Consider the following 57,041-nt stretch of genomic DNA (forward strand, 5'->3'; position numbering starts at 1 on the left):
TTTTTTATCCTGCTCAATAATTCCTTCTTCAATGTTCAACACAACAAGGACAACATCTGAGCGTTCAATCGCCTTAAGAGCTCGTAAAACACTGTATTTTTCGGTACTCTCATAGACCTTCCCTTTTTTCCTCATTCCCGCTGTATCAATAATGACATATTCTTTTCCATCAAACGTGTACTTTGTGTCAATTGCATCACGAGTAGTTCCTGCTATGTCACTAACAATAACTCTTTCTTCACCTAGTAATGCGTTAACAAGGGAGGACTTTCCAACATTCGGTCGGCCAATAAGGGAGAATTTAATTATATCCTCATCATATTCCTCATCTCCATGGGATGGAAAATGCTTAACAACCTCGTCCAAGAGATCGCCTAGTCCGATTCCATGAGAGCCGGAAATAGGAACAGGTTCACCAAATCCCAATGCATAAAAGTCATAAATATCCGATCTCATTTCTGGGTTGTCCACTTTATTTACTGCAAGGACAACTGGAGTTTTCGAACGGTATAAAATCTTTGCTACTTCTTCATCCGCACTTGTTACCCCTTCACGACCACTTGTCATAAAAATAATGACATCTGCTTCATCAATTGCTATCTCTGCCTGATGTCTAATTTGTGCTAAGAATGGCTCGTCTCCAATATCAATCCCGCCAGTATCGATAATGCTAAACTCTTGATTCAACCATTCTCCTGAGCTATAAATCCGATCTCTTGTTACCCCAGGTACATCTTCTACGATTGATACCCTTTCTCCTACAATTCGGTTAAAGATCGTTGATTTTCCAACGTTTGGTCTTCCAACTATTGCCACAACTGGTTTTGCCACAAGCTTTCTTCCCTTCTGAACTTATCTCTATAAACATATATCACATAAATATGTATGAAAAGCAACTGAATTGAAATGCATTAGTACCTTTAAACATGTAAACTCGATATACATTTGGCGTGTCTCCTGAAAAAAAGCAACTTACGCTAGTTCGGTGATAAAACTAGTAAACGAAGTTCCAGATACCGCCGCTTCCTAATGTTTTAATAAATAAACCCTTCTAGGATAAGAAGGGTCTAGCTTTTACATTCTATCAAAAATAAGAAACTTCAACAATCAAATGTTTAGTGTTTCACGATAATATACAAGTTCTCACTAATTTCGTGTGCAATTCCATCTAAAATCGCCTCTAAATTAGCAGTTACTTGCTCCATCTCTTGTTTTGATTGACAGGTAAACACAGGTGTACCTCCTGTAACCTTTGAAGAATCTAACGTAATGGCTGCTAAAATATATTTTTCTAAATTCATTCTAGTGGCTGTCCCTTCTGGTTAGCTTTACTCTCCGTAGGCATTCGGATAGCATTTTCCAAAGTAGGCACTTGACCAATGACCTCGATTGCTTTTTTAACGTCCCTTTCCTGTGGTAGAACAAAAACTCCTACACGACCATCATCCAAATCTCTTTTAGCCAACGGGACTAAAGCAGGTGTACCTGAATCTCGGAAAACACCTAGTGCATTTGAAACATCATGTAAAATAGCTTGTCTTTGCCCTAAATTAGCTATGGTTGCCCGGGCATTAAATGATTTTGGTTTTAAGATGAAACCCATTCCGTACTTTAACACTTCCTTTTGTCTTGCAGGTAATCCAATATTCATAATATAGATATTGTCAACATACAAACCCGCTCCATCAAAGGTTGGTTGGACATACTCGATATCCACAATATCTTTAAGCTTACTTCCTGCCATTAACTTTTTACAAACAAAAAGACAAATGGTCCCTACAATAATTCCTGCCCACATATTAATAGCAAGATAACTAAGAGTAGATAGAAAGGATGTAAAAATAACTAAATAATTTCGACTTTCGAAAGCAACGGCTATCCCCTCAATATAAGTCTTCCCTCTTGGCACAAGTTCATAAGAGTCCATCTCGGTAAGGGTATTACGCTCCATATTACGTACATCACGAAATTGTGAAGCTGCAATTGTTAAAAATGTTATAGCTGTAAAATCCTGTTCCATAATGGAAGGTACTGCTACTGTACCTAGTCCTGCTGCAATAAAACCAAGTGCAATGTGAATGATTTTCCCATGTAAATAGGATGGATACTGGCGATAATCAGTTCGTAACATGTACAAACGAACAGCAACACCAAAAATGACTCCAAATAATATCGGATAAGTATATTCATTCATGCTAACCATGTTTCTCCTTCGTGTTTTTTTGGAACAATACGTCAACATGACGTAGTAGTATTTCAAGTGAAGACCAAACAAAAATAAAGCTGAAACTTATTGAAATCACATCTAAAAACACGAGCGAACCAATTTCATATGGGAAATTGATTTGACTGACAACAATCCCATAGAGTATGTCTCCTTGAATGGCGCCTATTGCTAACCCCGCCAATCGTAAGCGAAAATCCTTTAGGAGCATTAACGTAACGTATATTAACACAGCCCCTAGCAATAAATTGCGATCTAAAAATAGCCATACAGGGTCATATAACTCGAATAATAGGAAGCTAGAATAGGCTAAGGAAATCGTGAGAATACAAATTAACAAATAGAGCTTTTGTTTATTCGGCCTTTTTGAAATCTCCTTCAGGCAAAAAAATAAAATTGGAAATACACTTGCATTAATTTGATAATCACTAAATCCAACATAATATCCTGATAAAATAATTGAAATTAAAAAAAGAACGGATAAATATAGCCTTTCCTTGCTTTTTTTCATTAAAAAGGTACTACATACCCATGCCATCCAACAGATCCAATAAAAAAGGACACCCTCCACATTTCCACCTCCTACTATTCCCATTATGGCTTGAAATTATGAAATTTAACCCAATTGAATACCAAAATTCCTTTTAAGAAACAATAAAATGAAACATCACTATCAATTTAAGATGTACCTACAATAAACTGCCCAAATTTTGTGCTTTTATGTAGGTCAGCATAAGGAGGGATATGATTTGGGTAAAGATAGACAAACAAGAAAACATAAAGAAGCAAGACTAACGGAGTCAGACCGCGATCAGTCGATAGACTATCCTGGAGCAACAAGATTAGATACACCTGAGGAAGCTAGAGATATTAATCGAATGAATCCAAAATAAAAGCTCTCACCCAATTTGGATGAGAGCCTCTGAGTGTTTTCCTAACGCTTTCGAACGAATTTATTTCTCGTACTTGCCGATAAAGAAGACATTCTTGACCAAAAGCCTTGTATCACAAGTATTTTTCGAGATAACCTGGTCCAATTCAAATTAAAAAAACACAAAAAAGTGTAGACAGTCTTAGAAGGACTTGTCTACACTCTGCTAATTACTTTTTCAATTTATTTAATGCGTCACCAATAACTTCTCCAAGTTGGAATCCTGTTGATTCCTCTTGCTGTTGGTATTTGCTGAAATCTTCCTCAATCTTTTCCTCAAGGTCTTTAATACTTAATGAAATACGTTTTTCCGATTCATTAAGTTCAAGTACCTTCACACTGACTACTTGATTTTCTTTCAATACTTCATGCGGTGTGCCAATATGCTTTGATGAGATTTGAGAAATATGAACAAGACCTTCTACACCCGGTAGCACCTCAACAAAGGCACCAAAAGAAACCAGTCTTCTTACTGTTCCTTCAACTACATCACCAACTGATAACTTCGCTGAGATATTCTCCCATGGCCCTGGCAACGTTTCTTTCACAGATAAAGAAATTCTTTCATTATCTCGGTCAACTGATAAAACTTTCACCTTAATGGTTTGGCCTTCTTGAACTACGTCAGATGGCTTTGATACATGCTCATGTGATAATTGAGAAATGTGAACTAATCCATCAATTCCACCAATATCAACAAAAGCACCAAAGTCCGTTAGTCTTTGAACAGTACCCTCGAGGACATCCCCAACTTTTAAGGATTCAAGCACTTGTTGTTTTTGGTTCTTTTGCTCTTGTTCAACAACAGCACGGTGTGACAAAATTACTCTGTTTTTATCACGGTCTAATTCAACCACTTTGACAGTTAGCGTTTTGTCCTTATAATCTGAGAAATCTTCTACATAATAGTTTTCAACTAAGGATGCCGGAATAAATCCTCTTACACCAAGGTCAACAACTAAGCCGCCTTTTACAACATCCTTTACAACTGCCTCAAATACCTCACCTGAGTTAAATTTTTGTTCTAACTCATCCCATGCTTTGGAAGCTAGTACAGCCTTTTTGGATAAAATAAGTGCTTCCTCTTCTACTTTTATAACGGCTAATTCTAATTCCTCACCATCTGAAACAACATCACTCGCTGTTTCAACATGGAGACTTGATAGCTCACTTATTGGAATAATACCATCCAATTTGCTGTTTTCAACTGCTACAAATACCTGTTTGTCATCTACTTTTGTTACTTTGCCAGTGATAACATCACCAACCTGTAACTCCTTGTACTCTACTTGATTCATATCCTCCGCCATTTTAAAATACCTCCTTCTAAATCAAACACTTAAAGCTGTTTTATGTATGTATCGCTGGTCTATATAGCTATTAAAAAGAGTACCCTCTTTCTAAAAACTTAAAAGGACACTACCTCTTAATAAGATTGAGTCAATCTATTAACTACTAATAGAAAAAGTCCTTTGATACACTGATGATTACAATTGCGCCTGAGCGTATATGAGAGCACCACTTTCTGGGAGAACTCCCTGTAACCCACCTCGTGTGGGCCGAAAAACCAAGGATATTCTCAAAGTTTTCCTTTGAAAATCGGTGCAGCCGCCATAGACTGAACTTTATTCAAGCCTTTTTGAATAAAGTTATAAAAATATTCTTTTAATTAACTTCTAATAAATAGACGTTTTTGTCAAGTGTAAACTCTTAATCTATCGATTTTTTTTAATCAATTCTCCTATTGATTCCATTATCTTCTCTGTAACTATTTCTGCAGAAGCCTTTTCTGCACGATATGTTTCCATTTGAACAGGCTCCCCATAAACCACCTTTACTTTACCAAATAGTTTGTATGGACCAATAATGGCACAGGGAACGACTACACAATCGGTACGTAATGCAAAGAAGCCAACCCCGGATAGCCCTTTTCCAAGATTTCCATCCTTACTTCTTGTACCTTCAGGAAAAATACCTAATACATTCCCATCTTTAAGTAGCTTTAGAGCAGTTCGAAGGGCTTCGCGATCGCTCATCCCTCGTTTGACAGGAAATGCATTAATTTTAGGTAATATAGATCCTAAGACAGGAACCTTGAATAACTCCGCCTTAGCCATGAAATGAATTGGCCTTGGAGATGTAACCCCAACTACTGGTGGGTCTAGATTGTCAATGTGATTTGAACAGATTAGCACTCCACCATCCGTAGGAATATTTTCTCTACCAATTACTTCAAAACGATATAACGGTTTAATAATTGCTCCCACTAGCCCTCTTGCAAAGGAATATAGGTTCATACCCTTCAAATCCTTTCCTTTACAACATCCATAATTTTCCCGACTACCTCTTCGATACTTAATGATGTTGTGTCAATTTCGATTGCATCTTCTGCTTTACGCAATGGAGCTACTTCTCTTTCAGAGTCTAATTTATCTCTAGCTGCAATCTCATCCTTTAACTTTTCTAAATCAGATTGGAAGCCCTTAGAAAGATTTTCTTCATGGCGACGCTGTGCTCTTTCCTCAACAGAAGCCAATAAGAATATTTTCACTTCCGCTTGAGGTAGAACATGAGTCCCAATGTCTCTACCATCCATGACAACCCCGCCACGACTTGCTAAACTCTTTTGGCGCTTGACCATTTCTTCCCTTACTTTCCGATGTTTTGCAACAATCGAAACTGAGTTAGTTACGTCATGCTCACGTACTTTTTCAGTAACATCCTGATCATCGATGAAAACGAGTTGCCCTGTTTCACTAGGCTTTAATTCTATGATTGTGTCTTCTAACACTCCAATCATCTGATTTTCATTATCTAAATCTAATGATGATTGTAATGCCTTAAAGGTTAATGCTCTGTACATTGCACCTGTATCAACATAAATATATGAAAGATTCTTCGCTATTATTTTAGCGACAGTACTTTTCCCAGCAGCTGCTGGACCATCAATTGCAATAGAAATTTTTTTGTCCATAAGTTATGTATGCCTCCCAATAGTTGCACCCTTATTAAGTAATCGTTCGACTACTTCTGGTATGTAAAAAGTAAAAAAAGTTAAAGTTCTACTAAATTTTAGTATGTTAAGCCGAGAAAATGTTATTCGATTCTACGAAAAAAATGCAGGGAATCCCTGCAATTATTTTAATTGTTATTTTGTAATGTTTCAATGGTTTTGGTTGTATCCGATTGGTCAACACCTTCATATTCAATCATTCTTGTGACATAAGGCGTCAAAGGACTATATAAAATAATTGCTTGAGCAATAAGGAGAAAGATAAATTGAATAATAGCAAGCTTAATTAGAATACGTTCAAAATTTTTCATTGGCATACCAACCTATAAATTGTTTTTCTATTAGTATGCTAATGTTTAATTCTTTTTATTCGTATATTCCGAAATGAAACAGTTTTATTCTTGCGATTTTACTCCTTTTTTCTTTAATAATAATTGTCTTTCAAAACAAAACTTTATTAAAAATTGACGGTCGGTATCTGTAATATCAATAAATTGAACTGAAGCTTTGTTTCTTTCTCCACTCTTCCCCTCTACTATTCGAATAACATGACTTGTAAACGTTACATAATGATAGTCTTCTGATAAAGTTGGCAGTACGAAATGTGTCATAATATTTTTCCCTGGCGTGAGGGCTTTAGCAAAAGGTAATATTATAGAAGCTCCACCCGCACTAATATCGTGTGTAATTGATACAAAAGGTGAAAATTCCTCATTTAAACTATGAAGTGCCACGTCTACTGGTGTTTCTACGCGCACATACTCTCTGCGCTGAATCCGATAGATACTTTCCTGACTAGGAAAAGATAGAACAATCATTGGAATAGTTTGCTTCATCCTACCTAACACAGTTGTATCAAAAAAATAAGCTGAAGAACCGTCTCCTGCCACAAAAGCCTTAAGCTGTGTACCATTTAATAAATACACTGTTTTACCTGTCTTAACATTAACTGGATAATCTATGTATACCTTGTTATCTTTTCTCTCGACAAGCCTACATCGATATTTTTCACCTTTAGGATTAAATGCTGGTTCAAGCTGTATCGTATCCCCAATTTTCAACACGTTTGTTCACTCTTTCTAAAAACACATTTGTATTCTTATTAAACCACGAAAAGTCAGAAAAGCGCAAGGCTGCTGAGCTACCATAAATGCTGACTGAACTCCCTATTTGCCTTCATAAGTGATAGATTATAATCTTGAATCTAAGGCGCCTGGCGCTTGACAAATCAAAAAAGGGAAAGCAACATTGCCAACCCTTTTTCGACAGCTGATTAAGATTTGTTTATTCCATTATAAACTGGTTCTGCATTTTTAAGTTTTTCTACCTTCTCTTCAAACCCATTTTCAGCATTAATAAATATACGATACGTATCATCGTTAATTGTTCCTAAAAATTCATAACAAAGGACATCTTCACTAAGATCGTTTGTAATAATGGCTAAACGATCCTCCATAATTTCAAGGTTCGGATTAATTTTTTTCTTGGCTTCTTCTTTAGATATTTTCGGTTCGGACGTTTTAGTAATCTTCCCAGCCATCAGGTAATCTCTTGCAGTAAATCCAGTGATATTTCCATCATCAAGTGCTACCTTCATTTTTATGGAATCAGAATATACCCTCACACCGTCTACAGAAGAAACAAAATTAAACACTCCGATGTTATCATATTGAGCACTTTCGAAGAGCTCTAGGTTTTCGAATTTATTATCTTTCAAAAAGGTTTGTGCCCTATTATATGCCTCATTTAGACTGAGTTTACTTTTCTGTACTTCTCGATTTCTTATAACCCAAATTGGGATGCCACCTTTTTTCGTAATATCCATATACGTATCAACCTTAGATTTTGGGTCATTAATTTCTAAGCTGTAGAAACCATTTGAAGACCCCTTACCATTTTCCGTCACTTTCATTTCAATATTTCCCTTTAAACCAAGAAACTTTTTGGCAATTTCTTTCGCTTTTTCTTCATTAATTTCAGGACCTTCTAAATTTGGAAATGTATCACTATCTTTCTTTGTAGAAGTTAGACTGACACCAAACTCCGCTTCAGAATAAGCTGCAACATTCTTTTCAACCGTTTTTAAGCCATCAATAATTGTGTTATCAGCTTGTTTTTCTCCCGAAGCAAGCGCTAATTCTACATCCATCCAGCGCAGGTTATTTTCCATAACTAGATGTTGAACGGTACGGAGTTCTTTTTGAATGTCCTCTGCATTTTTATATAGCTGTTGCAGTGTTTTATATTCGTCATCAGTTAAAGGATCCTTTGACAAATCACGCACTGCTGTACGGTAACTAAAATCCCCAATATTACTTAAAAACTCTTCTGTCTTATTAAAAGGTAAAAGCGCGAGTGGTAATTGTCCCACATCAGAATGCGCTTCAGATGTGAGTCTCCACACATCTGCCAAAGTAGGAGATAATGAACTCCGTGAATTCATTGCGAGAGTTGTTCCAATTTTGTCATGTAGTAGGTCGATATGATAGGTTAAATCATGAAAAGCTCTTTGATAATTGTTTTCTGCCTGTATTAGAATGGCATTTTTCTCTTGGTGCTCCTTATATCCCCAATATCCCGTTCCAACAATTCCAATTGTTAATACTGTTATTAAAATTCCTCTTAGCAATTTGTCTCACCTTCCATTCTATCTACAGAATATATGCTTACCGATTCTCTTAATTTGGGGTCTACCCCAAATCCATTTACTTGTAGCAGTATCCGGATTGAAGTAATACGTTGCACCGCCGGTCGGGTCAAATCCATTTATGGCATCAATTACTGCCTTTTTTGCTTTTTCATTAGGAGTAAGCCAAATTTGTCCATCCGCAACTGCAGTAAATGCTAATGGTTCAAATACTACACCAGAAACAGTATCTGGGAATGTGGGACTATCAATACGATTTAATATTACGGCTGCAATAGCTACCTGACCGATATATGGTTCACCACGCGCTTCACCATATACTGCATTTGCCAAAAGTTGTATATCATTTTGTGAAAAGCCTCCTGGCATATTTACTGCTGTTGGACCTTGTGCAGTCTCTCCTTGCTCAGCCTCTTGGGTTTTTGGTTGTTGCGGCTTTTCTTGAGCTTGTCCTTGCTGCCCCTGAGGTTGCTTTGGCTGTTCTGCTTGTCCTTGCTGCCCCTGAGGTTGCTTTGGCTGTTCTGCTTGTCCCTGCTGTCCCTGAGGTTGCTTTGGCTGCTCTGCTTGTCCTTGCTGTCCTTGAGGTTGCTTTGGCTGCTCTGTCTGTCCTTGCTGTCCCTGAGGTTGCTTTGGTTGACCTTGACTTTGTCCACCTTGAGCCTGTTTTTGCTCTGCAGTATATTGTTTTTCAATTTCTAGTCTTCTCGCCTCTGCAGTTGTTTTAGCCTTTTGTCTATTCTGCTCAGATGGTGCGGATTGAATATTCCAAGGGACACCCCCATAATGGGTAAAACGGTTCCCCTTACGTAAATTTTCGTATACAAACTGTTTGTTATACTTTGTAAAACGATTGATCATTGCTTTTGTTTTTTCTCCAACCAAGCCATCCACTTCTTCGAGTCCAAAAGCTTTTTGGAAATTGCGGACTGCCCAGTACGTGCTCCATCCATACACACCATCAATGGTTCCATGATAATAACCGTTATATTGAAGTCTTGATTGAAGTTCGATTACATCATCCCCTGTAGCACCACGTTGGATAATTTGTTCAGAAAAAGCCTGGACATGATTGTTGGTTCCGCCTACAATCACACTTCCAAACAAGATAAGTACTATGGATAACATAATATGCTTTTTTAAGCTCATGATTAACTACCTCCCTAACCATTTTCTATATATACTTACATGTATTTTCTGTAGAGATTGGTATTTTATTCAGAAGTATTTAAATCTGGCTATATCAACTTACCTTATAAAATCAAGAGAACTCTTTGATAGGTTACTTACAAAAAAAAATAACCTGATAAATTCAGGTTATTTTTGAATTACTTTAATAGGTTATGATTTAGCTATTCGAACCTTACGTAGACCAAACCACCATAAGAACAGCATAAAAGGTATCATTAGATACATCCATTTTTCCAATGACAGTAATATGTAATCATACATTCCGTGTAAAAGAAATGGCAGTAAAAAGGAGAGAAAGATCCAATTTTTCTTTTGGACAGGTGAGAATTTGGCTTTTCCAAGATAATAACCCATGATAACGCCAAATAATGCATGGCTTGATACTGGCAGAAGAGCTCTTCCAACAGCAAACTGAACACCGTTAGCTAATAGATATAAAATATTCTCTAAGGTAGCAAACCCTAATGAAAGTGCAGCACCATATACAATTCCATCGTATTCTTCATCAAATTCAATATGCTGGTAGACTGTGTAAAAGAGGATAAACCATTTAAAAAATTCTTCGAATAAGGCAACAACAAAAAATGCCTCTGTAAAGCTGTGACTAAATACTCCTTCCACTTTTAAAACATATTGTATAAACATGATTGGAAAAACCATAAGAGCACCAAAAATAAATATACGAAAGACCATCGCGATAGGTTCTGCATCATATCTATCTTTCAAATAAAAATAACTTAGCAACGCAAGTCCAGGTGCAAGTCCTGCGGTAATAACCGCTACCATAAGAATCCTCTTCTCCCTAATAAATCAAATCTTTATCATTTACTGATGAAATATGCATTGGCATATTTACATCCAATTTTCCCAGTAAAGTCATAACAGCAGATAGATGGGAATTACAATCTGACACATGATGATATACTATATGAAATTAACCATTACTGCTTAATTAATTATTGAGTAACAAACACTTTTATCGTAACATGTAATTTGATAAATGAAAATATGAAGTATACTTAAATTGGATAATTTTTCTATACAGGAACGAGGGTAAACTATGAAAAAAATACTTGTTATTCATACGGGTGGAACCATTGCAATGACGGAAGATAAAGAAACAGGAACTGTTCAGCAAAATCGACAAAACCCACTTCTCCTACAAACAGATGCACTAACCTCTATTGCGGATATTAAGGTTGTAGAGTTATTCAAACTTCCTTCCCCTCACATTACAGAAAAGGAAATGCTCCAATTAAAAGCGAAGATTGAATCCTCAATCGAGCAGGACAATATTGAAGGTGTTGTAATAACACATGGCACTGATACATTAGAAGAAACAGCGTATTTCCTTGATATTACCGTACAATCCGATATACCAATTGTTGTTACAGGTGCGATGAGATCTAGTAACGAGCTTGGTGCAGATGGGCCATACAACTTAATCTCAGCTGTTCGGGTCGCGTCTAGTGACCACGCAAAAGGTAAAGGTGTTTTAGTCGTCCTTAACGATGAAATCCACACAGCCAAGAACGTTACAAAAACTCATACAAGTAATATTGCAACCTTCCAGAGTCCACAATATGGTCCACTAGGAATCGTAAATAAAAAAGAGGTTAGCTTCCATCATATTCCAGCTATTAGAGAAACCTATGATATTGATAAAGTCTCAAAGACTGTTGTCCTACTTAAAGCTTACGCTGGGATGGATGGAAATATCATTAAAGGTATTCGAACCGTTAAATTGGACGGACTAGTGATAGAAGCACTTGGACAAGGCAACCTGCCGCCATCGATGGTATATGAAATAAAGGACCTCATTAGAAGTGGTGTTCCTGTTGTTTTAGTTTCGCGTTGCTTCAATGGATATGTTCAGGATGTTTATAATTACGAAGGTGGCGGAAGACAATTAAAAGAACTTGGGGTCATCTTTTCAAATGGATTAAATGGACAAAAAGCAAGAATTAAGCTATTAGTTACACTTGAAAAAACAAATCAACATCAAGAGCTTCAAGATATGTTCCTAAAATAAATTAGAAAGGCAACTCAAACGAGTTGCCTCAGACTGTTAACAAACGTCTGCATACTGCAATGCTTGCCTCGCTCGTCCGCTCATGAAGGCATCTTCTACTCACGTCTTCACTCAAACTGCGCCTCAGTGTGCCAAGAGTTTTTTCAAGACAGTCTATTTCAACACAGATTAACAAAAAACTTCAGGCAACTCAGGAAAACACCTATTTTCTATCTTGGATGGCTTTTGCGATTAAGTCTCCATGGAACCGTCCGTTTTCTATAAATATTTCATTGGCATTGTTGCCTGCAGCAATTACACCTGAAATAAAAACACCCTCAACATTTGTTTCCATTGTTTCCAGATTAAAAACTGGTCTTCCAGTTTCACTTTCAATCTCAATATTCATTTTTTGTAAAAAGCTGTGGTCGGGATGATAACCCGTCATCGCAAAAACAAAATCATTTTTTATTTCTTTTAACTCATTTCCTACCTGATATTTTACAATTTCTTCGGTAATCTCAACTACGTTTGCATTAAATTCCATGTTAATGATGCCGTTTCGAACAAGTGCTTCAAACTCCGGCAAAATCCAAGGCTTTATGCTTGGAGAATATTCAGTACCACGATAAAGGACTGTAACTCTTGCATCTGCATTCGCAAGTTCTAGAGCTGCATCCACACTTGAGTTTTTCCCACCTATTACAACTACATCCTTTTCAAAATAAGGATGCGCCTCCTTGAAATAATGAGATACCTTAGAAAGATTTTCTCCTGGTACCCGCATATAATTTGGGTTGTCGTAATAGCCAGTTGCAATGATTACATATTTTGAATTGTATTCGCCTTTTGAAGTAGAAATATGGAATTCACCAGTGTTACTTTTTTTAACCTCTAAGACCCTTTCAAATGCATTCACTTTAACCCTTTTTCGTTTCGCTACTTCTCGATAATAGGCAAGAGCCTGATTTCTCTTTGGTTTACGTCCTTCAATGATGAATGGAACATTTCCGATTTCTAGTTTTTCACTAGAACTGAAAAAAGTTTGATGTGTTGGATAATTGTATATCGCATTCACGATGTTTCCTTTTTCTATAACCAGTGCTTCAATTCCTATACCTTGTAGGGCTATTGCAGCTGCAAGACCACATGGACCCCCACCAATAATTATAACTTCTTCCGATTGCATGCTTGTCACTCCTAATTTTTAAACCAAAAATCTAAAATCTCCTACCAAAAATGATAGGAGATTTCTGTTGTTTTTGCAAAAATAATGAACGAAATCAAATACGCCTCGGCGAATTTTTGCCCAGATTGAATCAAGCTTGCTTGAAAAACTTCATTTAATAGTCTGTGCCATGCGCCGGAGGCATTACTATGATTTAATTGGGAGCTACCCCATACTAAATCATATTAGATCCAACCTCTAAAACGTGATGCTTCGGCCATTTTTCTTACCCCAACCATATAGGCTGCTAGTCTCATATCAACACGTCTGTTCTGAGCAGTTGTATAAATGTTTTCAAATGACTTAACCATCACTTTTTCAAGCTTCTCTTCGACTTCTTCTTCTGTCCAGTAATACCCTTGGTTATTCTGAACCCACTCAAAGTATGAAACAGTAACTCCACCTGCACTTGCTAATACATCAGGCACAAGTAAAATTCCTCTTTCTGTAAGTATTTGAGTAGCTTCTAGAGTTGTAGGACCATTCGCTGCCTCAACTACTATACCTGCACGTATATTATGAGCATTTTCTTCTGTAATTTGATTCTCGATTGCCGCTGGTACGAGAATATCACAATCAAGCTCTAATAATTCTTTGTTTGTAATTGTATTATTAAATAACTTTGTAACAGTACCAAAGCTATCTCTTCTATCTAACAGATAATCAATATCTAAACCATTTGGATCGTGTAAACCACCATACGCATCGGAAATTCCAATAACCTTTGCACCTGCATCATGCATAAATTTAGACAAGAAACTTCCAGCATTTCCAAATCCCTGTACAACAACTCTGGCGCCTTCAAGGTTGATACCTCGTTTTTTAGCTGCTTCACGAATGCATATCGTTACACCCTTTGCTGTTGCAGATTCACGCCCATGTGAACCACCTAGTACTAGTGGTTTTCCAGTAATAAAGCCAGGAGAATTAAATTCGTCAATACGACTATATTCATCCATCATCCATGCCATAATTTGTGAATTTGTAAATACATCAGGTGCAGGAATATCTTTTGTCGGACCAACTATTTGGCTAATTGCACGCACGTAGCCGCGACTTAGACGTTCAAGTTCACGGAATGACATATCTCTTGGATCACAAATGATTCCACCTTTTCCTCCACCATATGGTAAATCAACAATTCCACATTTCAAACTCATCCAAATAGAAAGCGCTTTAACCTCTTTCTCAGTTACATTTGGATGAAAACGAATTCCACCTTTTGTAGGGCCGACCGCATCGTTATGCTGAGCACGATAGCCAGTAAAGATTTTAACAGAACCATCGTCCATTCTTACTGGAATCTTTACGGTCATCATTCTAATTGGTTCTTTTAGAAGTTCATAAACTTCTTCAGGGTACCCTAATTTTTCTAATGCCTTATGTATGACTGTTTGAGTAGATTTTAGGACATCCATTTTTTCTTCATTCTGTTGTGAAGTGTCCTTGTTATTTTCGGCTACCATTTGTAAACCTCCCAAGATTTTTCACAGTACCTATTAGAGGATCGTCAATAAGTCCGGTGAAGATGACACACTTTTTATCCTCCATTTTGACCACACATTTATCAAAAGGTGTAAACAAAAAGCTGGAAATACCGAGTTTTTCGGTAATTTATGATTATGTAAAAAGTTTCTTGATGCTAATAGACAAAAATAACATCTATTTTCCAGATAGTATTATTGTCCACCTTTCCAGTCACTAGTATACACCTTCCATATCTTTATGCAAGATGAAAAATGAAGAATCTTACCTTAAATTTTTTTATCTTTTACCTACTTTACCCTTCCATAAGAAAAACCCCTAATCCAGTTAGAGGTTCTTCCTGTTTTTTATAAAAATCCGATAGATATCCTTCATTGCATGATCATTAAATATTTCTTTTCCATATTCATGTACTCGGTATTTAGTGATTGTCGCTGGATTTCCAAACTCAGCTAATATCGCAATAACATTCTCTGTGTTCGTCTTTGCATTCTCTTCGAGTAACAAATAAAAATAATCTTTATATGAATATAGTTTGCCACCTTCAACAGATATACTATTTAATCTGGTTGAAAGCTGAATTACGTCCTCGAACGTATGAAACTCATAAAATATATCCTTACTTTCATCAAGTGTAACCTGCATTTCTATATATTCATCATCTAAAAATTCTTCATCTTCATTGTCCCCTACAGCATTTGTTACGATAATTACCATTCCCTGTGCCTGTAAGGAGTAAACCTCAACTGCTATAGGCCCATCTGCTTCAAAGCCTAATTCTATACTTGCCTCTTCAATCATATCTCTAAATAATTGGTGAACCTTTAACGAGTCTGACAAAAGATCATCTTTAGTGAGGCCACGATCAATCAGATCATCGAATGTTAGAAATATCTTGATTTTATTATAAGTTAAGCGTTCAAGACGCATTAAAAACCCTCCCTCACCATCACACCTGCAGCAACCTTTTCTTTATTTTATGAAGGATTATAAATTATGTTCTTGTTTTAGCTGTGTTCGGGCATATTTCTACAAGACTTGTACAAAGTACGAAAGTCTATTTTTCGCTTGATTGAAGTGTAATAAGATGTGTTTCAGGTGGTGCACCGAATCGTAATGGAACACCGGACGTCCCATAGCCGTTACTGATAAAAATTGTGGTCTTGTCTATTTGTTGGATACCACCTTTTGGGTATAATCCAAATTTCCAAAATCTGATTTGTCCACCATGGGTATGTCCAGACAATAATAGATTAATCCTTTGTTCTGCATGTAGATCCGCTTTAATTTCGGGATTATGGCTAACAAGGATTTTAAAATCCACTTCATTCCCAGCATCTAGGAGTGCCAGATCAAGTCTGCTTCTTCCTTCCTTCATATCATCAATTCCTAAAAGGGAAACCTTCTCACCTTCTCCGCTTTCAAAAAGAACAGCTGTATTATCAAGAATCTTTATCCCCATATCTAATAGTATAGAATCTAGTTCATGGTAATCAACTTCATAATCATTGTTGCCCCAAACAAAATAAGTCGGTCCTAGAGATCTCAGCAATTGAAGGTTCTTTTTTACACGCTCAAATGGAACCCCTTTTTCCGTTAAATCCCCACCAATTATCACAATGTCGACTTTCCCTTTTACTTCTTCAATTATATGTTCTGACACCTTTCTTCTGTGAATGTCTGAGATGAAGAAAATTGTTATCTGTTCGAAGCTTTTTGGAAAATTAGAAAATGGCAAGGTATGAGTAACGACACGGTCAAGCTGTGCTTCTCGCCACATATACAAAAGAAGCAACAAACCAATCGCGATAAGAATAAAAAAAAGTAGCATGGCTTTCGCTCCTATCTATCGACATCTAACAACGTATTCTTTTTTAAATCTACCGATATAATACCATAAAAAATGGAAAAGGCTAGTAAAATGAATGTTTGCCAAGGACCGAATACAAATAAAATAATGTAACCGGCAGTTAACCTGATTGGTAAGAAGAACTTTATGCAGGACTGTTTTTTTCTTCTTAAGCGTTTATGAAAATCTTCGATTACCTCTTTTATTATCGTAGAATGCGCTAAAAAGCCTATAAAGTAACAGACCATGATGATAAAAAATAAGAAGGGATTGACTATAAATCCCATCATTAATTCCGGAATTTCACTTACTGATGTTTCAATTGTTAAAAGAATGAGCATACATCCACAGAAAAATCCAATTATCTCATAAAGCAGCTTTTCCATACTCCCATCTCCCCCTATTTAAAATTATGAGGAGAGGAATGAATAGATACAAACTTTCATGTGACACTGTTTAAATAATTTGATTGTCATTTTTCAACCATCTATGCCATAAAGTAGAATGACATGAAATTGTATTTTGACATCAAGGAGGCTACATCATGTTTACACCAAAGAAAGAATATTACCCCTATGTAAGCCCTTATGACCCTTGTAAACCCATCACATGTAAAACATACTCAACCCCTCCACACCTGTATATCAATTTTCAACCAACAAACCTACCGCAATATCCACCTAAAGAAGCATTACATAGAGGGACACTATGGCCTGCTTTCTATGATCCATGGTATAACCCTTACGAAATGAAAAAAAGGGAGGAAGAAAGTAAATGAAACAGATGCCTCCAGAATATTATGCTTTATTAGAGGATTTACAGGCGTTGGATTTCGTACTAGTTGAACTCACCTTATATTTGGACACCCATCCAAACGATTATGAAGCCATTCAACAGTTCAATCATGTCTCATTACAGCGTAGAAAAGTCGCAAAGCAATATGAGGAAAGATTCGGACCTTTGCTTCAATATGGACATAGCTATTCAGGGTACCCATGGAATTGGGATGATGAGCCATGGCCTTGGCAGGTATAAACCTAAAGGAATCACATTCTGAGTTTTTAACAGAGGAGGAATCTACGTAAATGTGGGTTTATGAAAAAAAGCTTCAGTATCCCGTAAAGGTAAGTACTTGTAATCCAACGTTAGCTAAGTTTCTGATTGAACAATACGGTGGTGCTGATGGAGAACTAGCTGCTGCACTACGTTATTTAAATCAGCGTTATACAATACCTGGCAAGGTTATCGGACTATTGAATGATATTGGTACTGAGGAATTTGCTCATTTGGAAATGATTGCAACCATGGTGTACAAACTCACAAAGGATGCTACTCCTGAACAACTAAAAGCTGCTGGTTTAGCTCCACATTATGTTGACCATGACTCCGCATTATTTTACCATAACGCTGCAGGCGTGCCATTTACTGCAGCATATATACAAGCAAAAGGTGACCCGATTGCAGATTTGTATGAAGATATTGCAGCTGAGGAAAAGGCACGAGCAACCTATCAATGGATCATTAATATAAGTGATGACCCTGATTTAAACGATGGTTTGCGTTTTTTACGCGAACGTGAAATCATTCATGCACAACGCTTTAGGGAAGCAGTTGAGATACTTAAAGAAGAAAGAGACAAAAAGAAATTTTTCTAAATGATCCCATAACTTTAAAGAGTGAGGACCAAAGCTTCATTTCATGTCTTCACTCTTTTTATGTAGATAATTTTTACCAAATATCTTACAGCTATTTACTTTCATGATATAAATTTATATCATATTCTTTTTTCATCATTTCAAATACACGCTGGCGTTCTCGCCACTGTACAGGCTCTTTCCATAAATCCTTACTTTTATCAATTATTTCACATCTAATAGCGTGGTATTTATCCTCTGCTTCATCTTTCTTTTTGTCAACATACCGTACACCACCATACAGTCCTGCTATTATAAAAACAAACATGAAGTAAATGGATCCATCCAGGAAAATACTGATCATTAACTCCGTAGAATGGCTATAAGGAGAAACAATGGTCTTGTACACATAAACTAAAAAAATAGATAACAAAAAAAGAACTCCAAGCTTCATATAATAGGCTCTAGCCTTTAATTTCTCAAATTTACGTTTCTTTTCAACCGTATGTTGAAGCATTTGTTTTGTAACCTCATCCGTGTATTCATTCAACTCACTTATTTTCTTTTCGATTTCTCATCCCTCCAGCCTGAACCACTTTTCTAAATCGAAATATTCTAACGTCGAGACAACCTTATTATTAAAAATATGAGCTTGTACATTGGTATATGTCTTTTCCACAAAATAAAAAAAACGCGAGTTGTCACTCGCGCTTACTGTATTTTAATCGGTATACGTAATACTTGACCAGAAACTACTGTGTCCCCGTCTATATCATTCCATCTTTTTATGAGGTCTTCACCTTCACGACTGTTGTAGTATTTCATCGATATCCGATATAGTGTTTCTTCGGGTTGTACCTTGTGATATTTTACATCATATTGGTCCTTAGGCTTTTCTTCCTGCTGTTGGGGTTGTTTTGCAGCTTCTTTTTCCGCAGCTGTAAGTTCCTTTTGAGGAATCTCTTCCTTACCCTTTTCTTCTACTGCATTTTCAGTTGGTGTTTCGTTATCAACAGATTTAGGTTCCTCGTCATTTTGATCCTCTATTTGTGGTTCTTCAGTAATCGGATCTTCTTCTTTCGGAGTTTCGGATGATGGTTTAGTTTCTTCAGGCTTTTCATAACTGATACTCTCAAAATTCGAACTCTTTTTTACAGGTGCTGGTTTTAGAAAATCTGTATCAGAATTAAATTTATAACTTAGAATGGCGATTGGAAGCAAAACAAATAACAGTGCCAATAATCGTACCACAGGGTATTTGATTTTAAATTTTGTTTTCTTTTTTTTCTTTTTATGAACTACGCCTCGAGGCGGTAGAGATGTTTTTTTATCGGGTGTTACAGTCTTTCCTTCTTCATTTTGTTGCATAACTATTGTACCTCCTCCTCGCCCGAACCACGTAAGTAATCCATCCTTAGCTTTATAGCGAAAATAAAATCAATTAAGAAATGCGCAAAAACCGTAATCCAAAGATTTTGATACAGTTCATAAATATAACCTAACAAAAAACTCAAAGCAATAACCGTTAGCAAGAGAACCCATTTATACAGATATCGAACATGTAATAATGCAAAAATGACACTTGCGACGATAAGACCAAAATGGGTCTGAATCACACCCCGAAATAGTATCTCTTCTGTAAATGAAATCAAAAGACATAAAAGAAAAATATGGGGAATACTTCTTCTTTGAAAGATTCGTTCATTTATTCCTCCATCATCGTACATCGACTTGGGTAACCATTGCATCAATGCAAAATCAATTAATACAACCCCAATTGCGATACCCCCACCAATAATCAATATATTCCAATCCTTCAACTTCCATAGCTCAATAAAGGAGGACCATTTGTCAAATAGAAAGATACCAAGACCTAACGAGACAAGTAGAAGAATTCCTTGGGTCAGATAAAGGTGAAAGACGATTTCTTTATCCTCTAAATTTTTGATAATCTCCGCTTGCCGCTTACTCATAGTTTTCGCTCATTTCTGTGGAAGATACGATACAATTCTTGTCTCCAGGAAGGTAACTCCCACTTCATATCGTCATTTGAATGCCTTCTGTACAAATCCCACTCAATTATACAATGATCACAGCATGAAGCTGTTTTGTTTATTAAATTTTCATTAAAATAAGCTAGAATTCCCTGACGTCGACATTCTTTAGTTTCAAGCCAATTTTCCATGAACTGTAATTTCTTGTTTTTGTACAAATAGCGTTGGTTTGCAAACTTCTCAATAATACCAATAGCTTTACTTATATCGATTTCACGATATAAGTTATCTTCTAACTCCAAATAATATTTAATAAATCTCCATTGTATTTCCGTTATATTAAAGGAGGTAAGAAAGTAGTCTTCCATTGTTTTTGAAATGGAGAAGCTCCCATTTTTTTTGATTTGGAAATTAATATATTCAATCACCTGACCTGTCTGCTCGGTAGACGGAAACTCGTACTTAATCAAGAACTGTGGAATTTCATGATCATGTTCACTATGAAGTAATACAGCAACACTTGGCTTTCCATCTCTTCCAGCACGTCCTATTTCCTGTAAATACGCTTCTAATTGTGAAGGATAATGGAAGTGAATAACATATCGAATATCTGGCTTATTTACTCCCATTCCAAACGCATTTGTACAGCAAATAATAGATAATTGATTATTGATGAATTGCTCCTGAATCAACATTCTTTTTTCTTGCTCCATACCAGCGTGATAATAGGCTACTTGATCAAAGCCTTGATCTTTTAAATAGTGCGCTATATTCTCTGCCCATACTCTACTAGAAAAATAAATAATCCCTGGTCCTTGCAGATTATTTACATATCTTAGTAGCTCCTCTTTCTTGTCATGAATCGATCCAACCTTTTTAACTGAAATTGCGATATTTGGTCGATCCAAAGAGTGAATATGTTGTTTGGGGTGTGATAGTTGAAGTGTTTTCTGGATATCTTCTATTACATCTTTGGTCGCTGTAGCAGTTAATGCCAAACAAGTAGGGTTACCCAATTCCCGCCGAATTTCTCCCAAGAGTGAATAGTCAGGGCGGAAATCATGCCCCCACTGTGAGATACAATGTGCTTCGTCTACAACAAACAGAGAGAAATCGATTTTCTTTATCATATTTAATACGTATTTAGACTGTAGAATTTCTGGTGAAGCAAAGATGTATTTATAATGATGAAGATTTGATAAAATCCTTTGTTTTTTTTCATTTTGTAAGAAACTATTTAGTGCAATTACTCTCTTCTCTCCTAATTTCTTTAACTGTAGAACCTGGTCTTCCATTAATGCAACTAGTGGAGAAATTATAAGTACACTTCCCCCGAAGATTTGGCCAGGTAGCTGATAGCATAGCGATTTCCCACCACCGGTCGGTAGCAATGCCATTACATCATGACCCAAAAGTAAGTCTTCAATAATTTCCTTTTGTCCCTCTCGAAAGGACGAATGATTAAATTTTTCTTTTAAAATCGAATTAAGATTCATAATTTCCACCAATTTTCGCAAGGACGAGTCTGATCCCAAAATAAGTAATTGTACTTGGTAACTTTTCTTTCAATGATCGTAATTGTTTTGTACCTAGCGCATTATATGTAGATAGGATAATCTCCTGATGCTCAGGCGGCACAAATGGATCAATGGAAAACTCAGGGTTGTGATGCGCAACTTCAACAATATGGTCCTCGATTGTATTACGCTTCAAGTCTCTAAGAAGAGCAACCTCCTCAATGGATTTCCCTTGGAGCAATAGCTTATATGTTGATTTTGTTGAAGCTGTTAACAATATGTCTTCTTGCCTGTTTTTTTCTATCATTGAAACCAGAATAGGAAAATCAGGAGCACTTGACTCTAAATGTTGAACAATTCTATGTAATGTATGTATAAACATAACATGACACCAAGTCTCGTCTTCTTTTAGCAAGTCACTAATTTGCTCAATTGTGTACCCAATTCTTGATGAACTTGTTAGGCGTAGTACAAAGATTGTTGCTTCTATTTCAGAAACCAATTCAAGGCAAGTTAGTAACTCATGATAAATAGATTCTGCCAACTCAAATCGATTATGTCCGTCCTTCATTAGGAACCCCTTTACCCAATTAACAACCGTATCGTCCTGCTGGATAGGAGTATATTGTTTGCTATCCTGTATTAAATTAGATAACGATTGTGACAGTAACGAGAGTCTGCGCCAAAGTGTTAAGGCTTGATCATTGTATTTCCAACCATTTAGATATTTTGGGACAGGTTTTTGTTCAAGATTGCGATCTAAGGCAGCTTTACCTCTTGGAGTAAGTATATATTTAGTTGGGGTAATTTCTTCAATTAGTTTGTTTTCAATTAGATTATTGATATCTTCTTCAATCTGTTCTCTTTGTATCGGTCGAAGGACCCCAAAAAGATGTGCTAATCCAAATAGATTTGCATCCCCAATCGTCTGAGAGGATTTTTTTCCATTTAGCAAGTGATACATGCCGTAAATTGTACGCTCGCCATTAAACTTATGTAAACAATATAAAAGCAATATTGATCGAAAAGTCATGTTCACTACTTACTCCCCTCTCTATCGGATTGTTTGGTAAATAGTCGAAGGAATGTTACCTTTATTTTATCAAATAATAAAGAAAAGTGGGATGTTTTCATGTCGAAATGTAGACAAGGTTGTCAAAATAGGAAAACCCCTTTATATTCAACAATCTCACTATATATTTTTATTGAAAAGTTGAGTAAACAGCTTTACAATGGAATATGAGGAAGCTGTTTCCATCTTATGTGGAAGTAGGATGCGGAACTTATATAAATAGTAGAATATATTATATATGTAACGATTTTTGGGAGGTAATATACAGATGGCAAAATACACGATTGTTGACAAAGACACATGTATCGCTTGTGGTGCGTGTGGAGCTGCTGCACCAGACATCTACGATTACGATGATGACGGTATTGCATTTGTAACACTTGATGATAACCAAGGGATTGTTGAGATTCCAGAAATATTAGAAGAAGATATGATAGATGCATTTGAAGGTTGTCCTACTGATTCCATTAAAGTTGCAGATGAGCCTTTTGATGGTGATCCATTAAAATTTGAATAGTATTTTTCTCAAAGAGCCCTTCATATGTGAAGGGTTCTTTCTTTTTACTATCAGTAGGCATCTACTAGCAATGATACACTTAATAAGAAAAGAAAGCAGGCTTGTAGTGGCCCACTTTCTCTGTTTTTACGCTTCTTTTTTATCCTAGTGGAACTTCCTTACGTTCCCCTTTTTCAAATGTCATTAGTGTTTCATATCCAACACTTTTTGCTAATGCAATGGCTTGCTCAAAATCTGCCCCGACATCCTGAGGTCTATGTGCATCTGATGATAATACTATAGGTATATTTTTGTTATAACACATTTTCAATAGTCTAGGATCGGGATAGAGCTTTCCGATTACCTTTCGCAAACCTGCAGTACTAATCTCGACACAAGTTTTGGAGTTAGCAAGAGCAGTTGTAGCCCGGTCAAATTGATGAAGTAGGAATTCCTCATCCTCTGGAATATACTTAAATATTTTAACTAAATCGATGTGACCAATAATATCAAAAAGATTTGATTGTGCTAATGTTACAACCTGATCATAATATTTTGTGTATGTATCGTATAGGTCTCGCTTATCCCATTCTTCACGAAATTCTGCAAGGTCAATTCCAAAATCTTCGACCCAATGTATGGATCCTATCACATAATCAAAATCGTAAGAAGATATGAACGATTCCATTTCTGCATGCTTACCTGGCGTATAGTCCATTTCAATAGACATTTTTACATCGATGTTATTTTTCCAGGCAAGTTTAAATAAGTTCACATAATCCTTCATGTCATAATACCTTCTTGCATCCACCCAGGGATTAGATAAAATGTCTTTTGTTTGATAAAAATGATAGGCATGCTCCGAAATGCCAAAAGAATCAATCTTTTTTGCTTTTGCTTCTTCAATAAATTTCATTAAATAATCTAATTCAAGTGTTCCTAACTCTAAATGATTGTGGTAATCAGTAAGCATGAATATCCCCCTAAAAGTTTTTACCATTATACATGAATAATCCTCTTAAGGGGAAGTGAAAATATTCAAATTGTTTTATGATTTCTCAATAATGAGCTCTTGATGCGGGAAGATTAAATCACTTTGTAAATGATTTAAAACTTTAATTTCTTCAACTGTTAAACCAACCTTGCTTGCGATGACTGATAGGGAATCACCCTCTTTAACGGTATATGTCTTACTGTCATTATGATAAATATCCAGAGTTTTTCCTACTTCTAATCTTGAAGAATTCAGGTTATTCCACTTCATAATCGATTCAACTGAAACATTATGACGGATTGATAAATCCCAGAGTGTATCCCCCTTTTTAACAGTAATCTTAGATACAGTATTACCTTTGTTTTCAACTGTAGCTGCTTCAATATGATTTTCTTGTTCTTTATTATAATTAAAGCCTCTAGTTACTTTCTCTTCTACCTTTTTTGAAACTTCAATCTGCTCTTTCTCTAGTAAAGTTGGAACAAGAATTTGTTCATTTGTAAGCACAAAGAGGGGATCAATTGCATTATTTCTTGATGCATTCCATTCCCCGTTGTGTACTTCGAAATGCAAATGCGGGCCAGTAGAATTTCCTGTACTTCCTATGTGGCCAATTATTTGGCCTTTTTCTACCTTCTGTCCTTCCTGAACATTTCGTTTACTTAGATGTGCATATACTGTTTCATATCCATTGGGATGCTCAATAAAAACAACATGACCATAGGATCCCTTAAAGTATGATCCTTTTACAATTCCTTCATCAACTGCATATATATGATCTCCAATTGGAGCGGCAATATCTAAGCCTTTGTGATTCCCCTGCCTTGTACCAAATGTATCTGTAATTCTACCAAGTACAGGCCACGCCCATTCCTCATCTGTACCAGTTACTGGTACATCCTGTGCACTAGCACTTAGACTACCAATAAATAGGATACCTATACAAGCTGCAAATAGCGCAACGATTGTAATGCGTCTAACAAACACAAACATTGTGATCCTCCTCAATATAGCTATGAAAATTAGTATGTAAACTAGATCAATGTGACCTCGGCTCGCTTGTCTAACCAATCGCATCGGAAGGAAAAAAATCGCTGTCTGCACTCGACTGATGCAAATCGCCTACCTTTCACTTCCGTAGGAACACTCTTTGCTTGGCTACAAGACACCCCCTATCTAAAGTATCAAGCAAAAATGGACACCCTTTCATTATTTGAGAAATTTTCTTAAATTATGTAAAAAATATGTAAAAAATTTCTTCATAATTTTTTTGACTAACATATGGAGACAAAAAAAAGAGACAACAAGTGTCTCTTTAATGTACTGGCAAAGGATTTGGCGCAAGAGGAACCTGTACAGGCTCACCAAATGGTATATCACCAATTTGATCAATTTTCCCATGAAAGGTAACTGTCTCAAAATCGAATTCCTTCGCAGTTAACAAGATTGCCTCAATCATGCCAATAAATGTATCGTTATTAGTAAGTTTTGCATCATCAGCAAAATAGATCTCTACATTTGTTCCATTCGTTTTTATACTTTCAATTTGAGCCGATTGTATGATTGGCGGATGAAGTTGATAATCTCCCTGATTGAGCTGTTCTTTCATTGCTTCAATTGCTTGTTCAAGTGTATCAAAATTTTCATATGTCGGAATTAATATCTTATAATTAGATCCTTCATTTATATAGAATAGATACGCTTTTTTAGTATCCTTTTCCACATCAATATGATTTTCAATAACACCTGATTGACCTATGATTATTCCTTGTTTATCATTTTGATAAAGTTCTGCATGTTGATAGTCTTCCAATAGATATCTAAATGATTGTATTGTATTAATGAAATCACCTGATTCTGCTGTTGCAAAAGATTCAGTATTGACGGTCTCTTCAACCTCTACTTTTACAGCTTTTGATCCATCAGGTTTAATTACTTCAGAAAAATCTTCAAAATACGTATCAACAGTTAATTCATCAATTCCCCAGCTAGGATTTTGTAGAATAATATTATTCACTACCGGTATATTCTTTTCCCATTGTTCAATTACATTTTGCCCATCTGATTCAACTACAACAGATACAACGGTAGGAAACATCACTCCACCTACATATACCCCGTATGTTAAAATAACTTCATTTTTAGAAACACCCTTCACAGAATAGGCTTGTTGATTATCGAATGTAGACATGCTAGCTTCACTTTCTTTGTCTTCTTCCTCCGTTTTTTGTAAAATGCCAACCGACTCTTCTTCAGGAGCAACAGTTTCCTTATCTTCTTTATCCATTGCCATATTTGTATTTTCTCTAGACATCTCAGCTGACTCAAAGCCTGAATGATTCGTGTTTAAAAAAGAAGGAGCTAAAATAAATAATAAAAGCGCTGCTGCTGCAGATGCAATTGTCGGAACAAGCCATACCTTTTTCTTATTCTTGTTCTTTCTTTGGGATATATGTTGATAAATCTTTTGTGGACTACGGTTATCTTTAATTGTTGGCATTTGAGAAAGCATATGCTCTAGCTGTTCATCACTCCACTCTGATTTTTTCATCAGCTATATCCTCCTTTACTCCAGATTCCTCCATATAGGTCTTTAAAATTTTCAGACCTCTATGCTGAGTTGTTTTTACCTTGCTTTCAGTCCACCCAAGGGCTTCTGCAGTCTCAGCAATAGAAAGTGATTGGATATATCGTAAGATCAGTACCATCTTTTGATCAGTAGTGCACCGATCCAAACAGCGATACATCGTTTGTATTTGTTCATTCTGCAAAGCAATTTCTTCTGGAAGTGGTGCATAATCCTTTACCTCTTGGCGACTCCAATCAAACGAATCTATAATTCGCTGCTTCCAGCCTTTTTGTTTTCGAAATGAGTCTATTGCAACATGTCGAGCAATGGAAAATAACCAAGTCTTTTCACTGCTTTTCCCTTCGAATCTATCATATGATTTTAACACTCTTATATAAACTTCCTGAACGAGATCTTCAGCTTGTTCACGATTTTTCACCATATAAAATAAGAAGGAAAAGATATCGTGATGATATTTTTCATATAGTTCCTCAAATAAGGAATCCATTCTAAATCCTCCCGTTCATTTCATTAGTCGAAAGTTTTTTAAAAAAAGTTACATACCCAATATAGACTGTTTTCATAAAAAAAGGAAGAATATTTTGGTAATATTCTTCCTTACTTTGCAATTGTTACATTTTTTAAGAATAGTAGTCGTAAAATCGGATATAGGATAAGAAAAAATACTCCATTCCCAATTGCATGGCTAACATCAAACGGTAATCCTGCCAGATAATAGGCAATGAATTTACCTGAAAAAAGATAAAGTGGTACTGAAATGATGAACCCATATAAAAATCCACAAAAAATAGCAAATAAGGTAAGGATGAGTACTGGGATTCGGTCCCGATATACGCGTAGAACACCACCTAGTAATCCAATGATGCCCCATGCTATGATTTGACCAAATGTCCACAATCCCATCCCCATCACAAGATTGGAAAGTACGGAACTAAAAACAGCAACTATCATTCCATATACAGGCCCTAAAAACAAACTTGTTATGATGATAATGGCAGTAGTAGGTTGAACATTTGGGAGGAATGTAAATGTAATCCTCCCAACTACAGATAAAGCGATTAACATTGATAAAAATGTTAGGTTTTTAACAGAGAGTCTTCTTATTCCCATGCGTGTAAATCAAATTCTACTTTATCTTCAGGCTTTAGTTTAAATTCATTTGCGCCAACCATTGCCTCTTCACCATTCACAGAATAAAACCAAGATGTTTTTTCTGCCTCATTTGCTGCAACTCCATTAATACTAACAATAAATGCGCCATCAAATTGTGTTTCAAGTTCAAAGTTATCCTGCATGACATCCATAACTGTAACTTCTTTTCCTGCTTCAATTTCTATTTCCTTTTCAGCGATAATTTCTTCTCCATTGTTCTTTGAAATAACAACCGTAACTATTTCAGCTTTTTCTTCTTTCGTCGTATTTTCCGACGTATCCTTTTTTGGAGTCTCATTAGTCGATGGCTCATTACTACATCCAAATAATAAACCTAATGATAGTAATACAAGTAAAAGTTTTTTCATGTGTCTAGCTCCCCTTTGTGTTTTATAATAAGTGCAATAGCACCTATAACCTTTTAATCAAATATTAAAGCAAAAAAACTCACCCTACGGGGTGAGTTTTACAGTAAAAAGTGAAATCAAAGATGATTAAGTCTACCTTTTATTGCTAATTCTTACACCCCGAAGAATTACATAGAAAGAGAGAATTAGGCAGGTCTACTGACTTAAGCTTCTTCCTACTTTGAGTCCTTCCCATATGAATAACAGCATTTGCTATACATTCATACAGTGGTTCTTCTCATTTCGTCCACTTTAACAGTTGCGGGGGCAGTTCTGGACTTACACCAGATTCCCTATTAAGTCTACGAGAATTGCTTCAAAAAGCTCCATTCTCAGACACCAATAATTCTTACTAATTTATTAAATTTTTTTATTTGCTATCATTATAGTACTAGAAGAGTTTTTCATTTACAAGACAAATGTTTCTTATGGAACAAGAATCTTCGGCACAAACCTTCAAATTACTCATTTTTTCGAGGAATTACAAAGGTAAATGTTGTCCCCTCGTCCATTTTACTGTGTACTGAAATGTTTCCGTTGTGTGAATCAATGATATTTTTGACAATTGCTAAACCTAAACCTGTACCAGATTTCCCTCTTGTTCTAGCCTTATCAGCTTTGTAAAAACGTTCAAAAACAAACGGTAAATCCTCTTCAGGTATTCCAGATCCAGTATCCCTAATATCAATTTTTATCCCCTTTTCCTGTCCTTTTACAAGCACTTCTACTTTCCCATTTGCATCTGTATGTCTAATTGCATTATCAATTAAGTTAGTAAATACTTGTTCAATACGATCAGGATCTAGGAAAATTTCACCGATATTCTCTTCTTTGTTTGCAATGAGTATGATTTGATTATCCTTCGCTAGACCTTGGAATTTTCGAACGACTCGATTGACTAATGCATCAAAGTCAACTAATTCTTTATTCAACGTAATATTCCCGGACTGCATTCTAGCTAAATCCAATAATTCATTTACCAACCTACCCATACGTAAAGACTCATCATATATGACCTTGATAATTTCTTTTCGTTCTTCCTCTGAGCTTGCAATGTCATCCAAAATTGCCTCACTATAGCCTTGTAGCATTGCTATCGGTGTTCGAAGTTCATGTGAAACATTTGCAATAAAGTCCTCTCGGAGTCTATCTAATCGTCTTTCCTCGGTCATGTCACGTAAAACAGCTACAGCACCTCTTATATATGTTTGATTATAGAGTGGGCTCATTAATATAACCCATGTTCTTCCCTGAAGACTTATTTCTATAAATTGTTCCTTCTCGAAAGAAACGGCACGCTGAAATAAATCCCTTACCTCGGATGGAAGCTCTTCCCCAACATCCTGGTACATGCCTTGCTGATAGTACCAAGCTTGAAGAAACCTCTCTGCTGGCGGATTAGTTACTAAGATTGTGCCATCACGATTTAATGTAATAACCCCATCGGCCATACTGTTAAGAATACTCGCTAACTGTTCTTTCTCTTGATTAAGTGCATTTATATTATATTTAAGTTGTCTACCCATTTGATTTAATGCCATACCAAGTGCCCCAATTTCATCATGGGTAAGAATTGGAACCTTTGTATCAAACTTCCCTCTTGCAACTTCAAATGCAGCCTCCCTCATCTTTCTGAGTGGGGCAGTAATACGAGTTAATAGAAAAAAGGCAAATACAGTGGTTAAGACAATCCCAATTCCTGCAGCTAAAAAAATAAATTTTGTTGTTTGTTGAGCCGTCTTCTGGACAACGTCTAATGATTGATAAAGGAAAACCGCTCCCTTTTGATCATTTTCAATATGAAGCGGAGCCCCCACTACGAACAGCTCTTTTGATTGCTTACCCTCAAGATGTTCTTCAGTAAGATAGATCTTTTTGCTTTCATATTCATCATCCGAGATAACCTTTTTTAGAACGGGGTCCTCTGTTATTAGAGTTACTGGGATATTTGCAATCGATTCCCGATCCGGAGATAACCAATTGGTATTTTCGTCCGCGACAATGATAACCTTTGTCTCTTGATCAACAAGCTCCCACGCTATGGACCTTGCAACATCTTTATCTTCGTGTTGCTCCATAATCACTGCAATATTAGACGCAAGTTGAGTAAGATTTCTCTCAGCTTCCTGTATATGATAATTCTCAAAGTACTCCATAAATAAAATCGTTAAAACAAATAAAACAAAGGAAAACAATAGTAGAATCGTTGCCCACAGTTTTCCTACTACACTGCGCCAAAATTTCATTCCTGGCCAACCTCAAACTTATAGCCAACTCCCCACACCGTTACAATCATTTTTGCAGCATCCTGGGAAACTTTATTTAATTTTTCACGCAGGCGTTTTACATGTGTATCAACCGTACGCAAATCTCCAAAAAACTCATAATGCCAAACTTCTTTTAAGAGTTGTTCTCGATCGAATACCTTGTCTGGTGCTTTTGCTAAGAAGCATAGAAGTTCGTATTCCTTCGGTGTTAGACCAACTTCTTTTCCATCGGCAAGTACACGATGTGCGTCATTATCAATTGTTAAATGAGGGAACACAATTATGTCCTTTGCTGTTGTTTCGGTTTGAAGGTAGGTTGTGAGTGACGCCCTTCTCAATAGAGCCTTAACTCGTAGCACTACCTCTCTCGGACTAAATGGTTTGACGATATAGTCATCCGTTCCAACCTCAAATCCTTGAACACGGTTTACCTCTTCTCCTTTTGCGGTCAGCATAATAATAGGGGTTGATTTCTTCTCGCGTAATTCGCGACACACCTCTATTCCATCCTTACCGGGCATCATAAGATCTAATAAGATAAGGTCATACTCATTTTTAAATGCCTTCTCTAAGGCAACTTCACCATTATCAGCTTCTTCAATTATATAGTTTTCACGTTCAAGATACATTTTAAGTAGACGACGAATTCTTTCTTCATCATCAACGATAAGAATTTTTGCTCCGTTTTCCATGTTTATTCCTCCATTTTTCTAAAGACTCTGTTATCAGTAGTGAGATACCAACATAACTATCTACTTTTCACTACCGAAAGCCTTTACTAAAAAGATGTAAAGGGACTCGAATTAGAATTTTCCTTGGTGTATTAAAAACCGTCTTAATTCGATGTTACAAAACTAGTACTTTTTATATATTCCTTAACACTTATATCGTACATAAACTTTTCAAGATTATCTATATCATATATCACACTAGTCTTGCTCTATAGATCAAAAGTCAATATTTAGACACAAATGTTAACTTTACTCATTCTATATTCTCATTCATTTTGTATTCACAGACTACCATACAAATAAAGTGCAGACAAAGTCAATTATTGACCTCGTCTACACCTTAAAAGATTTCTATTTAAGCATATGAGTGTAATCCAGCAATTACTAGATTCACGAAGATTGTATTAAACATAATAATAAAGAACCCTACAACTGCTAGCCATGCGGATTTCTCTCCATGCCAGCCCTTTGAAAGTCTTAAGTGAAGGAATAAGGCATAAAATAGCCAGGTAATAAGCGCCCACACTTCCTTAGGGTCCCAGCCCCAAAAACGTGTCCATGCGATTTGTGCCCATATCATCGCAAAAATTAGTGCACCTAACGTGAATACAGGAAACCCGATAGCCACCGAGCGATACCCAATTTCATCAATAAGATCTAAATTTAAACGTTTTGTTAAAGGCTGTAGTGCAGCACCAATACGTTTACGTAAAATTAAGCGTAATAGTCCGTATAGAATAGACCCGGCAAAGATTGACCATAACACTGTATTTACTTTTCTCGCACTCAATAATGGTGGGAGTTCAATTCCAGTTGAAAACACACCATCTGTTAGTAATTCTCCTTCATTAGGGATGACTAATGCAGGTAATGTAAATACCATTTCTGAATCTACACCTTCTTTATCCACCCAGGAGAATGTTGATTCATATTTCATTGCACCAAAGGCTGTAGATATGGCAACAAATCCAACTACAACAACTAGTACATACATGATAAATTCTAGCCAGAAAGTTTTTTTACTTTTTACAGTTTGATCCACTACCCTTAACAGGTACAGAATTCCAGCCACAAAGCTAATTGAAAGTATGGCTTGCCCCAATGCTGCGGTCGTAACATGGATATGTAGCCAGTCACTTTGTAATGCAGGTATTAAAGGCGAAATTTCTCTTGAGAACATACTGCCATATGCAATAATTAGTAAGGCTACCGGTAATGTGAATAGTCCTAAAATACTTGTTTTATATATAAAATAGATAATAATAAACGCTAGAACAAGCATCATTCCAAAGAAGGTAATAAATTCAAATAAATTACTTACTGGTGCATGTCCTGATGCAATCCACCGGGTAAAAAAATAGCCTAGTTGTGCAACAAATCCGATAATCGTAATAGCTATCCCTACGTGTGACCAACGGTTATATCCGTTTGTATTTTTTTTATCCCTAATCGCTCCACCAAAAATAAACGTCGCAATAAGATAAAGAATGAAGGCACCATAAAGTAGATTTGAGCTTAATTCAGCCATATTTATCCCTCCTTATTTTCCTTATTTTTTACATCAACTTGATCAATTGGTTCTTCGATACCAGTATCTGAAAGAACAAATCGAATTTCATTTTTTAAACCAAACCAGTTTTTATTTGTATGTCCGGCCACAATAACCTCACTATTTTTACGCTGAACCCATATTCGACGATGATGCCAATAAGAACCTTGGATAACACCAATCATGAAAATAGCTCCACCTACAGCTAGAATCCAAAGTGTGTAGTCTCTTCTAACAGTCAGTCCAGAGACATTCTTCATCTCAACACCGCCAAAGGCCATTTTGTATTTATTGTCACCCATAGGTTCAATATTTTGTTGAATAGCGACAAAGCTAATTTCACCTTCAGGTTTATCCGGAGCAAACATCTTAAATACAAATGCCGGGTTGTTAGGAACCTTTGTTTTCGTAGCTGGCTCTCCGTCATCATTAAAGTAGAAATCCGGGAAATAGCTTGCTAACTCAATTGAGTAGCCATTTCCTAAATCATACATATCTTGTGGATCCCGTAAATTAATCGTGATTTTTCCAAAGTCCTCTTCCGTTGTTTTATCAATCATATTAAAAGACATTGTACTAAATTCATTTAATTTATAGTCGACTTGGTAGAATGCATAATGGTCATGCTTTAGAGGTTCATTTACTCGAATCTCATGACTTTTTATTTCTCTTAATTCTGGCTCGCGCCCATGAATAATTTCATCAGTACGTTCATATAACGTAACATTTGTTTGGTAGTTTTTTACAACCATTGCATTTCCTGCTTGTTCGATTGCTTCCTCAAAAACTTCCTTTTCTTTGTCCTTCTCGTAAACTTCTACAATAAACTTTTCACTTTCCAAATAGTACTTTCCGTCCGTTCCTGGAACACTTGCAGTTTCTCCTTCACGTAACCAGAGCACTTCATCCACGTACATGCCAGGTACAAAACGGAGCATTGCACCAATGAGAAAAATAATTAAACCAACATGGTTTACATATGGTCCCCATCTAGCAAAACGACCTTTTTCTGCTAAAATATTTCCATTTTCCTCACGAACTTTATATCGTTTCTTTTGTAACTTTTCTTTTACTTTTTGGAAATCGCCATCAACATCTTCAACCTTGTTTTTTCCGTATACTCGCTGCCTTTTTAAGAAGCTTTCATGACGAGTAACACCTTGCTTTTTCAAAGCTTTATATAATGGCACTACACGGTCAATACTACAAATGATTAAAGAGATACCTAGCATCGCAATCAGAATCATATACCACCAAGACCCGTACAGGTTATGGAACCCCAATTGATAATATAATCTTCCTGTTATTCCATACTCCTGTTCATAGAAATCTACTGGACTCATGCTTGGAGGTATGTATAATTCCTGTGGATAGATTGTTCCAAGTGCTGAGGCAACTAATAGAAGAACGATAATCCATATCCCAACTTTTACAGAAGAAAAGAAGTTCCAAATTTTATCAACTATTGTTTTGTTGTAGGTTTGAGAACGTCTTGCACTTCCCTCATACCGCATATCTAACAATGGCTTTTTTTCAGTACTTTCTTGATTTGTTTCCTCAGTTATGACAGGCTTACCGCATGCTTCACAGAATATCGTACCGTGTGGGTTAACATGCCCACACTCACATTTTACATTTTCCATAAAAATAACTCCCTATGGCATAATTTGCTCCATATATTGCCGTACCATCTTTTTTGACATTTCACCCGTAATAATCTCCACAACTTCTCCATTTTTATCAATCAATAGCGTAGTTGGTAATGGGTCAATTCCATAGGCGTTTAACAACTGGTTTCCTTTATCTATCGCGACAGGAAAGGATAATTCGTATTTCTCAATAAAGTTTTTCACACTAAATTGTGGTTCCCCAACGTTTATTGCAACTACCTCAATTCCTTGATCTTTGAACTCTTGATAATATGTATCAATATATGGAAACTCACGTTGACAAGGCTCGCACCATGTTCCCCAGAAATTTAAAAACACACCTTTTTTTCCTTTATACTCGGATAAATGGTGTTCCTTCCCATTAAGGTCCGTAACGACAAAGTCTGGCGCCTTATCTCCTACTGCTACCTTTTCCTTACTTGTAAAGAAATTGATATACAATGTATAAACGAGTGCAGCTGCGAGAAGTGACAAAATGACGGTTCGCATGACTAATCGTCGTTTCTTTTTGTCCATTTGGCAATCTCCCTTATATCAGTTTTGTGCACTTTCCTTGTCATTATAGCATTTAATAGATATGTGACCTTCCTTATATTTTGAAGGTTATGTGACAATTGAGAATAATTATTAATTGACTAACTCGAGTTAAAGAGACTTTTACTCACCTGTTAGCAATACTAAAAAGGTGCCCAAATGAAACGGAACGTGAAAGCTAGCTTTCTCTACAATAGTTTCACTTCATTTGGGCTAAATAGCAAAAATACTACAATCTATTGTTTTTTGTACTTGCTAATGCCCTTAATTGTTTCACTTCATGCGGCTGTAATTCTCTGTGTTCACCTGTATGTAGTCCATTGAGAGTAAGAAAGCCAAATCTTTCTCTTTTCAGTTTCATTACTTCATGTCCAATCGCTTCAAACATTCTTTTAACCTGCCTGTTTCTACCTTCATGAATCGTAATCTCAACAATAGAAGTTTGTTTACGCTTGTCCATTGATATTAGTTTTGTTCTAGCCGGAGCAGTCATGCCATCCTCTAGTTTTATTCCCCGTTCCAATTGACGAAGTTTTTCTTTTGGAGGTATTCCTTTTATCTTCGCAACATATACCTTTTCAATTTCGTATTTTGGATGCATCAACAGATTTGCAAACTCACCATCATTTGTTAACAAGAGCAAGCCTGACGTATCATAATCCAGCCTTCCAACTGGATAAATCCTCTGTTGAATTTCTTGAAAAAAGTCGGTTACAACCTTTCTACCTTTATCATCGCTAACACTAGATATGACAGAACGTGGTTTATAAAATAAAAAATAAACAGGCTCTTCTCTCTCTAAAGGAATCCCGCTTACCTCGATTTTATCATTATGGCTTACCTTAATTCCGAGCTCTTTAACAATCTTTCCATTTACTTTAACTTGACCAGCTACAATTAGCTCCTCAGCTTTTCTCCTAGAAGCTACACCGGCATGTGCAATGACCTTTTGCAAACGTTCCATCTATTTTCACCCCTTAAACATCTTACTTGTTTCTTAGCATTTTCACAAGATAAAAACATTTTCTAGTATGTCCATTCCAGTAGTTTCCTATTAACTTCTAGAATTTCATGTATTCCTCTTGTTATATAAATTACAATTACAAAAAAAATAAAACACGCAAATGCGTGTTTCAGAATATAAACAAAGATAGTAACGTCTTTGCTTGAAATTAATGAGTAAACTATTTAAGAGGGAAAATAAATGGTATTCCTTTTTAATTCAAATAATCAAGGACAAACACTATATGGTGATTTGCCAGGAGGTTTTACTACCCAAACAGTAAGGTTACAACTACGATACTTGCAACTATCCCTAAAAAATCTGCTAAAAGACCAACCTTTAAAGCATCCCCCATTTTTTTAATCCCCACAGCTCCAAAATAAACAGTTAGGACATAAAATGTAGTATCCGTACTACCTTGCATGGTAGAGGCAAGTCTTCCAATAAACGAATCGGGTCCATATGTAGCAATTAAATCTGTAGTCATCCCAAGTGCGGCTGTACCAGAAATCGGCCTAATTAAGGCCAATGGAGCAACCTCTGCCGGGAACCCGACGAATTCCAGTGCCGGCCGTATTAAGTTAACGAAAAATTCCATTGCGCCTGAAGCGCGAAAAATAGAAATTGCCACTAACATTCCAACTAAAAACGGGATAATGGAAAAGGCTATTTTAATCCCTTCCTTCCCCCCCTCAACAAATGTTTCGTACGTTGGAATTCGTTTCGCGGTACCGTATAAAAGTATAAAACCGATTATTGCTGGTATGAGCCAGAGTGATATGGTGTTAATCATTTGCATCATTAAGCGCCACCTTTCTTCACTCTTCGGTAATAAAAATATCGATCTATTAATATGGCACCCATTGTTGAACAAATGGTCGCTATTAGAGTAGTTCCTACGATTTCAGTTGGATTAGCAGACTCATAGGTCATCCTAATGGCAATAACCGTTGTAGGAATCAGCGTTAAGCTTGATGTATTTATCGCTAAGAACGTAATCATTGAGCGACTTGCTGAAGTACCTCCACCATTAAGTTCTCTTAGCTGCTCCATTGCTTTTATTCCCATTGGTGTAGCAGCATTACCTAAACCAAACATATTGGCAATCATGTTCGAAAGCATATAGCCCATAGCCGGATGATTTACTGGCACCTCTGGAAATAATCGACTTACCAGTGGACGGAATAATCTAGAGAGCTTTTCCAACAGGCCAGCTTCTTGTGCAATTCTCATTAGCCCCAACCAAAATACCAGTACACTTATTAACCCAATACAGATTGTAACTGCTTCAGATGCCCCTTTAAAGATTGCTTCGTTTACCTCACTGATTGTTCCATTCACTATCGCAAAAACAATCCCAATAATAGTCATTGCAACCCATATTATATTTACCATCGTTATCTAACTCCTAGTATTACTAAGAAAATACTTCTTAACGTTTCCCAGAAGGATTTTTTTGGTTTATCGACATTTCCATTATCAAAATAGATTGGCATTTCTTCAATTGTATTATCTCCAAGGTTAACTGTTAGTGTCCCGACGATATCAGGAACTGTTTCTGGACTCCGCCAATGATTCTCTTCGGGATCAAGTAGATTAATATCAACTTTTATGTCCTTTTTTTCCTGCTCTGTCAGTGGATAGAAAAAAGTATGATCAACAAATACCTTTCCTTTATAAAAGTCTTGCTTAATATCTTTTAGTTCTCCTTCCTCCACTACTTTAACTACGTCATACGTATCAAAAGCAGTGTTAAACATTCTCATATGATCATTCCAATCATCGGAAGCGTTAATTGTAACCGCTACTAGATTCGTTCCATCCTTTGATGCTGTTGAGACCAATGTTCTTTTTGCACGTTTTGTATAGCCTGTTTTACCTCCTGTACTATATGGATATAGCTTGGTGAGAAGTTTATTTTTATTTCTCCAAACGCGATCCCATTTTTCATTGGGATTCGGAGCACGGTAAACCTTCGTACTAGATATCTCTCTAAATTTTTCATTCTTCATGGCATAGCGTGTTAATATAGCCATATCATAGGCACTTGAAAAATGATTTTCATGGTCGTCCAGTCCATGAGGGTTTGCAAATTCCGTATTCTGCATCCCTATCTCTTCTGCCTTTTGATTCATAAGAAAAACAAAGCCATCTAAACTTCCTCCTACATGCTCTGCAATCGCAACTGCAGAATCATTGCCAGAACGCAACATTAATCCGTAGACTAAATGCTCAAGCTTAATTTCTTCATTTGGCTGTAAATATAAGGAAGACCCTTCAGTGCCTACAGCCTTATTACTAACCTTTACCATATCGTTTAGTTTTCCTGATTCGATTGCGATAATAGCAGTCATGATCTTTGTGATGCTAGCGATTCTCATTCTTTTATGTGCATCTTTTTCATACAGAATTCTACCAGACTCTTGCTCTATTAAGATGGCACTTCTTGCACTAACAGAAAGTGCACTTGTTTTTTGAGGAAGTACGCCTATGAGAATCATAATAATGATAAAAAGTGTAAAAAATCTTGTCCGAAAAAAAGTCATTCGATCCCCGTCCCTTTTGCTGTTTTGTAAAAGTGTATGCGAAACATATCCACCTATATGAATAAAATATGTACAAACATTGAAAAGTGCATACGCCTAAAAAGAGGAACATCGACAAACTACTGCCACGTCCTGTTGCAACATCAATGTCAGCATCCCTGTGAGTACGACAAGAATAAAATCCGTCAAGAAAATTGTTTTTAATCTTTCTTGACGGATTTGCTTATGACCACGAGGGGCTTGTCGCTAGACCACTATGAACAAAAAAACTGACCGTCTCTTGGCCAGCAGGATAAAATATATAACTTAATATTGCTTCCAATCTATTTTAGATGCCTCCTGGAATCTATATTCAACCTCATCCCAATTCACTATGTTCCACCAATTCTTCACATATTCTTCACGCACGTTTTTATATTGTAGGTAATAGGCATGCTCCCATACATCCAGTACGAGTAGTGGAATCGTATCCCATTGTGTCATGAATTGATGTCTCTCTGCTTGTAGGATTTCTAACCGCCCTGCTCTTGGTGCCCATACTAATATTGCCCATCCAACACCTTCCACTTTATTGGCTGCTTCACTAAAATGCCGTTTAAAAACCTCAAAGCTACCAAAATCCCTATTGATTTGACGTAGCAATGTTCGCCCTGGCATACCTCCTCCTTTTGGCTTCATAATTGACCAAAAAATTGTGTGGAGGTAGTGACCAGATCCATGAAACGCAGCTTCCCTCTCCCAATGTTTCAAGAGGTCATAGTCCCCAGTGTCTCGTGCCTTTTCCATCATTTTTTCCGCCTTGTTTAACCCATCTACATAGCTCTTATGGTGTTTATCATGATGGAGTCTCATAATCTCTTCCGATATATATGGTTCAAGTGCACTATAACTATACGGTAGTGGAGGTAGGGTATGTTGTCCAATTCCAACCCTCCTTATCTCTGCCTGTGCACCACTGTTTTGTTCAGCGAATCGTAGCCCAACATCATAAAGCTTCTCCACTTGTTCTTGGAGTTCCATCAAGGTAGAAGGTGAAGTACTTTCTTCAATTGTCTCTAAGAAATTTGAAAGATTTTTAAGCGAAGATTCTATTTCTTCATTCCTATTATTCATTAGAAAACTCCTCATTTTCCCTACCCATTCTTTTACATGTATCACATATTTTTCGTAGCTTTCAGTATTGTTCATACTGTCCCTCCTACAGATATAATCGTCACTATCGTATGCATATTACCTAGATTCGTGACTATGAACTTGGGAAAATATATTTCAAATTCACCACTTATGCTCATTAATCATACAGATACATATGGAAGACCATGAGGAAAAGCACTTGTTTCAATTGGCTCGTTTTGAGTAGGAATAAGAACAGCATAGAGAAAAGCATCATTTAGGAGGTAAAGGGGATGAATCGTTTGAATCGTACTTATCATGAGGAAGCATTATTTGAGACCGAGTTTTGGATGCAAGTACTAGGTGACCATAGCAGATTTTTACATGATTCTTTAGCACCAAGTGAAAAAGAAAGAATATCAAAAGCGCAGCAATTTATGATGATTTTTGATCGGTTATTAGATGCCTCCAGACAACCAGTTCAAACAAATGACTTAATAAGTTTAATTCGAGAAGCAAGAACAGCTAGTGAACACCTTCGTACTTTTAAACTAGATATTATTAAAGACCATTTGGTAGGTCAGGTAAAAATTAGTCTTACCCCCTCTTTTATTAATCATATGGTAAATGAATTAGATGAATGGCTACGAGTTTCAAGATTTTTAGTGGAGGGCAAGAATGTACCTCCTACGCACGCACTTCATCATCACTTAATTTGGCTGTTAGACGCCGCAGGACATGCAGGAGGTATCGCATCTAACCTAGATCGTGTTGAGAAAGATCTGGTCAAAAAAAGCGAAACATTCATGAAGGAGTGGGAGGATTTTTATTTAAAAGCGGTTGAACTCGTAGGATTCTTACGTACAAGTCAATATGAATTCCCTGCACTTTCACGTTTCAATAATGATGTAGAAATAGAGATGCAGATATTCAAAGGATTTTTAGAAGAATTAGAAGAAATGGAGTTAAATAAAGAGATATTAGGAGTTTTAACTCCACTAATGGCGGACCATATGGCACGAGAAGAATGTTATTATCTAATCAAATTAGCACAAACCACAAATGAAATTAATCAACCTGATTGTGACCCAACAAAGCCGCGAGTCCAATAAGTTAAAACCCCAATTACCTTCAATTGGGGTTTCTTACAGTCTACCTATGTTGGGTAAATTCCAATGGTGATTTAATTTCATAATCTTTGTTTTGAGTAAGATGTGTCATTATTTCTTGTAGCCTATCAAATTGTAATCCTTTGAAATGTTGTTCGAATTCTCGCAGCTCATTGATGAACACTCGCTTACGATGACGATATCCTGGATTTGTTAGTAAACAGGCCAATGCTACAATATCTCTAAAATAAACTTCTTTTGATTGAATTGTAAAAATAGGATCCTCATCAAACGGGATAAATGATGAAATTTGTTCATCGAAATAACGTAAATAAAGCACACGGAATGTTTTTTCCTCACCATTTTCAATAAAGGTTACTTCTGATTGGTTGTAAAAGTCCTCGAATGTATTTTTCAACGTCTTTTCTAACTCAAATCCACTACACTGTTTGATTAACACATTTTCACCTCATTAGCGACCAATTTTACAATTATTATTTTATATTACCATATTTTGTAGGTCAAAGGTGTGTTTAATTTGAATCATCGATTGTTTCTTGAAATCTTTCAAAAAATAGGTCCGCTTCCTCTTGTACATAGTCTTCATCTACCTTGTCAGGAAGTGGAGGTAATTCTTTTATGGTTTTCAAACCAAAATACTCCAAAAACTCTTTCGTTGTTCCGTATAAAATAGCTCTGCCTGTACCTTCTACACGCCCAACCTCTTTAATAAGTGCTTTTGCTGTTAATGTATTAATTGGCCTCTCGGTTTTAACTCCCCGAATTTCCTCGATTTCAGCTCTTGTAATCGGCTGACGATAAGCAATAATAGCAAGAGTCTCCAAGGCCGCCTGAGACAAAGAACTTGCAGATGGGGACTCTACTAGTTTTTTAAGATAAACAGCATGTTCCTTTTTGGTAGTTAATTGATAGGTTCCTGCAACCTCTACTAGATTAATGCCACGTCCTAAGTTAAGGTAATCATCCTTTAATTCATTTACGATATCTAAAGCGGTACTTTCCTTAACTTCTAACACAACCGCCATTTGTTTTAAGGTTAAACCTTCATCTCCCGCAGCAAAAAGTAACCCTTCCACAATAGCTTTCACATCTACTAAATTCATTACGTATAATCCCTTTCCATACTAGAGTATATTCAATAAGTCATCAAATGCTATACTTCGTCAACTTTTGAAAACTCACTACTAGAAATATAAATTTCAGAAAAGTTATTTTGTTGCTCAATTAAAACGACATTTTTTTTCATTAATTCAAGAATTGCAAGAAAAGTAACGACTATATGGTTCTTATCATGGTAGGGAAAAAGCTCCGTAAACTTCTTTTTTCCTTGGAATCCTCTTAGTTCATTAATAATTTCTTCCATTCTTTTTTCAATGGGGATTTCTTGTCTTGTTATTCTAGTTGATAACGGTTTTTGTAACTTTTTTCGACGCATTAGTTTTTGCAATGCCCCCAACATGTCATAAATATTGACATCTAACGAATAATCAATTGCCGTATCCTTCGAAAATTCACTTAGATCACTAGGAGGCTTTGTAAATAACTGCGAACGTTCCTCTTCTAATAACTTTAAATCTTCAACTGCGTTTTTATATTTTCGATATTCTATTAATCGATTCATTAGTTCTTCACGCGGATCTTCTTCATAGATGATTTCTGTATCCCCGTCCAAAAGTTCATCCTCATGTTGAGGTAATAACATTTTACTTTTTATTGCTAATAAAGTTGCTGCCATCACCAGATATTCACTTGCAATATCTAATTGTAAAACCTTCATTGCATGTATATACATTAAGTATTGTTCTGTTATTTCAGAAACAGGTATATCATAGATATCAATTTCTAACCGATTGATTAGATGTAAAAGAAGGTCTAAAGGACCTTCAAAGGAATCAATTTTAACATTATATTGTAAATCCACGCTCATACCACCAAAAATACCCTTCATGACAAATTTCATATATTTTATTTTAACATACTAATAGTATAGAGCATTATTTGTAATCAAGCTATAATTGAAAATTGGATATTTATACCTCCAAAAACAAATGTAAAAATTTTATTCAATGTAGGACACTCGCCCACACAACAAATCTAAAAGGTCATATTATAACCGTGTAACTAGGAAATGAATAGGAGGTATTTAAAAATGGGTGACGGATACAATTTCGGAGGCGGATTCGCCTTAATCGTAGTGTTGTTTATTCTTTTAATTATCGTTGGAGCTGCATGGTTCTAAAATCGTAATGCGAAAAGCATTTCAAGAGGAACATCGACTAACTTCTGCCACGTCCTGTGGCAAGCGTTGAGTCAGCACTTCCTGTGTCACTCCGACATGTAAAAGTACTGGAACAAAAAGTCGTTCTTTGACTTTTATTGCCACATTTTTTTGAGCTCGAGGGGTTAGGCGGTGCAGCTAGACATCGAAAACGAATCTCAAATATGAGTAGAGTGTTCAGTAAATTCGCTGAACACTTTACTTTTTCCATGATTTGGTTCCGTTATTTATGATAAACTATCCATACATAGTGTTAAAGGAGTGTTGTGCCACTTGTATCCAAAAGCCTTTATCGATTATTTAATACATTTCCATTGTGATCGTGATTATTTTGAATGCCATGAAATTTTAGAGGAGTATTGGAAGGAAGACCCGACAACAGAAAGAAAACCTCATTGGGTCGGGTTGATTCAAATTGCAGTTTCGCTCTATCATCAACGACGCGGAAATATATCTGGAGCTCTACGAATGATGAAAAGTGCAATAACAATTTGTGAGGAGCACAAATACGCCTTGTCAAGAATAGGCATACAGGATGAGAAGCTTATTGAAGTATTACAAGGAAAATATCAAGATATTAAAAGCGGTGTTTCTTATGTAGATATTAATTTACCCATAGTTGACGATCTTTTAGCCATCTGTCAATCACTAGCATCAGATAAAGGAAAACAATGGGGAGCAAAAAGTGATTTATCGGATAAGGAATTAATTCATAAACATAAGCTTCGGGATAGAAGTGACGTCATTGCTGAACGCCAGAAACAGATTCTTTTAAAACAAAAAAGCAGAAAAAAATAAAAGAGACAGTCTTATGACTGTCCCTCTTCACATTTTTCGTCCTCTGAGAAATCACATTTCTCAAAAAACGCTGCGGTATGTTCATTAGGTCGTAATTCTCGATCTGGAAAGTGCTCGTTAAGTGCTCTAACCATCCTTTTTCCAATCCCTTGATAGCGATGGGATGGATTAACACAAATGTGTTGGATTTCTACAAAATTCCCGTCTTGGATTGTTGTTCCGATAATTCCTACAATATCTTCTTCTTTCCATAAGAATAACTGCTTCGTATCATCTTCTTCATATTGCTTCATAGTTGCTTGCAGATTCTTTAATTCCTTTTCAGTAGGCATAAATGAAAGAAGCCCCATTGCGATTTTTTCATAATTCTTTTTATAACGAACTAACATATAAATCCCTCATTATCGAAAAACTTTCCTTCTAGTTTACGTTCAAATAGGAGAATGAAATTTCACCAGTCTCTTTGAACGTTCTACTACTTTTGGACTAACCTCAATACATTTATTAAGATTACCATTTTCCAGTCCTTTTTTCCATAGTCTTTTTGGAATACCCTTAAATTTAAATTATATCCAAGACTTTCCAGATCTATACTACCTTCGACAATTAATCAAATGAACGCGCTAAGTTCGCCATTTCAATGGCAGAAACAGCTGAATCCCAACCTTTATTTCCTGCTTTTGTACCAGCTCTTTCAATTGCTTGTTCAATTGTATCAGTTGTTAAAACCCCAAACATCACTGGTTTACCAGTTGAAAGCGCGGTAGCAGCTAATCCTTTTGCTACTTCATTACATACAAAATCATAATGTGATGTAGAACCTCTAATAACAGTTCCTAAAGCGATAACAGCATCATACTTACTTGATTCAGCCATTTTCTTTGCAATTAGTGGAATTTCAAACGCACCAGGTACCCACGCGATTTCAACATTTTCATTCTCAACACCATGTCTTTTAAAGGCATCTAATGCTCCAGTTAAAAGCTTTGCTGTGATAAATTCATTAAAACGTGCAACAACTATTCCTACTCTTAAACCAGTGCCAACTAAGTGTCCTTCATAAATCTTATTCATATATATCCTCCTGTGTTAATAGTTATTTGTTCTATTTCTTTAAAAATGAAGCATTTGTCCTACCTTTGAATTTTCTGCTATTTCTTTATCCATTTGAATAGGAATTCGTTCGACTACTTCTAAACCATACCCTTCAAGCCCAGCTATTTTTCTAGGATTGTTCGTTAGAAGGTGCATTTTGGATATCCCTAAATCTTTAAGGATTTGCGCACCTATGCCATAATCCCTTAAATTGGGTAATAGCCCTACATTCGCCTCGTCCGATTTTTCTCCTTCTTCCTGTAGCTTATATGCACGCATCTTGTTAAGTAGTCCATTTCCCTTACTTTCTTGACGCATGTATAGGAGTACACCTGAACCAGTCTTCTCAATCTGACGTAGGCTTGCATGAAGCTGTGTTCCGCAGTCACATCTTTTTGACCCAAATACATCCCCAGTTAAACATTCAGATTGAACTCGAACTAAGGTTGGCTCTGTTTCACTTATTTCGCCTTTTACGAGCGCTACATGTTCTTTTCCATCAACTATGTTTGAGTAGCCAATAGCTTTAAACTCTCCATATTCAGTTGGTAAATTTACTTCAACTTCCCTTTTTACTAACTTTTCTTTTTGATTACGATAACGTATGAGTTCTTCTATAGTAATCATTTTCAGATTAAACTCATCTGCAATTTTTCGCAGATCAGGAACCCTTGCCATTGACCCATCTTCTTTTACAATTTCACAAATTACACCCGCAGGTTTAGCACCACAAAGAGTGGCTAAATCAACGGCTGCTTCCGTATGGCCAGCTCGGCGGAGAACCCCTCCTTCCTTTGCAATCAAAGGAAACACATGACCTGGTCTTTTTAAATCCGACGCTTTCGTTTCTGGATTTAGTAACTCGATTATTGTTGTAGCCCGCTCATGTGCACTAATTCCCGTTGTCGTGGTCTTATGGTCAATACTAACTGTAAATGCTGTACCATGTGGGTCTGTATTATGTCCCACCATTGGGTCGAGACTGAGTTTTTTTGCAAGTGATTCCGTTATTGGCGTACAAACAAGACCACGGCCATGGGTTATCATAAAATTTATTACCTCAGGAGTTGTCTTCTCCGCAATTGCAATGAAATCTCCTTCATTTTCACGATCTTGATCATCACAGACAATAATTACCTTACCTTGCTTAAGATCTGTAAGTGCCTCATCAATTTGATCAAACATGTTATCTTCCCCCCTTCTTATTTAAATCCATGTTCTTCTAAAAAACTTGAAGTGATTGATGATTTTACTGGTTCCTTTTTCTCAAATGAACGTTGAATAAACTGCTTTACATATTTACCAAGCATGTCACATTCGATATTCACACTATCCCCCACACCTTTTTCGCGCAGTATTGTTTCAGTTAACGTATGTGGGATTAGTGATAGTGTAAATGTATTCTCTGTAAGTCCAAATATCGTTAGACTCGTTCCATCAACAGCAACAGAGCCTCTCATAATCATAAATTGGACGATTTCTTTAGGAACCTCTATTTCATAATAGACAGCATTCCCTTTTGGTTCTTTCCGTACAATTTTGCCAATTCCATCGACGTGACCTGAGACTATATGTCCTCCAAACCGTCCATTTGCTGACATGGCTCTTTCAAGGTTAACCACATGATTCCGTTGTAAGTCACGTAATGAGGTGGACTTTACTGTTTCTGGCATTACATCCACTGTAAATCCATCAGTCGTAAAAGAAGTTACTGTTAAACATACCCCATTCACTGAAATGCTGTCACCAAGGTTAACGTCATCTAAGATTCGCTTTGCTTGTATGACCATTTCAACCGCATCCTGCGAACCATTTATAGCTTTAATCTTCCCAATTTCTTCTATAATTCCTGTAAACATTCTTTTCAACCCTCTCTTTAGATGGGTTCAGCCACAATTTTTACATCTTCGCCAATCTGTTCAACCGACTTTATTCTTAATTGAATGGCATCATCAATTTCTTCGATACCAGTTCCGCCGATTGAGGTTGGCGCTTGTTTTCCACCAAACAACTTTGGAGCAAAATAAGTAATCACTTGGTTAATAGCCTTCTCTTTTAAAAAGCTACCATTTACCCCGGCTCCACCTTCAACAAAGATTGACGTTATCCCTTCTTCAGCTAATCGACTTAGCAATTTTTTTATGGATATAGTTGGTTCATGCATTTGGATAACCCGAACGCTTTTTTTCTCAGCAAACTTGTTAACTTTATCTTGGTCGACTTTATTTGTAACAATAATCCAGGTTTGTACCTTACCGTCATTTACTACTTTTGCATCAAGTGGCGTTCGTAACGTAGAATCCAAGATGATTCGAATTGGATTCTTCCCCATACTATTTGGTAATCGAGTCGTCAAACTTGGGTTATCAACTAGAACTGTATTAACACCTACTAATATGGCGTCATGAATACTCCGATATAAATGGACATCATTTCGAGCTTCTTCACCAGTTATCCACTTACTTTCCCCTGTAACGGTCGCTATCTTTCCATCAAGGGTTGTTGCAGATTTCAATGTAACATAAGGAATTTTTTTATCTAAAAAGTGATAAAATACAGAATTAAGTGCATCTGCTTGTTCCTTACATACCCCTACTTCTACCTCAATCCCAGCTGCTTTTAATTTTGCAATACCCTTTCCTGCAACAAGAGGATTCGGGTCAGTGGTTGCAATCACAACACGTTTCACATTATTTGTAATTAATAAATCCGCACATGGTGGTGTTTTCCCATGATGGCTACAAGGTTCTAGCGTTACATATACTGTTGAATTTTGGGCATCCTCACCAGCCATACGAATCGCATGTACCTCTGCATGTGGCTCTCCTGCTTTTAAATGTGCACCAATTCCTACAACACGTCCTTCGTTTACAACAACTGCACCTACAACTGGGTTCGGATTTGTCTGGCCAACGCCCGCTTTAGCTACATTAATGGCCAGATTCATATAGTCTTGATCCCTCACTTTTTGCTCACTCCTTTCTTATTTAATGAACGTTATGGGAGTTCAATTTTTCCAAAAATAACAAAAAAGACCCTGAAATTAGAATCTCTGGGTCTTAATGGTCGTAATTAAAGTATCAAAATATGTATATTTGCTCAACACAAATAGAGGTAACATGAGCATTTTTTTCACATACCAGTACTAAAATCCTTCTCCCATCCAGACTATACTGTCGGCCTTGGATTCTCACCAAGTCCACCATTTTAAATGAAGTGTACATAAATACCACTCATAGCAGTAATCAGCTTGTCAAACATCAATATGTTCAGACATTAAAATGGGTCACGGGCTTAGAACAAAAGGTTCATCACCGCCGGTTAGGAATTTCACCTGACCCCGAAGGAAAGTATTAAATTATTATAGCGTTCGATTTTAAATAGTATAACATGAATTACTATTATTTTGTCGAATTTAAGACTTTCTCATACTTTTATTAAAAGTGATCGCTACATGCTCTTGTATTTTCACACGATAAATAGCCAATAAATAAATCCCCACGCAAGAGATAAAATGGCCAATACAATAAAAACAGCCCATTTTCCTTTTTCCACACAACTCACCTCTCGACTAATTATAGACAAGAACAAAAGCGCAAGCGCCTCGAAAGCGAAACCTTTACTAAAGACTGACACTTTGTGCAAGTCCAACAAGCATAAGTCGATTTAGAATAAAGGCGCTCTTTGCCTTACATTCTATATTGGCTAATGACCCTCGAGGGTCTAGGCGTTGGAACTAGAACGAGACGCTTAGCCTAAAGTCTCAAGATATTTATTATTCCTTAACTAAAAAAAAGACACAACAAGAAAGACCTGCTGTGTCAATTTGATTACTCTTCCCAAACTTTAACTTCTTTCATAACGTCACCTTGGTGAATACGATAGACTGAATCCAATCCTTCGATTACTTGACCAAATACTGTATGAACTCCATCTAAATGAGGTTGTGGTTCATGTACGATGAAAAATTGACTTCCTCCAGTATCTTTCCCTGCATGCGCCATGGATAATGCACCAGCAACATGCTTGTGTGGGTTACCTTCTGTTTCACATTTTATAGTATAACCTGGTCCACCCGTTCCATTTCCTCTTGGGCAACCTCCCTGAGCAACAAATCCAGGAATTACACGATGGAATGTTAATCCATTATAAAATCCTTCATTAGCAAGCTTTTCAAAATTTGCAACAGTTCCTGGTGCTTCATTTTGATACAGCTCAGCAACGATTTTTTCTCCGTTTTCGAATTCAATGCTAGCTTTTTTCATTTGAAACCTCCGCTCATTTCTATTCGTCAATATGTATTGAACGTGTTCATTTTACTATAAATAAAATCAATAATCCAATATGAAGGGAGGCCTTACATCCTAAATCGTCTATAAACGATTTATTTAGTACCATCTACTGTATAATAATAAATGATTGATAAGTCTATTTTCGCAAACAGATAAAGGAGGCTACTAAATTGAGTACTACACGTCTACTCTCGTTTTTACTCGTTTTTACACTCTTACTTCCAACTCTAAGCTATGCAGATGCTGCACCAGGTGATGTTATCATTACACTAGGACAGGATTTAACAGAGAGTGAGAAACAATCAATACTAAAAGAAATGAATGCACCTGATAACCCTCAAATTGTAGTTGTTACCAATGAAGAAGAACATCAATATCTTGGTAGGTACATTCCAAAAGCCAGGATTGGTAATAAAGCACTTTCCTCTGCCTCCATTACAATAGGAGAAAAGGGTTCAGGCTTAGATGTAACAATCACAGAAGACATAACCTTAATTACAGAAGAAATGTACGCAAATGCTTTAATCACTGCCGGCGTTAAGGATGCAAAAATTTATGTAACCGCGCCTGGAACTGTTTCAGGAACTGCTGCACTAACGGGTATTATTAAAGCCTATGAGATCTCATCTGATAAGGCTATTCCGGAAGATGTGAAGCAGGCTGCCAATGAAGAAATGGTGGAAACAACAAAGTTAAGTGAAAAATTCGGAGCAGAAGATGCTTCAGCGTTAATGGCAAAAATTAAAGATGAAATATCTAAAAATGCTCCACAAAATGACGAAGAGCTTCGGACCATTATTATAAATGCTGCAAATGACTTAGGAATCACGTTATCTGATGAGGACATTCAACGTCTCATGGATCTATTTACAAAGTTAATGGAACTTAATATTGACTGGAATCAGGTTGGGGAGCAATTAAATTTGGCTAAGGAAAAGCTCACAGGTTTCCTCGAATCTGATGAAGGACAAAACTTCCTAGATAAACTAAAAGAATTCTTTACTAACCTAATCGATGCGATTAAGAATCTTTTTAAATAAAGGATGCAAAAAACCCACGAAATCGTGGGTTTTACTTATTTCAATTAGTCAATCACTTTGGATTTTAACGGGATATCTAAGCGAACTAAATCCTCGTAGCTTTCACGCTGGACAACAAGTTGAGCTTCTCCATTTTCTACGAAAACAACTGCAGGTCTTGGAATACGATTATAGTTATTTGCCATTGAATATCCATATGCACCTGTACAAAATACTGCCAACATATCTTCCGAATTTGCTTTTGGCAACGGTAAATCCCAAATTAGCATATCTCCAGATTCACAGCATTTCCCAGCAATCGAAACGGTTTCCTCAACCTCATCCATTACACGATTTGCTAATACCGCCTCATATTTCGCCTGGTATAATGCCGGTCTAATATTGTCTGTCATTCCGCCATCAATCGCTAAATATTGTCGGATATTTGGTACTTCTTTTCTAGAGCCTACAGAATAAATCGTTGTTCCTGCATCTCCAACAATAGATCTACCTGGTTCAATCCAAATTTCTGGAATATCAATCGATAAATGATCAGCATGTTTCTTCACTTCACCGATAATTTCTTCTACGTATTTTGATACTGGTATTGGGTCATCCTCATCTGTGTATCGAATTCCAAATCCACCACCTAAATTTAGAACACTAGGTGTAAACTGAAACTTATCTTTCCACTCTTTTAGCTTTGCAAACATTTTACCTGCTGCTACTAAAAATCCAGTTGTTTCAAATATCTGTGAACCAATGTGAGAATGAATCCCTAATAAGGTTAAGAATTCTGAATTAAGTACTTGCTCAACAGCTTGGTCAGCCTGTCCATTTTCCAGCCCGAATCCAAATTTAGAGTCTTCTTGGCCAGTTAAAATATAATCATGGGTATGTGCTTCTATCCCCGGTGTTACTCGTAACAGAATCTGCATTTTTGTACCATTTGCCATACAAACTTGTTCAAGCAATGAAATTTCAGAGAAATTATCAACAACAATACATCCAATTTCGTTCTTAACTGCCATATCAAGTTCTTCAAAGCTTTTATTATTTCCGTGAAAATGTATACGTTCTGCTGGAAAACCTGCTTGCAATGCAGTAAATAACTCACCACCAGAAACTACATCCAAGGATAGCCCCTCTTCATCAGCAAGCTGAATCATCGCAATAGTAGAAAACGCTTTACTTGCATAGGCCACCTGTGCATTAATATTTAACCGCTCAAATGTATTTCGAAAGCTTCTTGCCCGTTCTCTTATGAGCGCCACATCGTATACATATAAAGGTGTTCCGTATTGTTTCGCTAATTCAACTGTGTCAACTCCACCAATTTCAAGGTGACCTTTTTCATTTACTTGACTTGTGCCATGCAAAAACATCTATTTCCCCTCATTCCTTCATACAAAAGTACAATTAAAAAGCACCGTTTTAGTTGCGCTCATGTCATTATTTATCAGCTTCACCATTAATAGAAACGGTAACTTTAGCTGATTAAAGTTATAAATAATTTAACACAACGTTTTATATGGTGCAACTATTGTTTAAAAGGTTTTTGAGGGTGTACAATGCTTGGTCTTAATTTAGCTCCTGGCACTGAAGTACGAATCAAAATCTGCAAAAATGCCTTAGGATTGAACGGCAGAAATGGCCATAAATATGGAGTATTCAAGGAACGAATATTTGCTAATATTAGGAAGTATAGCGTACATCCGATAATAAAGCCTGGCACTTTAAATATAGCTACAACAACTAATAAAAAGAGTCTCGCTATTTTATTCGCAGCACTCAATTCATAACTCGGTGTAGCAAATGTACCAATTGCAGCAAGCGCGACATAAAGTATTACTTCTGGTGTAAATAGGCCTACATCGATTGCAATTTGACCAATTAAGGCTGCTGCAATTAAACCCATCGCCGTTGATAGAGGTGTAGGCGTATGTATAGCTGCCATACGTAAGAATTCAATACCCATATCTGCCAAAAATATTTGCACAACAATAGGAATATTTGATTTTTCATTTGGTCCAATATAATCAATTGCACTAGGTATCATGTCTGGCTCTAATACCAGTAAAAACCAAAAAGGGAGAAGATAAATGGATGCCAATATTCCAAGAAACCTCGTCCACCTTAATAATGTCCCAACCGCAGGTGCCTGTCGATATTCTTCAGCATGCTGTACGTGATGGAAAATTGTTGTCGGTGTAATGATCACACTTGGTGAAGTATCGACCATTATTACTACATGGCCTTCAAGTAAATGATTTGCTGCAACATCGGGACGTTCAGTATATCTTACCAATGGATAAGGGTTAAACCCTTGATTAACAATAAATTCTTCGATTGTCTTATCTGCCATTGTTAACCCATCGACTCTAATATTCTGCAGTTCCTTTTTGATAATTTCAACTAAATTAGGATCTGCTACATCTTTAATATAAGAGACACAAATATCTGTTTTAGATCTTTCACCAACCTGTAAAATCTCATGGCGAAGTCTTTCATCTCTTATCCTTCTCCTTGTTAATGCACAATTAACTACGATGTTCTCAACATAGCCGTCCCTTGAACCACGGATAACTTTTTCTGTATCGGGCTCCTGTGGTGTTCTTCCTGGATAGCTCCGTACATCAACGGCAAATCCAGAATCTTCACCTTCAATTAAAATCAAGATAAGGCCCGATAATAAATTATCTACCGCCTCATCTAAATTTTTTATTGGACTCACTTGCTGATGGACAAGTCTATTCTCAATTACTTGGAAGGCTTGATAGGAATTTTTCTCTTTATCATTAATATTAACTAATTCTTTTAATAGCTGAATGATAAAAGACGTGTCACACAGGCCATTCAAATAATAGATATGAACATCTTTTTTCAAGATTTTTATCTTTCTTACTCCGACATCAAAGCTGCCGGTACCTATGCCAATATGTGTTTCAAAAAATTGTTTATTTATTTCTATGTCAGGAGAGATTGGAGTCTTCATCTTTTCTTGTCCGATCATAACCACTCCTTTCGAGTATGAGCTCAACTGCTTTTCTTGTAATCGGGGCGCCGACTTTAATGTCATCCTTTCGTGCCATCTTCCCAATATCTCCAATACCTACAATAATCGGCACATCCAGTTCATCTAGGCAATAGACAGTATCTCCATTAATCCGGCCAATATCGTGCTCTGAGATCCCGCTTTTATCTACCCCGTATTCGGTTAAGTTTCCGTCTCTGTCAATACTTACATTTACCTTTGCCCATTCAGTTTGATGGGTTTTCGATGCCACGGCAATAACCCCTAGCACATCTATTTGTGGATGCTTTGCGACATACTTCATGGCTCGTTCTCCCGACCCTTCTCCTAGATAACCACTATCGTCAAACATCACAAACACAGGGTCATATGGAGTCTTAAGGATTAAATTCACCATTTCCTCTCCAGTTAGGACGGTCGGATTGCCATGAGATTTTGAAATACAACGACCTCCAACCTCTTTCGAAATATATTCTAATGTTTTTAGTGCATATTCATCTCCATCAGTAACTAGAATAACTTTTCTTCTAGCTTGCTCCATATATCCTATCCTTTCGCTCTGAATATCAGTGCAACTATGAAAGAGAACAAGATTGCGGACGAAATACCTGCCGATGTCAACTCAAATATTCCCATTCCAATTCCTATAAATCCATGTTCCTCAGCGCTTTGCATGGCGCCGTGTAAAAGTGAATGACCAAAGCTTGTAATCGGCACAGTAGCCCCAGCCCCAGCAAATCTAATTAAATTATCATATAAATTAAAACCATCCAATATCGACCCTAATACAACAAATATACTCATGACATGTGCTGGAGTTAATTTAGCAAAGTCCAGTAATAGCTGCCCTACTACACATATTGCTCCACCGACTAAAAATGCATATAAATATTCCATCCCTACTCACCACCTTGGACTCGTTCCAATACCACGCCATGTGCGATTGTAGGAATCGATTCCTTTTGCTGTATCATTGTTGGATTAAGCAGTGCTCCAGTAGCCACCACAAAAATCTTATTTAAACTACCACTAATTAATTCTTTTATCAGGTGACCGTATGTGACGATGGCGGAGCAAGCACAACCACTTCCTCCCGCAAACACCTCTTGGTCTGAATGATAAAGCATGAGACCACAATCATTGTGAATTGTACCCAAATCATACCCTTCCTCTTTCATCAATTCTTTAAGAATTGGGCTTCCGATACCCGAAAGGTCACCCGTTGCAATTAAGTCATACTCATTTTGATCTATATTTAGGTCCTTGAAATGACGCGTAATCGTGTCTGCTGCAGCTGGAGCCATGGCAGAACCCATATCGAAAGGATTTGTTATCCCTAAGTCCACAACTCTTCCTATCGTTGCTGATGTAATTCGAATCGGGCCTTTTTCTTTACTTACGAGTGCCGTTCCCGCACCAGTAGCCGTAAAGGTTGCAGTATCTGGCTTTTGTCCACCATATTCCGTTGGATAACGGAATTGTCTTTCTGCGGTAGCATTGTGACTACTTGTTGATGCGAGGATTCTGTTCGCAAATCCACCATCTACCAGCGCTGAGCCGACAGCTAGTGTCTCCATTGATGTCGAGCAAGCCCCAAACATACATAGAAGAGGAATTTGATGACGTCTAGCTGCATAGTTAGTCGTTACGTTTTGATTTAGCAAGTCACCTGCTAAAAACAAATCAATGTCTTCATTTGTTAGGTCAACTTTCTGGAGACATGTTTCTATGGATTCTTCCATCAACCTTCGCTCCGCAAACTCCCATGAATCCTCTCCACAATGTAAGTCATCATATTTTTTATCAAAGGTGGTACCTAATGGACCTTTTGCCTCTTTTGGTCCTACGGCTGTCCCTGTTGAATTTAAGAATATTTGATTCTCAAATACCCATGTTTGTTTTCCAACTAGCTTCATCTGTCTCCACCCCTTTATTTAATCAGGATATTGTGTGATTAAAGAAGTAACGAATAATCCCAACTATATACGCAGAAACTGCTCCAAAAACAATTACACTTCCCGCTAACTTAAACATATTTGTTGCAATTCCTAATACAATTCCTTCACTTTTATACTCCATGGCTGCACTTGTCATTGAATTCGCAAATCCCGTAACAGGAACTGCAGAACCTGCACCAGCAAATTGTCCGAGTTTGTCATATAGCCCAAGTCCCGTCAATATCGATGAAATTAGGATTAACGTAGCAACTGTTGGATTGCCTACATCTTTTTCAGAGAAGTGAAACACGGTCATGTAAAAGTTTTGGATGCCTTGACCAAAACAACAAATGGCTCCTCCCACTAAAAATGCTTTTAAGCAATTTAGAAGATAAGGTGGCTTTGGGTGGAACTTCTTTATACTATTTTTGTAATCGTCTTTTATCTTTTTCTTTGAAGCCAATGTAGTTCACTCCTTTTGCCTATTTTACGTAATAGATCCATTGAAATAATGACCCCGCAATCTTTCCAAAAACAATGGCCATTACCAAAATCACAATTTTACCCTCAATACCAATACGCTTTGCAATAATAGGAAACACATTTAGTACCTCCGTAAGGGCTGCTGCCAACATTCCAACGAATATACCACTTGCTAACCCAACAGGAATTACTAACATACCCCACAAATTAAAGATTTGGTCGTTAAGTGTAAACCAACCACCAAATACTGCTCCAAGTACTACACCCCATTCATAGAACCGAATGAATTTCATTGTTTTGGTCAATTGTGTAAGCCTCGGTATAATCCCTAATACAGTCAAAAATGCTACAAAACCGCCTCCGACCGCAAATCCACTTGCGAGACCAATAAAGATAATAAGAAGCACTTTAATGGTCATCGATATGTTTCATGCTTTCTTTGTTTTCTGTCATGATTAGGTAGTTATCTAAATCCTGTTGGTAATTGAACATTTCAACTTCAAGTGGACTTGGTTCCTCATTCAGACGTTTACGGAAAAAATGATTGAAAAATAATATCATACCTAAGCCTAATCCAATCGAATAAGGGATCTGAAACAGTAGTGGTTTTGCTATTTCCTCTCCTGTAATCATCATATAGATACGGAGATGTACTTCTCGCATGGATACATCTTCATGAAAGTTCATCATGGTAAGTGCTGCTCCCACAAATAATAAAAACCAAACAGCTACAAATAGTGCTGGCGCATATCGTTTTTTCTTAATGACAATTTCAACTATGGTCTGTGCAGGACCAACAGTCTGTATGTCAGAGTCCGGAAAACGCCTCCTTATTTGATGTATCACTTTCATTACATCAATCACTACAATGTTTTTATCTTTTTTACTAACTTCATGAATAGTAATATTTTTAATAACCTTCTCGACTTCTTCTTCGGCACTGATCTGTACAATTTGTCCAATTTTTACAGTTGCATTGGGTTTTACCTGTACGCGATGGCGCATTCTAACATAGATTGATTTTTCCATCACTTTCACACCCTACACATTGTTTTCCTTATATATGTAGTATGTTAAATCTTGTTTTTCTAATGCGATAACACAACGAACTCCAGTAATTACCACCAAAT

65 protein-coding genes and 2 riboswitches (1 of these 67 running past the window's edge) are annotated in these 57,041 nt (G+C 36.6%); of the genes, 10 read left to right on the forward strand and 55 right to left on the reverse strand.

Going from position 1 to position 57,041, the window contains the following annotated elements:
- The 4 genes from der to ACWNMY_RS02790 form a co-directional block, all read right to left on the reverse strand.
- Nucleotides 1-831 carry the 5' portion of a ribosome biogenesis GTPase Der gene (der, locus tag ACWNMY_RS02775; protein WP_449536763.1) on the reverse strand. It extends 480 nt beyond the left edge of the window, so only the first 831 of its 1,311 coding nucleotides appear in the window; its start codon is at nt 829-831; its stop codon lies beyond the left edge, outside the window.
- A 284-nt stretch (nt 832-1,115) separates the two neighbouring features.
- Entirely contained in the window at nt 1,116-1,301 is a 186-nt protein-coding gene (locus ACWNMY_RS02780) for a capping complex subunit for YIEGIA (RefSeq protein WP_449536764.1), read from the reverse strand.
- The gene (locus ACWNMY_RS02785; RefSeq protein WP_449536765.1) at nt 1,298-2,194 is read right to left on the reverse strand and encodes a YIEGIA family protein; all 897 of its coding nucleotides are present in this window, start codon (nt 2,192-2,194) and stop codon (nt 1,298-1,300) included. Before ACWNMY_RS02785 ends, ACWNMY_RS02780 begins: the two co-directional genes overlap by 4 nt.
- 1 nt (nt 2,195) lies before the next feature.
- The gene (locus tag ACWNMY_RS02790; protein WP_449536766.1) at nt 2,196-2,795 is read right to left on the reverse strand and encodes a YphA family membrane protein; all 600 of its coding nucleotides are present in this window, start codon (nt 2,793-2,795) and stop codon (nt 2,196-2,198) included.
- Nucleotides 2,796-2,973: 178 nt separating this feature from the next.
- Between ACWNMY_RS02790 and ACWNMY_RS02795 the strand changes: the two genes are divergently transcribed.
- Entirely contained in the window at nt 2,974-3,117 is a 144-nt protein-coding gene (locus tag ACWNMY_RS02795; protein ID WP_449536767.1) for a YpzI family protein, read from the forward strand.
- 208 nt (nt 3,118-3,325) lie between these two features.
- Here ACWNMY_RS02795 and rpsA read toward each other — a convergent pair whose 3' ends face one another.
- The 8 genes from rpsA to prsW form a co-directional block, all read right to left on the reverse strand.
- A complete protein-coding gene (gene rpsA, locus ACWNMY_RS02800; protein ID WP_449536768.1) occupies nt 3,326-4,465 on the reverse strand; it encodes a 30S ribosomal protein S1 in 1,140 nt (379 codons plus the stop codon).
- A gap of 405 nt (nt 4,466-4,870) precedes the next feature.
- On the reverse strand, nt 4,871-5,452 hold the full coding sequence (locus ACWNMY_RS02805) for a lysophospholipid acyltransferase family protein (RefSeq protein WP_449536769.1): 582 nt from the start codon (nt 5,450-5,452) through the stop codon (nt 4,871-4,873).
- A gap of 5 nt (nt 5,453-5,457) precedes the next feature.
- Nucleotides 5,458-6,129: a (d)CMP kinase gene (cmk, locus tag ACWNMY_RS02810; RefSeq protein ID WP_449536770.1), complete on the reverse strand. Its 672-nt coding sequence runs from the start codon at nt 6,127-6,129 to the stop codon at nt 5,458-5,460.
- A gap of 167 nt (nt 6,130-6,296) precedes the next feature.
- A complete protein-coding gene (locus ACWNMY_RS02815) occupies nt 6,297-6,479 on the reverse strand; it encodes a YpfB family protein (protein ID WP_449536771.1) in 183 nt (60 codons plus the stop codon).
- 84 nt (nt 6,480-6,563) lie between these two features.
- On the reverse strand, nt 6,564-7,232 hold the full coding sequence (locus ACWNMY_RS02820; RefSeq protein ID WP_449536772.1) for a flagellar brake protein: 669 nt from the start codon (nt 7,230-7,232) through the stop codon (nt 6,564-6,566).
- Between the two features lie 209 nt (nt 7,233-7,441).
- Nucleotides 7,442-8,797: a germination protein YpeB gene (gene ypeB / locus ACWNMY_RS02825; RefSeq protein WP_449536773.1), complete on the reverse strand. Its 1,356-nt coding sequence runs from the start codon at nt 8,795-8,797 to the stop codon at nt 7,442-7,444.
- Between the two features lie 18 nt (nt 8,798-8,815).
- Entirely contained in the window at nt 8,816-9,961 is a 1,146-nt protein-coding gene (locus ACWNMY_RS02830; RefSeq protein ID WP_449536774.1) for a cell wall hydrolase, read from the reverse strand.
- Between the two features lie 192 nt (nt 9,962-10,153).
- On the reverse strand, nt 10,154-10,789 hold the full coding sequence (gene prsW, locus ACWNMY_RS02835) for a glutamic-type intramembrane protease PrsW (RefSeq protein WP_449536775.1): 636 nt from the start codon (nt 10,787-10,789) through the stop codon (nt 10,154-10,156).
- Between the two features lie 274 nt (nt 10,790-11,063).
- Between prsW and ACWNMY_RS02840 the strand changes: the two genes are divergently transcribed.
- A complete protein-coding gene (locus tag ACWNMY_RS02840; RefSeq protein WP_449536776.1) occupies nt 11,064-12,035 on the forward strand; it encodes an asparaginase in 972 nt (323 codons plus the stop codon).
- Between the two features lie 202 nt (nt 12,036-12,237).
- Here the strand turns inward: ACWNMY_RS02840 and ACWNMY_RS02845 are convergent, their stop codons facing one another.
- The 5 genes from ACWNMY_RS02845 to ACWNMY_RS02865 all read right to left on the reverse strand — a co-directional run bounded on the left by ACWNMY_RS02845 (nt 12,238) and on the right by ACWNMY_RS02865 (nt 16,962).
- Nucleotides 12,238-13,203 carry a YpdA family putative bacillithiol disulfide reductase gene (locus tag ACWNMY_RS02845; protein ID WP_449536777.1) on the reverse strand — a complete coding sequence of 322 codons (966 nt, stop codon included), beginning with the start codon at nt 13,201-13,203 and terminating at the stop codon, nt 12,238-12,240.
- Between the two features lie 224 nt (nt 13,204-13,427).
- Nucleotides 13,428-14,708: a Glu/Leu/Phe/Val family dehydrogenase gene (locus ACWNMY_RS02850; RefSeq protein WP_449536778.1), complete on the reverse strand. Its 1,281-nt coding sequence runs from the start codon at nt 14,706-14,708 to the stop codon at nt 13,428-13,430.
- A 346-nt stretch (nt 14,709-15,054) separates the two neighbouring features.
- On the reverse strand, nt 15,055-15,657 hold the full coding sequence (locus ACWNMY_RS02855; protein WP_449536779.1) for a genetic competence negative regulator: 603 nt from the start codon (nt 15,655-15,657) through the stop codon (nt 15,055-15,057).
- A gap of 127 nt (nt 15,658-15,784) precedes the next feature.
- Entirely contained in the window at nt 15,785-16,558 is a 774-nt protein-coding gene (locus tag ACWNMY_RS02860; protein WP_449536780.1) for a metallophosphoesterase, read from the reverse strand.
- Nucleotides 16,559-16,569: 11 nt separating this feature from the next.
- Nucleotides 16,570-16,962: a hypothetical protein gene (locus ACWNMY_RS02865; RefSeq protein WP_449536781.1), complete on the reverse strand. Its 393-nt coding sequence runs from the start codon at nt 16,960-16,962 to the stop codon at nt 16,570-16,572.
- Nucleotides 16,963-17,120: 158 nt separating this feature from the next.
- On the opposite strand from ACWNMY_RS02865, the gene ACWNMY_RS02870 reads away from it, so the two are divergent.
- The 3 genes from ACWNMY_RS02870 to cotJC are packed head-to-tail and all read left to right on the forward strand — an operon-like array spanning nt 17,121 to nt 18,231.
- Nucleotides 17,121-17,354, forward strand: coding sequence for a spore coat associated protein CotJA (locus ACWNMY_RS02870; protein WP_449536782.1), 234 nt, complete (start codon nt 17,121-17,123; stop codon nt 17,352-17,354).
- Complete coding sequence (locus tag ACWNMY_RS02875) at nt 17,351-17,611, forward strand: spore coat protein CotJB (protein WP_449536783.1); 261 nt, start codon at nt 17,351-17,353, stop codon at nt 17,609-17,611. Before ACWNMY_RS02870 ends, ACWNMY_RS02875 begins: the two co-directional genes overlap by 4 nt.
- A gap of 50 nt (nt 17,612-17,661) precedes the next feature.
- Nucleotides 17,662-18,231 carry a spore coat protein CotJC gene (cotJC, locus tag ACWNMY_RS02880; protein WP_449536784.1) on the forward strand — a complete coding sequence of 190 codons (570 nt, stop codon included), beginning with the start codon at nt 17,662-17,664 and terminating at the stop codon, nt 18,229-18,231.
- Nucleotides 18,232-18,322: 91 nt separating this feature from the next.
- Here the strand turns inward: cotJC and ACWNMY_RS02885 are convergent, their stop codons facing one another.
- From ACWNMY_RS02885 to ACWNMY_RS02905, 5 genes are all read right to left on the reverse strand, one after another.
- Nucleotides 18,323-18,760 carry a YpbF family protein gene (locus ACWNMY_RS02885; RefSeq protein ID WP_449536785.1) on the reverse strand — a complete coding sequence of 146 codons (438 nt, stop codon included), beginning with the start codon at nt 18,758-18,760 and terminating at the stop codon, nt 18,323-18,325.
- Between the two features lie 161 nt (nt 18,761-18,921).
- Complete coding sequence (locus ACWNMY_RS02890; RefSeq protein WP_449536786.1) at nt 18,922-19,578, reverse strand: LysM peptidoglycan-binding domain-containing protein; 657 nt, start codon at nt 19,576-19,578, stop codon at nt 18,922-18,924.
- Nucleotides 19,579-19,580: 2 nt separating this feature from the next.
- Nucleotides 19,581-20,183, reverse strand: a complete 603-nt coding sequence (locus tag ACWNMY_RS02895) for a CPBP family intramembrane glutamic endopeptidase (protein ID WP_449536787.1) — start codon at nt 20,181-20,183, stop codon at nt 19,581-19,583.
- On the reverse strand, nt 20,180-21,700 hold the full coding sequence (locus ACWNMY_RS02900) for a RecQ family ATP-dependent DNA helicase (RefSeq protein WP_449536788.1): 1,521 nt from the start codon (nt 21,698-21,700) through the stop codon (nt 20,180-20,182). Before ACWNMY_RS02900 ends, ACWNMY_RS02895 begins: the two co-directional genes overlap by 4 nt.
- Complete coding sequence (locus tag ACWNMY_RS02905; protein ID WP_449538372.1) at nt 21,690-22,754, reverse strand: helix-turn-helix domain-containing protein; 1,065 nt, start codon at nt 22,752-22,754, stop codon at nt 21,690-21,692. The genes ACWNMY_RS02900 and ACWNMY_RS02905 overlap by 11 nt, the downstream gene beginning before the upstream one ends.
- 307 nt (nt 22,755-23,061) lie before the next feature.
- Here ACWNMY_RS02905 and ACWNMY_RS02910 point away from each other — a divergent pair, with 307 nt between their 5' ends.
- Nucleotides 23,062-23,310 carry a 4Fe-4S domain-containing protein gene (locus ACWNMY_RS02910; protein WP_449536789.1) on the forward strand — a complete coding sequence of 83 codons (249 nt, stop codon included), beginning with the start codon at nt 23,062-23,064 and terminating at the stop codon, nt 23,308-23,310.
- 139 nt (nt 23,311-23,449) lie between these two features.
- Here the strand turns inward: ACWNMY_RS02910 and ACWNMY_RS02915 are convergent, their stop codons facing one another.
- The 16 genes from ACWNMY_RS02915 to ACWNMY_RS02990 form a co-directional block, all read right to left on the reverse strand.
- Nucleotides 23,450-24,262: a histidinol-phosphatase gene (locus ACWNMY_RS02915; protein WP_449536790.1), complete on the reverse strand. Its 813-nt coding sequence runs from the start codon at nt 24,260-24,262 to the stop codon at nt 23,450-23,452.
- Between the two features lie 75 nt (nt 24,263-24,337).
- Nucleotides 24,338-25,276, reverse strand: coding sequence for a peptidoglycan DD-metalloendopeptidase family protein (locus ACWNMY_RS02920; protein ID WP_449536791.1), 939 nt, complete (start codon nt 25,274-25,276; stop codon nt 24,338-24,340).
- A gap of 322 nt (nt 25,277-25,598) precedes the next feature.
- Nucleotides 25,599-26,834, reverse strand: coding sequence for a hypothetical protein (locus tag ACWNMY_RS02925; protein ID WP_449536792.1), 1,236 nt, complete (start codon nt 26,832-26,834; stop codon nt 25,599-25,601).
- Entirely contained in the window at nt 26,812-27,360 is a 549-nt protein-coding gene (gene sigX / locus ACWNMY_RS02930; RefSeq protein ID WP_449536793.1) for an RNA polymerase sigma factor SigX, read from the reverse strand. The genes ACWNMY_RS02925 and sigX overlap by 23 nt, the downstream gene beginning before the upstream one ends.
- Before the next feature lie 110 nt (nt 27,361-27,470).
- Nucleotides 27,471-27,983 carry an ECF transporter S component gene (locus tag ACWNMY_RS02935; protein WP_449536794.1) on the reverse strand — a complete coding sequence of 171 codons (513 nt, stop codon included), beginning with the start codon at nt 27,981-27,983 and terminating at the stop codon, nt 27,471-27,473.
- Nucleotides 27,974-28,393, reverse strand: coding sequence for a DUF4430 domain-containing protein (locus tag ACWNMY_RS02940; protein ID WP_449536795.1), 420 nt, complete (start codon nt 28,391-28,393; stop codon nt 27,974-27,976). Before ACWNMY_RS02940 ends, ACWNMY_RS02935 begins: the two co-directional genes overlap by 10 nt.
- Nucleotides 28,394-28,564: 171 nt before the next feature.
- Nucleotides 28,565-28,791, reverse strand: a riboswitch (cobalamin riboswitch).
- 102 nt (nt 28,792-28,893) lie between these two features.
- Entirely contained in the window at nt 28,894-30,678 is a 1,785-nt protein-coding gene (locus ACWNMY_RS02945) for an ATP-binding protein (RefSeq protein ID WP_449536796.1), read from the reverse strand.
- The gene (locus ACWNMY_RS02950; RefSeq protein ID WP_449536797.1) at nt 30,675-31,391 is read right to left on the reverse strand and encodes a response regulator transcription factor; all 717 of its coding nucleotides are present in this window, start codon (nt 31,389-31,391) and stop codon (nt 30,675-30,677) included. Before ACWNMY_RS02950 ends, ACWNMY_RS02945 begins: the two co-directional genes overlap by 4 nt.
- Before the next feature lie 394 nt (nt 31,392-31,785).
- Nucleotides 31,786-32,958, reverse strand: coding sequence for a c-type cytochrome biogenesis protein CcsB (ccsB, locus tag ACWNMY_RS02955; protein ID WP_449536798.1), 1,173 nt, complete (start codon nt 32,956-32,958; stop codon nt 31,786-31,788).
- 2 nt (nt 32,959-32,960) lie between these two features.
- Complete coding sequence (locus ACWNMY_RS02960; RefSeq protein ID WP_449536799.1) at nt 32,961-34,622, reverse strand: cytochrome c biogenesis protein ResB; 1,662 nt, start codon at nt 34,620-34,622, stop codon at nt 32,961-32,963.
- A gap of 12 nt (nt 34,623-34,634) precedes the next feature.
- Entirely contained in the window at nt 34,635-35,165 is a 531-nt protein-coding gene (gene resA / locus ACWNMY_RS02965) for a thiol-disulfide oxidoreductase ResA (RefSeq protein ID WP_449536800.1), read from the reverse strand.
- Between the two features lie 247 nt (nt 35,166-35,412).
- Nucleotides 35,413-36,147, reverse strand: a complete 735-nt coding sequence (gene rluB / locus ACWNMY_RS02970; protein WP_449536801.1) for a 23S rRNA pseudouridine(2605) synthase RluB — start codon at nt 36,145-36,147, stop codon at nt 35,413-35,415.
- 307 nt (nt 36,148-36,454) lie between these two features.
- On the reverse strand, nt 36,455-36,985 hold the full coding sequence (locus tag ACWNMY_RS02975; RefSeq protein WP_449538373.1) for a spore maturation protein: 531 nt from the start codon (nt 36,983-36,985) through the stop codon (nt 36,455-36,457).
- Nucleotides 36,986-36,987: 2 nt separating this feature from the next.
- Complete coding sequence (locus ACWNMY_RS02980) at nt 36,988-37,581, reverse strand: nucleoside recognition domain-containing protein (RefSeq protein WP_449536802.1); 594 nt, start codon at nt 37,579-37,581, stop codon at nt 36,988-36,990.
- A 2-nt stretch (nt 37,582-37,583) separates the two neighbouring features.
- On the reverse strand, nt 37,584-38,732 hold the full coding sequence (locus ACWNMY_RS02985; RefSeq protein ID WP_449536803.1) for a D-alanyl-D-alanine carboxypeptidase family protein: 1,149 nt from the start codon (nt 38,730-38,732) through the stop codon (nt 37,584-37,586).
- Nucleotides 38,733-39,038: 306 nt separating this feature from the next.
- Entirely contained in the window at nt 39,039-39,920 is an 882-nt protein-coding gene (locus ACWNMY_RS02990; protein ID WP_449536804.1) for a superoxide dismutase, read from the reverse strand.
- 218 nt (nt 39,921-40,138) lie between these two features.
- Between ACWNMY_RS02990 and ACWNMY_RS02995 the strand changes: the two genes are divergently transcribed.
- The gene (locus ACWNMY_RS02995; RefSeq protein WP_449536805.1) at nt 40,139-40,957 is read left to right on the forward strand and encodes a DUF2935 domain-containing protein; all 819 of its coding nucleotides are present in this window, start codon (nt 40,139-40,141) and stop codon (nt 40,955-40,957) included.
- A gap of 40 nt (nt 40,958-40,997) precedes the next feature.
- On the opposite strand, the gene ACWNMY_RS03000 is transcribed toward ACWNMY_RS02995, so the two are convergent.
- The 3 genes from ACWNMY_RS03000 to ACWNMY_RS03010 all read right to left on the reverse strand — a co-directional run bounded on the left by ACWNMY_RS03000 (nt 40,998) and on the right by ACWNMY_RS03010 (nt 42,902).
- On the reverse strand, nt 40,998-41,414 hold the full coding sequence (locus ACWNMY_RS03000) for a hypothetical protein (protein ID WP_449536806.1): 417 nt from the start codon (nt 41,412-41,414) through the stop codon (nt 40,998-41,000).
- A gap of 73 nt (nt 41,415-41,487) precedes the next feature.
- Nucleotides 41,488-42,078 carry an SMC-Scp complex subunit ScpB gene (scpB, locus tag ACWNMY_RS03005; RefSeq protein ID WP_449536807.1) on the reverse strand — a complete coding sequence of 197 codons (591 nt, stop codon included), beginning with the start codon at nt 42,076-42,078 and terminating at the stop codon, nt 41,488-41,490.
- A gap of 50 nt (nt 42,079-42,128) precedes the next feature.
- Entirely contained in the window at nt 42,129-42,902 is a 774-nt protein-coding gene (locus ACWNMY_RS03010) for a segregation/condensation protein A (RefSeq protein ID WP_449536808.1), read from the reverse strand.
- A gap of 222 nt (nt 42,903-43,124) precedes the next feature.
- On the opposite strand from ACWNMY_RS03010, the gene ACWNMY_RS03015 reads away from it, so the two are divergent.
- Both ACWNMY_RS03015 and ACWNMY_RS03020 read left to right on the forward strand, forming a co-directional pair.
- A complete protein-coding gene (locus ACWNMY_RS03015) occupies nt 43,125-43,214 on the forward strand; it encodes a YjcZ family sporulation protein (protein ID WP_077618657.1) in 90 nt (29 codons plus the stop codon).
- A gap of 312 nt (nt 43,215-43,526) precedes the next feature.
- Nucleotides 43,527-44,051, forward strand: coding sequence for a DUF309 domain-containing protein (locus tag ACWNMY_RS03020; protein WP_449536809.1), 525 nt, complete (start codon nt 43,527-43,529; stop codon nt 44,049-44,051).
- A gap of 11 nt (nt 44,052-44,062) precedes the next feature.
- Here ACWNMY_RS03020 and ACWNMY_RS03025 read toward each other — a convergent pair whose 3' ends face one another.
- The 6 genes from ACWNMY_RS03025 to ACWNMY_RS03050 form a co-directional block, all read right to left on the reverse strand.
- The gene (locus tag ACWNMY_RS03025) at nt 44,063-44,440 is read right to left on the reverse strand and encodes a GNAT family N-acetyltransferase (RefSeq protein ID WP_449536810.1); all 378 of its coding nucleotides are present in this window, start codon (nt 44,438-44,440) and stop codon (nt 44,063-44,065) included.
- A gap of 217 nt (nt 44,441-44,657) precedes the next feature.
- Nucleotides 44,658-45,125, reverse strand: a complete 468-nt coding sequence (gene ribH, locus ACWNMY_RS03030) for a 6,7-dimethyl-8-ribityllumazine synthase (protein WP_449536811.1) — start codon at nt 45,123-45,125, stop codon at nt 44,658-44,660.
- Nucleotides 45,126-45,164: 39 nt separating this feature from the next.
- A complete protein-coding gene (locus ACWNMY_RS03035; protein ID WP_449536812.1) occupies nt 45,165-46,331 on the reverse strand; it encodes a bifunctional 3,4-dihydroxy-2-butanone-4-phosphate synthase/GTP cyclohydrolase II in 1,167 nt (388 codons plus the stop codon).
- A gap of 17 nt (nt 46,332-46,348) precedes the next feature.
- Entirely contained in the window at nt 46,349-47,005 is a 657-nt protein-coding gene (gene ribE / locus ACWNMY_RS03040) for a riboflavin synthase (protein ID WP_449536813.1), read from the reverse strand.
- A gap of 17 nt (nt 47,006-47,022) precedes the next feature.
- Complete coding sequence (gene ribD / locus ACWNMY_RS03045; RefSeq protein WP_449536814.1) at nt 47,023-48,111, reverse strand: bifunctional diaminohydroxyphosphoribosylaminopyrimidine deaminase/5-amino-6-(5-phosphoribosylamino)uracil reductase RibD; 1,089 nt, start codon at nt 48,109-48,111, stop codon at nt 47,023-47,025.
- A gap of 182 nt (nt 48,112-48,293) precedes the next feature.
- Nucleotides 48,294-48,498: riboswitch (FMN riboswitch) on the reverse strand.
- A 478-nt stretch (nt 48,499-48,976) separates the two neighbouring features.
- Nucleotides 48,977-49,411, reverse strand: a complete 435-nt coding sequence (locus ACWNMY_RS03050) for a peptidylprolyl isomerase (RefSeq protein WP_449536815.1) — start codon at nt 49,409-49,411, stop codon at nt 48,977-48,979.
- Between the two features lie 197 nt (nt 49,412-49,608).
- Here ACWNMY_RS03050 and ACWNMY_RS03055 point away from each other — a divergent pair, with 197 nt between their 5' ends.
- Nucleotides 49,609-50,478: a DUF1002 domain-containing protein gene (locus ACWNMY_RS03055; protein ID WP_449536816.1), complete on the forward strand. Its 870-nt coding sequence runs from the start codon at nt 49,609-49,611 to the stop codon at nt 50,476-50,478.
- Nucleotides 50,479-50,522: 44 nt separating this feature from the next.
- Here ACWNMY_RS03055 and lysA read toward each other — a convergent pair whose 3' ends face one another.
- The 8 genes from lysA to ACWNMY_RS03095 all read right to left on the reverse strand — a co-directional run bounded on the left by lysA (nt 50,523) and on the right by ACWNMY_RS03095 (nt 56,940).
- Nucleotides 50,523-51,842, reverse strand: coding sequence for a diaminopimelate decarboxylase (gene lysA / locus ACWNMY_RS03060; protein WP_449536817.1), 1,320 nt, complete (start codon nt 51,840-51,842; stop codon nt 50,523-50,525).
- Nucleotides 51,843-51,997: 155 nt separating this feature from the next.
- Nucleotides 51,998-53,470, reverse strand: a complete 1,473-nt coding sequence (locus ACWNMY_RS03065) for a spore germination protein (RefSeq protein WP_449536818.1) — start codon at nt 53,468-53,470, stop codon at nt 51,998-52,000.
- Nucleotides 53,430-54,032 (reverse strand): stage V sporulation protein AE, encoded by a 603-nt coding sequence (locus tag ACWNMY_RS03070; protein WP_449536819.1) that lies wholly within the window; start codon nt 54,030-54,032, stop codon nt 53,430-53,432. The genes ACWNMY_RS03065 and ACWNMY_RS03070 overlap by 41 nt, the downstream gene beginning before the upstream one ends.
- Nucleotides 54,033-54,037: 5 nt before the next feature.
- The gene (spoVAE, locus tag ACWNMY_RS03075) at nt 54,038-54,388 is read right to left on the reverse strand and encodes a stage V sporulation protein AE (RefSeq protein ID WP_449536820.1); all 351 of its coding nucleotides are present in this window, start codon (nt 54,386-54,388) and stop codon (nt 54,038-54,040) included.
- Nucleotides 54,389-54,390: 2 nt separating this feature from the next.
- Nucleotides 54,391-55,407 carry a stage V sporulation protein AD gene (gene spoVAD, locus ACWNMY_RS03080; protein WP_449536821.1) on the reverse strand — a complete coding sequence of 339 codons (1,017 nt, stop codon included), beginning with the start codon at nt 55,405-55,407 and terminating at the stop codon, nt 54,391-54,393.
- A gap of 22 nt (nt 55,408-55,429) precedes the next feature.
- Nucleotides 55,430-55,891, reverse strand: coding sequence for a stage V sporulation protein AC (gene spoVAC, locus ACWNMY_RS03085; protein ID WP_449536822.1), 462 nt, complete (start codon nt 55,889-55,891; stop codon nt 55,430-55,432).
- A gap of 19 nt (nt 55,892-55,910) precedes the next feature.
- Entirely contained in the window at nt 55,911-56,330 is a 420-nt protein-coding gene (locus tag ACWNMY_RS03090) for a stage V sporulation protein AB (RefSeq protein ID WP_449536823.1), read from the reverse strand.
- Nucleotides 56,320-56,940 (reverse strand): stage V sporulation protein AA, encoded by a 621-nt coding sequence (locus ACWNMY_RS03095; RefSeq protein WP_449536824.1) that lies wholly within the window; start codon nt 56,938-56,940, stop codon nt 56,320-56,322. Before ACWNMY_RS03095 ends, ACWNMY_RS03090 begins: the two co-directional genes overlap by 11 nt.
- Nucleotides 56,941-57,041 lie beyond the last annotated feature (101 nt).

It is taken from the genome of Ferdinandcohnia sp. Marseille-Q9671, from assembly GCF_976954385.1.

What these genes read in the sequence shown, in the direction of transcription:
- ACWNMY_RS02905 (WP_449538372.1), bottom strand. Translation starts at nt 22,754, where the DNA reads ATGACTTTTCGATCAATATTGCTTTTATATTGTTTACATAAGTTTAAT.
- ACWNMY_RS02785 (WP_449536765.1), bottom strand. Translation starts at nt 2,194, where the DNA reads ATGAATGAATATACTTATCCGATATTATTTGGAGTCATTTTTGGTGTT.
- ACWNMY_RS02995 (WP_449536805.1), top strand. Translation starts at nt 40,139, where the DNA reads ATGAATCGTTTGAATCGTACTTATCATGAGGAAGCATTATTTGAGACC.
- ACWNMY_RS02870 (WP_449536782.1), top strand. Translation starts at nt 17,121, where the DNA reads ATGTTTACACCAAAGAAAGAATATTACCCCTATGTAAGCCCTTATGAC.
- ACWNMY_RS02910 (WP_449536789.1), top strand. Translation starts at nt 23,062, where the DNA reads ATGGCAAAATACACGATTGTTGACAAAGACACATGTATCGCTTGTGGT.
- ACWNMY_RS02860 (WP_449536780.1), bottom strand. Translation starts at nt 16,558, where the DNA reads ATGCTACTTTTTTTTATTCTTATCGCGATTGGTTTGTTGCTTCTTTTG.
- ACWNMY_RS02895 (WP_449536787.1), bottom strand. Translation starts at nt 20,183, where the DNA reads ATGAGTAAGCGGCAAGCGGAGATTATCAAAAATTTAGAGGATAAAGAA.
- ACWNMY_RS02780 (WP_449536764.1), bottom strand. Translation starts at nt 1,301, where the DNA reads ATGAATTTAGAAAAATATATTTTAGCAGCCATTACGTTAGATTCTTCA.
- ACWNMY_RS02815 (WP_449536771.1), bottom strand. Translation starts at nt 6,479, where the DNA reads ATGAAAAATTTTGAACGTATTCTAATTAAGCTTGCTATTATTCAATTT.
- ACWNMY_RS02840 (WP_449536776.1), top strand. Translation starts at nt 11,064, where the DNA reads ATGAAAAAAATACTTGTTATTCATACGGGTGGAACCATTGCAATGACG.
- ACWNMY_RS02935 (WP_449536794.1), bottom strand. Translation starts at nt 27,983, where the DNA reads ATGGGAATAAGAAGACTCTCTGTTAAAAACCTAACATTTTTATCAATG.
- ACWNMY_RS02945 (WP_449536796.1), bottom strand. Translation starts at nt 30,678, where the DNA reads ATGAAATTTTGGCGCAGTGTAGTAGGAAAACTGTGGGCAACGATTCTA.
- ACWNMY_RS02915 (WP_449536790.1), bottom strand. Translation starts at nt 24,262, where the DNA reads ATGCTTACTGATTACCACAATCATTTAGAGTTAGGAACACTTGAATTA.
- ACWNMY_RS02950 (WP_449536797.1), bottom strand. Translation starts at nt 31,391, where the DNA reads ATGGAAAACGGAGCAAAAATTCTTATCGTTGATGATGAAGAAAGAATT.
- sigX (WP_449536793.1), bottom strand. Translation starts at nt 27,360, where the DNA reads ATGGATTCCTTATTTGAGGAACTATATGAAAAATATCATCACGATATC.
- ACWNMY_RS02985 (WP_449536803.1), bottom strand. Translation starts at nt 38,732, where the DNA reads ATGACTTTTTTTCGGACAAGATTTTTTACACTTTTTATCATTATTATG.
- ACWNMY_RS03070 (WP_449536819.1), bottom strand. Translation starts at nt 54,032, where the DNA reads ATGGAGCAAGCTAGAAGAAAAGTTATTCTAGTTACTGATGGAGATGAA.
- ACWNMY_RS02925 (WP_449536792.1), bottom strand. Translation starts at nt 26,834, where the DNA reads ATGAAAAAATCAGAGTGGAGTGATGAACAGCTAGAGCATATGCTTTCT.
- ACWNMY_RS02960 (WP_449536799.1), bottom strand. Translation starts at nt 34,622, where the DNA reads ATGGAAAATGTAAAATGTGAGTGTGGGCATGTTAACCCACACGGTACG.
- ACWNMY_RS03065 (WP_449536818.1), bottom strand. Translation starts at nt 53,470, where the DNA reads ATGATCGGACAAGAAAAGATGAAGACTCCAATCTCTCCTGACATAGAA.
- ACWNMY_RS02805 (WP_449536769.1), bottom strand. Translation starts at nt 5,452, where the DNA reads ATGAACCTATATTCCTTTGCAAGAGGGCTAGTGGGAGCAATTATTAAA.
- resA (WP_449536800.1), bottom strand. Translation starts at nt 35,165, where the DNA reads ATGGACAAAAAGAAACGACGATTAGTCATGCGAACCGTCATTTTGTCA.
- ACWNMY_RS03095 (WP_449536824.1), bottom strand. Translation starts at nt 56,940, where the DNA reads ATGGAAAAATCAATCTATGTTAGAATGCGCCATCGCGTACAGGTAAAA.
- ACWNMY_RS03025 (WP_449536810.1), bottom strand. Translation starts at nt 44,440, where the DNA reads ATGTTAGTTCGTTATAAAAAGAATTATGAAAAAATCGCAATGGGGCTT.
- ACWNMY_RS02875 (WP_449536783.1), top strand. Translation starts at nt 17,351, where the DNA reads ATGAAACAGATGCCTCCAGAATATTATGCTTTATTAGAGGATTTACAG.
- cotJC (WP_449536784.1), top strand. Translation starts at nt 17,662, where the DNA reads ATGTGGGTTTATGAAAAAAAGCTTCAGTATCCCGTAAAGGTAAGTACT.
- ACWNMY_RS02980 (WP_449536802.1), bottom strand. Translation starts at nt 37,581, where the DNA reads ATGGTAAATATAATATGGGTTGCAATGACTATTATTGGGATTGTTTTT.
- ribE (WP_449536813.1), bottom strand. Translation starts at nt 47,005, where the DNA reads ATGTTTACAGGAATTATAGAAGAAATTGGGAAGATTAAAGCTATAAAT.
- spoVAE (WP_449536820.1), bottom strand. Translation starts at nt 54,388, where the DNA reads ATGGAATATTTATATGCATTTTTAGTCGGTGGAGCAATATGTGTAGTA.
- ACWNMY_RS03015 (WP_077618657.1), top strand. Translation starts at nt 43,125, where the DNA reads ATGGGTGACGGATACAATTTCGGAGGCGGATTCGCCTTAATCGTAGTG.
- ACWNMY_RS03010 (WP_449536808.1), bottom strand. Translation starts at nt 42,902, where the DNA reads ATGAGCGTGGATTTACAATATAATGTTAAAATTGATTCCTTTGAAGGT.
- ACWNMY_RS02850 (WP_449536778.1), bottom strand. Translation starts at nt 14,708, where the DNA reads ATGGTAGCCGAAAATAACAAGGACACTTCACAACAGAATGAAGAAAAA.
- rpsA (WP_449536768.1), bottom strand. Translation starts at nt 4,465, where the DNA reads ATGGCGGAGGATATGAATCAAGTAGAGTACAAGGAGTTACAGGTTGGT.
- ACWNMY_RS02845 (WP_449536777.1), bottom strand. Translation starts at nt 13,203, where the DNA reads ATGCAATCGGAAGAAGTTATAATTATTGGTGGGGGTCCATGTGGTCTT.
- ACWNMY_RS02900 (WP_449536788.1), bottom strand. Translation starts at nt 21,700, where the DNA reads ATGAATCTTAATTCGATTTTAAAAGAAAAATTTAATCATTCGTCCTTT.
- cmk (WP_449536770.1), bottom strand. Translation starts at nt 6,129, where the DNA reads ATGGACAAAAAAATTTCTATTGCAATTGATGGTCCAGCAGCTGCTGGG.
- ACWNMY_RS02830 (WP_449536774.1), bottom strand. Translation starts at nt 9,961, where the DNA reads ATGAGCTTAAAAAAGCATATTATGTTATCCATAGTACTTATCTTGTTT.
- ccsB (WP_449536798.1), bottom strand. Translation starts at nt 32,958, where the DNA reads ATGGCTGAATTAAGCTCAAATCTACTTTATGGTGCCTTCATTCTTTAT.
- ACWNMY_RS02890 (WP_449536786.1), bottom strand. Translation starts at nt 19,578, where the DNA reads ATGCAACAAAATGAAGAAGGAAAGACTGTAACACCCGATAAAAAAACA.
- ACWNMY_RS02865 (WP_449536781.1), bottom strand. Translation starts at nt 16,962, where the DNA reads ATGGAAAAGCTGCTTTATGAGATAATTGGATTTTTCTGTGGATGTATG.
- prsW (WP_449536775.1), bottom strand. Translation starts at nt 10,789, where the DNA reads ATGGTAGCGGTTATTACCGCAGGACTTGCACCTGGACTTGCGTTGCTA.
- ACWNMY_RS02940 (WP_449536795.1), bottom strand. Translation starts at nt 28,393, where the DNA reads ATGAAAAAACTTTTACTTGTATTACTATCATTAGGTTTATTATTTGGA.
- ACWNMY_RS03090 (WP_449536823.1), bottom strand. Translation starts at nt 56,330, where the DNA reads ATGACCATTAAAGTGCTTCTTATTATCTTTATTGGTCTCGCAAGTGGA.
- ACWNMY_RS03035 (WP_449536812.1), bottom strand. Translation starts at nt 46,331, where the DNA reads ATGTTTGATCAAATTGATGAGGCACTTACAGATCTTAAGCAAGGTAAG.
- scpB (WP_449536807.1), bottom strand. Translation starts at nt 42,078, where the DNA reads ATGAATTTAGTAGATGTGAAAGCTATTGTGGAAGGGTTACTTTTTGCT.
- spoVAD (WP_449536821.1), bottom strand. Translation starts at nt 55,407, where the DNA reads ATGAAGCTAGTTGGAAAACAAACATGGGTATTTGAGAATCAAATATTC.
- ACWNMY_RS02990 (WP_449536804.1), bottom strand. Translation starts at nt 39,920, where the DNA reads ATGAACAATACTGAAAGCTACGAAAAATATGTGATACATGTAAAAGAA.
- ACWNMY_RS02920 (WP_449536791.1), bottom strand. Translation starts at nt 25,276, where the DNA reads ATGTTTGTGTTTGTTAGACGCATTACAATCGTTGCGCTATTTGCAGCT.
- ACWNMY_RS03050 (WP_449536815.1), bottom strand. Translation starts at nt 49,411, where the DNA reads ATGAAAAAAGCTAGCATTGAATTCGAAAACGGAGAAAAAATCGTTGCT.
- ACWNMY_RS02855 (WP_449536779.1), bottom strand. Translation starts at nt 15,657, where the DNA reads ATGCGTCTTGAACGCTTAACTTATAATAAAATCAAGATATTTCTAACA.
- rluB (WP_449536801.1), bottom strand. Translation starts at nt 36,147, where the DNA reads ATGGAACGTTTGCAAAAGGTCATTGCACATGCCGGTGTAGCTTCTAGG.
- lysA (WP_449536817.1), bottom strand. Translation starts at nt 51,842, where the DNA reads ATGTTTTTGCATGGCACAAGTCAAGTAAATGAAAAAGGTCACCTTGAA.
- ACWNMY_RS02975 (WP_449538373.1), bottom strand. Translation starts at nt 36,985, where the DNA reads ATGCAAATGATTAACACCATATCACTCTGGCTCATACCAGCAATAATC.
- ribH (WP_449536811.1), bottom strand. Translation starts at nt 45,125, where the DNA reads ATGAATAAGATTTATGAAGGACACTTAGTTGGCACTGGTTTAAGAGTA.